Genomic DNA, 46,125 nt, shown 5'->3' with positions numbered 1-46,125 from the left:
ACTCCCGCGACAGCTCCTCGGGCGTGCGACCCGACCGAACCAGATCGACCAGCTGCCTGCGAAACTCCGCCGGATATGGCGGCCGATGTCTCGGCATGTGAACACCTCCTGCTCAAGGGAAAAAGGTGTCCACGTAAGCGGGTCAACTCCAGTATTAGTCATGAGCAGCATGTTCTGCGCTTCGGGTCATTGGGCTGTTGTACGAGGTTTGCTCCGGGATGCGCTACCCACGAGCGCGCCTGGGGCACTATCTGCCCGAGGAGGAAACCAGCGAGCGTGAAAAGCTGTCGAACCCGCTGAGGGCGGCATTCTGCACCGCGCGCACGCGAGCACGTCAACTGTGTTCAGAGGAACGACACGTCCGGGGACGTCCGAGGAAAGCCCCTGCAATCCACCGAAAAATGTGGGCTTAAATGAGGGGGACAGATCCCTGGCTGGGCGAAAAGGCTACCCGAAACAATCACTTAACCTGCGGCAGTGGCGGAGAGGGGGGGATTCGAACCCCCGATACGGTTGCCCGTATGCCGCATTTCGAGTGCGGTGCATTCAACCACTCTGCCACCTCTCCGGTGCATCTGTCTCCCCGGCCCAATTCCGCCTCCCGTCAGTGACGCTGCGGCTTGGGCATTCGGTTGCGACACGTGGCGAACGCCAACTAGCCCAAGGGGGCGCCGGTGACAAGGCGCAGCGGCTGCGGACGTGGCACGCACCCGGCTGCACCGATCCCGCCGCAGATGGCGTGCTGGTACCGGTTCCGCTCGTCAGGAGCCGGAGGCATCCAGGCGCTTCTCGGAAGGCCCCGGGGGCGGCGCCTCAGTCGTCCCGAACACGTCAGGACGACGGAGAGCGGGGCTTCGGGCGGCCGAGGCGGGCGGGAAGCGGCATTCGCCTCCGTCCCTCCTCGCCGGGCGGTCGCCCGGCTTCACGTGAGCTCCGGACGAAGCCTCGGAGCTGAACGACCCCTAATGCAGGATCTGGCTCAGGAAGAGCTTCGTGCGCTCGTGCTGCGGGTTGCGGAAGAACTCGTTCGGCTCGTTCGCCTCCACGATCTGCCCGGCATCCATGAAGATGACGCGGTTCGCGACCTGGCGCGCGAAGCCCATCTCGTGCGTCACGCAGAGCATGGTCATGCCCTCCTCCGCCAGGCTGACCATGGTGTCGAGCACCTCCTTGACCATCTCGGGGTCGAGCGCCGAGGTCGGCTCGTCGAACAGCATGATCTTCGGGCTCATGCAGAGCGAGCGCGCGATGGCGACGCGCTGCTGCTGCCCGCCCGAGAGCTGGCCCGGATACTTGTGCGCCTGCTCCGGGATCTTGACCCGCGTGAGATACTTCATCGCGATCTCTTCTGCGTCCTTCTTCGGCATCTTCTTCACCCAGATCGGGGCGAGCGTGCAGTTCTCCAGGATCGTCAGGTGCGGGAACAGGTTGAAATGCTGGAACACCATGCCGACCTCGCGGCGGATCTCGTCGATCTTCTTGAGGTCGTTGGTGAGTTCCGTGCCGTCGACGATGATGCGGCCCTTCTGGTGCTCCTCCAGGCGGTTGATGCAGCGGATCATCGTCGACTTGCCCGAGCCCGAGGGCCCGCAGATGACGATGCGCTCGCCCTTGTTTACCGACAGGTTGATGTCGCGCAGCACGTGGAACTCGCCGTACCACTTGTTGACGCCGATGAGCTGCACGATCGGCTCGCCCGTGGCCGGCTTCGCCGTGGTGGATGTCTGCTTCGCCATGGCCGCCATGAGGGTCACCGTCTTTGTCCGGCCGCGAGTCGCCGCTCGACCATGAGCGAGTATCGCGACATTCCGAAACAGCACAGGAAGTAGAACAGGGCCGCAAAGGCGTAGCCCGTGTTCGACACGGTCGGCGCCGCCCATTGCGGGTCGATCCGCGCCGACTCGATCGTCTTCATCAGGTCGAAGACGCCGATCACGTAGACGAGGCTCGTATCCTTGAAGAGCCCGATGAAGGTGTTGACGATCCCCGGGATGACGATCCGGAGCGCCTGCGGCAGGACGATGAGCCCCATCATGCGCCAGTAGCCGAGGCCGAGCGACATCGCGCCCTCGTACTGCCCCTTCGGCACGGCCTGCAGCCCGCCGCGCACCACCTCCGCCATGTAGGCCGAGGCGAAGATCGCGACGCCGACCAGCGGCCGCAGCAGCCGGTCCACCGTGATGCCGGCGGGCAGGAAGAGCGGCAGCATGGTGTTGGCCATGATCAGCACGGTGATGAGCGGCACGCCGCGGATCACCTCGATGAAGATCACGCAGGCGAGCCGGACCAGCGGCAGCTTCGAGCGCCGGCCGAGCGCCAGGAGGATGCCGAAGGGCAGCGAGAAGACGATGCCCACGACCGAGACGAGGAGCGTCACCAGGATGCCGCCCCAGAAGGCGGTCGAGACCGGCTCGAGCCCGATCGCGCGCCAGCCGGTCAGGAGCACGAAGGACGCGATCGGGAAGACGATGAAGAAATAGGCCGCGCCGATGTCGCGCCGCGGCGCCTTCAGCCAGAGCAGCCAGCCGAGCCCGAAGGCCAGCATGGCGAACCAGACGTCGACGCGCCAGCGCTCTGCGACCGGATAGGCCCCGTAGGTGAAGTAGCCGATCCGATCGACCACGAAGGCCCAGCAGGCACCGACCGGCCGGCCGGCCATGTCCTCGCGGCAGGCCGCGCGGTCCGCCCCCGTCCAGACCGCGTCGATGAAGAGGAAGCGGACGAGGGGAGGAACGAGGAGATAGAGCAGGTAGAGGACGACGAGAGTGAGGATCGTGTTGGGAACCGACGAGAACAGGTTCTGCCGCGCCCAGGCGATCGGGCCGCGTACGAGGGTGGGCGGCGGCAGGGGATCGCTCTGCCGCGCCTGGACGTAGGAGAGCGACCCGCCGGAGAGCGACTGGACGGCCATGGCTTACCGCTCCACCAGCGCCTTGCGGGCGTTGTACCAGTTCATGAAGGAGGCCGTCGCGATCGAGATCGTCAGGTACACGGCCATGGTCATCGCCACGCATTCGATCGCCTGGCCGGTCTGGTTGAGCACCGTCCCCATGAAGACCTGGACGAGGTCCGGATAGCCGATCACGACGGCGAGCGACGAGTTCTTGGTGAGGTTCAGATACTGGCTCGTGAGCGGCGGAATGATAACGCGCATGGCTTGCGGGATGACCACCAGCCGCAGCGTATGGCCAGGCTTGATGCCCAGCGCATGCGCCGCCTCGGTCTGGCCCTTCGACACCGCCAGGATGCCCGCGCGGACGATCTCCGCGATGAAGGCGGCGGTGTAGATGACCAATCCGAGCGTCAGGGCGACGAGTTCGGGGAAGACCTGCAGCCCGCCGCGCAGGTTGAAGGTGCCCTTGATCGGCAGGTCGAAGGAGATCGGGTTCGCGGCGACGAGCGCCAGCACGGCCCAGGCAAGCAGCGGCAGCCCGACCACGAAGCCGATGCTGGCGGAGATCACGGGCGATTGCTGGCCGGTGGCCGCCTGCCTGCGGTGCGCGCGGACCGCATAGCCGATGGCGGCGACCACCCCGAGCGCGAACGCCGCGAGCACGATCCAGGCATCCGGGGCGAAGACCGGCCGCGGGATATAGAGCCCGCGATTGTTCAGGAAGACGCTGGTGCCGACGCCAAGCGAGTTCCGCGGCTCGGGAAGCGAGCGCAGGACCGCGATGTACCAGAAGAGGAGCTGCAGCAGGAGCGGCAGGTTGCGGATGAGCTCGACATAGGCGGTCGCGACCCGCGCGACGATCCAGTTCGAGGACAGCCGGGCGATGCCGATCAGGAAGCCGAGGAACGTGGCAAGCACGACGCCGATCGCGGCGACGAGCAGCGTGTTGAGGAGGCCGACGATGAAGGCCGCGCCATAGGTCGAGGTCGCCGAATACGGGATCAGGGTCTGGCTGACGTCGAAGCCCGAGGTCGAGTTGAGGAAGCCGAAGCCGGACGCGATCTTGGCGGCGCGGAGGTTCTCGATGGCGTTGCTCGCTGCCATCCAGACCAGCCCGACGATGACCGCCACCAGGACGATCTGGTAGACGATCCCGCGCACCTTCGGGTCGTTCACGAAGGACGCTTTGGCGGGCTGCGGCGCCCGGGCGATGCTCGACAAGCCTTTTCTCCGGCCGGGTTTATTGGCTCACCACCCGGCCCTGCGCCTCCGACGCAAGACCCGGGCCTGAGCGGTGGGGCGCCCTCGAGCGGGCGCCCCGGTCGCGGTCAGCGGATCGGGGCGGCGAACTGGAGCCCGCCCTTGTTCCAGAGCGCGTTCAGGCCGCGCTTGATCTTCAGGCGCGAGCCCTCGCCGACGTTCCGCTCGAAGATCTCGCCGTAATTGCCGACGCCCTTCACCATCCGGACGACCCAGTCCTTGGTGAGCCCGATCGACTCGCCGAACGAGCCCTCGACGCCGAGGAGGCGCTTCACCTCCGGATTGTCCGACTTCAGCATCTGGTCGACATTCGCCTTGGTCACCCCGAGTTCCTCGGCGATGAGGAGCGCGTTGTGGGTCCAGCGGACGAGGTCGGCCCATTGCGGATCGCCCTGGCGCACGCCCGGGCCGAGCGGCTCCTTGGAGATGATCTCGGGCAGCACGATGTGGTCGTCCGGGGCGGATGCGCGCAGGCGCTCGGCATAGAGGCCCGAGGCGTCCGTCGTGAAGGCGTCGCAGCGGCCGGTGTCATAGGCCTTGAAGGTCTCGTCGGAGGTCGCGAAGGCCACGACCTCGTACTTCATGTTGTTGCCGCGGAAATAGTCGGCGAGGTTGAGCTCGGTCGTCGTCCCCTGCTGGGTGCAGACGGATGCGCCGTTGAGCTCCTTAGCCGAGGCGACGCCGAGCTTCTTGCGCACCATGAAGCCCTGGCCGTCGTAGTAGTTGACCGCCGGGAAATCGAGGCCGAGCGTCGTGTCGCGCGACATCGTGACGGTGGTGTTGCGGATCAGGACGTCCACCTCGCCCGATTGGAGCGCGGTGAAGCGGTCCTTCGCGGCGAGCGGCGTGAAACGGACCTTGGTCGGATCCCCGAAGATCGCCGCCGCGATGGCCCGGCAGTAATCGACGTCGAAGCCGGTCCAGTTGCCCTGCGCATCCGGCACGCCGAAACCGGCAAGGCCGGTATTCGCGCCGCACTGGAGGAAGCCCTTCTGCTTCACGTTGTTCAAGGTCGCCTGGGCCGAGGCGCCCGAAGCGCCGAGCCCGACGCCGGCGAGGCCGACGGCGAGCCCGAGCGCGAGCGTGGCGAATTTGGAGGTCATGATGGGAGGTTCTCCACTCTGCTTATGCCTGTTTCTTCACCGGCGCGCGCCCCCTCCGCTCTCGCCGGACACGGCCGCGCGCCGCCTTCTCGCAGCTTTGATGCCATCGAAGGCGACAAACGCAAGCCGGTCAAGTGAGGCGGCCTGCAACCTTCGCTTGACGCGGCAAAGCCGCCGCGGCCATGACCGGCGCGATGGCCCAGCACCCTTCCCGACATCTCGACCGCTTCCGCGAGCGCACCCGGCTCGTCCATGCCGGGCGCGAGCCCTTCGATCAGCACGGCTTCGTCAACACGCCAATCTATCGCGGCTCCACGGTACTGTATCCGACCGTCGACGACCTGAAGCACCGGCGCGGGACATACAGCTACGGAACCAAGGGCACCCCGACCACGCGCTCGCTCGAGACGGCCTGGTCGAGCCTCGCGGGCGCGGCCGACACGGTGCTCACGCCCTCGGGCCTCGCCGCGATCACGGTCGCGCTCATGACCGTGTGCCGGGCCGGCGGCCACCTCCTCGTGACCGATTCCGTCTACCGGCCGACGCGCAACTACTGCGACACGGTGCTGAGGCGCTTCGGCGTCGAGACTACCTACTACGACCCGCTGATCGGCGGCCGCATCGGCGAGCTCATCCGCCCCGAGACCTGCGCGGTGTTCACCGAGGCGCCGGGCTCCCAGACATTCGAGATGCAGGACATCCCGGCCATCGCGGAAACCGCCCGCGCCCACGACATCCCGGTGCTCATGGACAATACCTGGGCGACGCCGCTCTTCTTCCCGCCGCACGAGATGGGGGTGGACATCGCGATCGAGGCCGGCACCAAGTACCTCTCCGGCGGCTCGGACCTGCTGCTCGGCCTGACCTCGGCCAACGCGCGCTGGGCCAGGAAGCTGCGCGACACCTTCGACGCCTGCGCACCCTGCGCCGGGCCCGAGGATGTGTTCCTCGGCCTGCGCGGCCTCCGGACGATGGCTCTCCGTCTGAAGGAGCACGAGCGCCAGGCGCTCGAGATCGCGCTCTGGCTCGCCGCCCGCCCGGAAGTCTCCCGCGTCCTGCATCCCGCCCTGCCGGAGGATCCCGGCCACGCGATCTGGCAACGGGACTTCCGGGGCGCCTCCGGCCTCTTCGCGGTGATCCTGAAGCCCGCGAGCGAGGCCGCGGTCGCGGCGATGCTCGACGGGCTGGAGCTGTTCGGGATGGGCTATTCGTGGGGCGGGTTTGAGAGCCTGGTCATCCCGTTCGACGCCGCGAGCTACCGCACGGCCACCGAGTGGAAGCCGGAAGGGCCAGCCCTCCGGTTCCATATCGGGCTCGAGGACCTGGAAGACCTGAAGGCCGATCTCGATGCGGGCTTCGCACGGCTCAGGGCGACCGTTTGACCCGCGCCCAGCAACAGGAACGGAGGTGAGGGACCCATGTCCGTGCACGCAACCCGCATGCCTTCGTCGCGCCCGCCTTCCCGGCTCGCGAAGATCCTGTCGCGCACCTCGCCGATCACCTGCATCGAGGATCTGCGCGTCATCGCCGAGCGGCGGGTGCCGCGGATGTTCTACGACTACGCGGATTCCGGCTCCTACACGGAGAGCACCTATCGGGCGAACACGGCCGATTTCGCGCCGATCAAGCTCCGGCAGCGCGTCGCGGTCGACATGACGAATCGCACGCTCGCCTCGACCATGGTTGGCGAGCCCGTGGCGATGCCGGTCGCGCTCGCGCCGACCGGGCTCACCGGAATGCAGCATGCGGACGGCGAGATCCTGGCCGCCCGCGCCGCGGCGAAGGCGGGCGTACCCTTCACGCTGTCCACCATGAGCATCTGCTCGATCGAGGACGTCGCGGAAGCCACGGGTCGGCCGTTCTGGTTCCAGCTCTACGTGATGCGCGACCGCGACTTCATCGACCGGCTGATCGGGCGGGCGCAGGCGGCGGGCTGCTCGGCCCTCGTCCTGACGCTCGACCTGCAGATCCTCGGCCAGCGGCACAAGGACATCAAGAACGGCCTCTCGACCCCGCCGAAGCCGACGATCCGCAACCTGATCAATCTCGCACTGAAGCCCTATTGGTGCCTGTCCATGCTCGGCACCCAGCGGCGCACCTTCCGCAACATCGTCGGGCATGCCAAGGGCGTGTCGGACCTCTCCTCGCTCTCCTCCTGGACGGCCGAGCAGTTCGATCCGGCGCTGAACTGGGATGACGTGAAGCGCATCAAGGACCGCTGGGGCGGGAAGCTCATCCTGAAGGGCATCCTGGATCCGGAGGATGCCGAGCTCGCCGTGCAGAGCGGCGCGGACGCGCTGATCGTGTCGAACCATGGCGGCCGTCAGCTCGACGGCGCCCTGTCCTCGATCTCCGCGCTGCCGGCGATCGTGGACGCCGTCGGCGGCCGCATGGAGGTGCTGTTCGACGGCGGCATCCGGTCGGGCCAGGACGTCCTGAAGGCGCTTGCGCTCGGGGCGAAGGGCACCTTCATCGGGCGAGCCTTCCTGTACGGGCTCGGCGCGCTCGGCGAGCAGGGCGTGACGCTCGCGCTCGACATCATCAGGAAGGAGCTCGACGTCTCCATGGCGATGTCCGGCCTGCGCGACGTCACGCACGTGGACGCGCGCATCCTGGCGCGCAATCCCTATGCTGTGGCGCGCCCCTGATCACCAGACGGGGACGAAGAACCGGCCGTATTTCGACTGGATGAAAGCCTTCACCTCCGGCGAGCGGTAGATCTCGATGAAGCGCTTCAGGCGCGGATCGTCCTTGTCGGCGGCCCGCGTCACGAATTGCAGCGCATAGTGATCGTCGCCGAAGCCGTCGGCCAGGAGCGCGCGTTCAGGATCGCCCCCGGACATCATCAGGAAGCTGATGCTGACCTGGGCGAGGGTGACGTCGTCCAGCGAACGCGGCAGCTGCGCCGCCTCGAGCTCGCGGAAGCGCAGCTTCTTGGGGTTCGACACGATGTCGATGACCGTCGCGTCGTCGCCCGCGCCGGGCTTCAGCTTGATCAGGCCGGCCTTGTCGAGAAGCCGGAGGCCGCGGGCGCCGTTCACCGGATCGTTGGCGATGGCGACCCAGGCGCCGTCCGGAACCTCGGCGAAGGTCTTCACCTTGTTCGAGAAGAGCCCGACCGGCATGACGTAGGTCGGCGCCACGGCCGCGAACTTGTACCCGCGCGCCTTGCTGGCCGCGGTCATGAAAGGGATGTGCTGGAACAGGTTGGCGTCGATGTCGCCGTTCGCCAGCGCCTCGTTCGGAGTGATCCAGTCGGTGAACTCGACGACCTGGACCTCCAGCCCCTTCTCCTTCGCCTTGGCGACGGCGAAGTTGAGGATCTCCGCGAGCGGCCCACCGCCTGTGCCGATCTTGAGCGGCTTGTCCGAGGGTGCCGTGAGGCCCGGGACGGCCGCGAAGGCGGCCGTGGCGGCGAGACCCGCCCGCAGGACGAGCCGGCGATCCGGCGTGGGGAGACGATCGCGAAAGCGAGACATGCTCGAACCTTTGAGAGGAAGGGAAAGGAGAAGGAAGCGCCGCTACTCGGCCGCGATAGCCGCCGGGCGGGGCCTGAACCGCGCCGCCGGATGGCTCTGCGGCAGCCGCGCGCGACCCGGTCCGAACAGCTTCTCCCGGAAGGTGCCGGGCGCGTATTCGCGCTTGTATGCCCCGCGTTCCTGGAGGATCGGCACGACGAGATCGACGAAGTCCTCCAGCCCCTCCGGCGTCACCACCCGGCTGAGGTTGAACCCGTCGATATCCGTCTCCTCGACGATGCGGATGAGCTCGTCGGCGACCTCCTCGGCGGAGCCGACGAGGGGCGGATTGCGGCTGCCGAGGCCGCGCGGCCCGAAGATCTTGCGCAGCGTCCAGGTCTCGTCGCTGTCGATCGTAACCGACTCGAGCATGGAGTTGATGGCGTCGTTCTTCTCGTAGCGCAGCGGCTCGTCCGGGTCGTAGCCCGAGAAGTCGATCCCGGTGCTGGCGGCGAAATGCGCGAGCGCGCCCTCGTAGCTCGCGTATCGCCGGTATTCCGCGAACTTCTCCTCCGCCTCCGCCCGCGTGCGGCCGACCACGGCCGTACGGCTCAGGAAGAAGAGGAGGTCGTCGCGACCGCGCCCCTGCGCGGCGGCGCGGGCGCGCGTATCGGCCACGGTTCTGCGCGTGTGGTCGTTCGTCGGGCCCGCGAGGAAGACGCATTCCGCATGGCGGGCCGCGAAGTCCCGCCCCCGGCTCGACGCGCCGGCCTGGAACAGGACGGGGGTGCGCTGCGGCGACGGCTCGGACAGGTGGATGGCGTCGAGCCGGAAGCGCTTGCCCTCGTGCCGGACGGCGCGGACCTTCTCGGGACGCGTGTAGACGCGCCCGGCACGATCGCGCACGACCGCATCGTCGTCCCAGCTCCCCTCGAGGAGATTGTAGATGACCTCGAGGTATTCCTCGGCCGATTCGTAGCGGTCGTCGTGCTTCACCTGCTCCGACAGCCCCATGGCCTTTGCGGCACTGTCCAGGTAGCCGGTGACGATGTTCCAGCCCGCTCTGCCGCCCGTCAGGTGGTCGAGCGTCGAGAAGCGGCGCGCGAGGAGATAGGGCGGCTCGTAGGTCGCGTTGGCCGTCACCCCGAAGCCGAGATGCTCGGTCACCGCCGCCATCACCGGCACGACCAGGAAGGGATCGTTGATCGGGGTCTGGACCGCGTGCCGCAGGGAGGGATCGCGACTGCCTTCCTGAACATCATAGACGCCGACGATGTCCGCCAGGAAGATCCCGTCGAACAGCCCGCGTTCGGCCGTGCGCGCGAGATGCTGCCAGTAACCGATCGTCGTATACTCGCTCGACCGATCCCTCGGATGCGTCCAGAGGCCGTGCTGTATGTGGCCGACGCAGTTCATGTCGAATGCGTTCAGCCTGATCTGCTTCGGCAACGTCCCTGATCCACGTCGATTGATGGTGACGCGTATAGACTATGCTGGTAATTCAGCGGTCAAGATGGAATGTTTTACCTGATCGAGAGCTGATCACGATCGAATTAGGTCATGAATGTCGGCACGGAGAGATCGTTTGCACCCTCGCCCGGGCGCAGGCGCGCGAAGCCGGCTCTGCCCTACCCGCGCCGGGGCCGGTAGATCAGCATCAGGTTGCGGACGTAGATGAAGACCGCCAGCACCTGGCCGATGATGATGATCGGCTCGCGCCTGACCAGTCCGTAGACGAGCGTCAGACCTCCGCCGAGAAGCGAGATGAACCAGAAGGCGACGGGCATCACGCTTCGGCCGGCCCGCTCGCTCGCGATCCATTGCACGACGAAGCGCATCGCGAAGACGATCTGGGCGACGAGGCCGAACAGCACCCACAGGTCGAACTTCGCCACGAAGACGTCGTAGAGGTAGTCCCGCAGGTCGCTCGAGAGCTGGAAGATCATCAGCCGTCGTACCTGATCTGCGGCACCCGCCTGCGGCGCCTGATGAGCCACCATACGCCGAAGAGGTCGAGGATGCCGCTCCAGAGCCGGTCGAAGAAGCCGTAATGCGAGCTGCCGGCCGTACGCGGGCGGTCGACGACGTCGACATGCACGACGCCGTAGCCCTCCCGCTTCACCAGCGCCGGCAGGAATCGGTGCAGCGAGTCGAAGAAGGGGAGGGCCAGGAACACGTCGCGGCGGAACACCTTGTGGCCGCAGGCCGTGTCGCGGGTGTCGTCCTTCAGGATCGCGCTTCGCACCTTGTTCGCGATCCGCGACTGGAGCTTCTTGAAGCGCCCGTCACCGCGGCGCGTGCGCTGGCCGACGGCGAGCGCCACCCCCGGCCCGGCCCGCTCCAGCGCCGCCACGAGATCCAGCACGTATTTCGGGTCGTTCTGGCCGTCGCCGTCGAGCGTCGCGACGATATCCGCGCGGGCGGCGCGAACCCCCGTGAGGATCGCGGCGCTCTTGCCGCAGCTCTCGGCATGCACGATGACGCGCAGCCAGTCGCGGTCGGCACGGGCGAGTTCGCGCAGGCTGTCGTCGGTCGACCCGTCCACGACGTAGACCACCTCGAAGGGCGCGAGTGGTGCGAGCACGGTATCGAGCTCGGCCATCTGCGTCGCGACCGAGCCCGCCTCGTTCTTGGCCGGAATCACGACCGACAGGCGCGGGCGGACCGCTGCCTCGCCCCTCCCTTCGGCCGTGATCACGTCCTCGATCACCGGCCCGCCCGGTAGACGCCGATATCGGTCCGGCGCCCGCCATTGATGTTGAACCCGGCGATGCGGGCGGCCGGCTCCCGCGTCACGCGCTCGCCGAGCAGCTGGAGAAAGGCCGGCTCGAAGCGGCTGTCGACAAGGAGCACGCGGCAGCCGGGCTGGGAGAGGAAGTCAGCCGCCTCCTGGGGGGTCTCCAGCATGTCGAGCGAGGTGCCGACCAGGAAGACGAGGCTCGGCTCGCGATAGCCGAGCGTCGCGACCGGCGCGCCGGGGCAGCCGGCGGCCTCGGCCGCGGCGGCGAGCCGGGGCGAGAGCTTGAGCGACTGCAGGACCGGCTGGGCGAAGCCGAAGACGCCGATCGCCAGGATCGGCGCCGCCACCACCCCGACGAGCGCGGCCCGGGTCACTTCCGCGCGCGAGAAACAGAGCCAGGACCCGATCGCGGCCCCGCAAGCGGCCAGGAGAAAAGGCAGGGCCGCCCAGGGCAGCGTCCGGTCCAGCATCCAGGTGCCGAAGCAGAGGCCTGCCGTGAGCCCGACCGGGATGAAGGGCATGGCCAGGTAGGCGAGCCGGGCGCCGGGCCGGTGCGGCCCAACGAAGCCCTCCGTCATGGCGCGCACGGCCAGGATGGCGAAGGCCGGATAGAGCGGCATGACGTAGTGCGGGAGCTTGGTCGGCACGGCCTCGAAGACGATCCAGGCCGGAACGACCCAGGCGAGCAGGAAGGCGGCCCAGTCCTCGTGCCGGTGCAGCCACGCGAACGGCGCCGCGATCGCGGCGAGCAGCGCCGCCGGCCAGAAGGTGGCGAAATAGGCGACGAGATAGAAGCCGGGCGGGGCGCCATGCTTCTGCTGGCCGGTGGTCACCTTGCCGAGCATGTCGTCGCCGACCGCGAGCCGGTAGAACTCCCCGCCCGACTTCCAGGCGATCGCCACGAACCACGGCAGAACCGCGACCAGGATGATGGCGAGGCCGAGCCACGGCCGCAGGCCGCGCAGCCAGGCGGCGGAGCGCTCCCGGATGGAGAGGACCGCCGCCGCGAGCCCGGTGAACATGACCACCATCGGGCCCTTGACCAGAATGCCGAGGGCGACCGCGATCCAGAAGATCAGCACCGTCCGGGTCGGCTGCCGCGGCAGGGCGCGGGCGAGCCAGGCGCGGGCGAGTGCGCCCATGGCGGCGACGCAGCAGGCGAGCAGCATCGCGTCCGTCTTCGCAAGCCGCGCCTCCACCATGAGGATGACCGATCCGGCCATGAAGGAGGCGGCGAGAAAGGCCTCGCGTCGCCCGGCGAAGGCGAGCGCAGCCCAGTAGGTCAGGAGCGCCGCCCCGATCGCGCCGAGCAGCGAGGGGACCCGGTAGAGCCAGATCGTGGTGCGTGCCTGCGGGACGCCCAGGGCTTCGCCGGCCGAGACCGCCGCCGCCTGCATCCAGTGGATCCCGATCGGCTTCTTGTAGCGGGCCTCGTCCTGGAAGCGGATGTCGATGAAGTCGCCGGTCTCCAGCATCTGCTTGGTGGCCTGGGCGAAGCGCGGCTCGTCCCGATCCATCGGCTGGAGCGACGCGAAGCCGGGCAGGAAGCAGGCGAGCGACAGGACAACGATAAGCGCCGCGGCGCGCGCGTGGCTCCGCTCCGCGAAGGCGAGCAGCCGCTCGGCCCAGGACGGGTCCCGGGCACGGTCGATCGTGGCGGAGCGGGCTGCGGCAATGCCGGCCATGATGTCCTCATGCGGCCGGACGGCCAGCACCCGCCCGCCGCCATGCTGTTCGGCAGGGCCGCCCTCTCGGGCAATCGCCCGGCGAAGTCAAACCGGATCGGCGGGATAGCGGTGAACGGCCGCGCCGTGCGAGGTAGGGCGGTGGACAGCCGGAAGGGCATCATGGCGCAGCATCGCATCGAGGCCGGGACGGACACGGTTCATTGGGGCTATTTCGACGCGGCGCTCCCTCCCGTGCTGACGATCGGCTCCGGCGACACCATCACGATCTCCACCGTGTCCGGCGCGGCCGACGTGATGCCGCCTCCCCCGCTGCAGGTCCCCGAGGCGTTGAAGGCCGTCCAGGCGCATGTGCCGAACAGGCTTCCCGGCCATATGTGCACCGGACCGGTCGCGATCCGGGGCGCGAGGGCCGGGCAGGTGCTCGAGGTCCGGATCGACGCCATCGAGCTGCATTATGACTGGGGCTACACCTTCGCGGCTCCGCTCAAGGGCGCGCTGCCCGAGGAGGTCGCCGAGCGTCATCTCATCCATATCCCGCTGGATCGGGCCCGGATGGTGGGCCGCCTCCCCTGGGGGCTGGAACTGCCGCTGAAGCCCTTCTTCGGCGTCATGGCGGTGGCGCCGCCTCCCGGCTGGGGCATGGTCTCGACCCTCCCGCCCCGGCGGAACGGCGGCAACCTGGACAACAAGGAGCTGGTGGCCGGCACGACGCTCTACCTGCCGATCCATGTCGATGGGGCGAACTTCTCGGTCGGCGACGGGCACGGCGTGCAGGGCGACGGCGAGGTCTGCGTCACGGCGATCGAGACCGGCCTTGTCGGAACCTTCACGCTGACCGTCCGGGACGACATGCGGCTCGACTGGCCGATGGCCGAGACGCCGACCCACGTCATGACCATGGCCTTCGATCCCGATCTCGACACCTGCGCCAAGATCGCGCTCGACCTGATGATCGGCCTGATCCACGCCCGCACGGGCCTCAGCCGCCCGGAGGCCTACATGCTCTGCAGCCTCGCGGCCGATCTCCGGGTGACGCAGCTCGTCAACGGCAACAACGGCATCCACTGCATGCTGCCGAAATCCTGCCTCGTGGGACGGAGCTAGGAAGCGACGACCGAGGGCGACCGCCGGGTGGCAGACGATGCAGAGACAGACCTCAAGCCCGAAAACCGCCGCTCCACAGCCTGCGCTTCTCTCGGGCGCAACCTGCAGATCCCGAAAGGCGAAGGAGACGGGCACGTTCAGGCCTATATCGCGGCCATACCCGGCTGGAAGAGCGATGTCGGCCGGCGACACGCGCTACCCTCTTATCCACGAGGGTGAGGAACTGGCCGAGTGCCTTTTCGCCGAATGGTGAAGCAGGCCAGCGGCTTGCCCGGCAAACGGATGTGAGCGGCGGTCCACGCCGCCCCGTCCGGCCCGCTATCGCCTCGGCAGCGAGAGGAAGAAGCGGATTATCGCGCGGCTCGCGTCGAGTTGGCGGCTGACCGGCCCGATGAGGCGAGGCGGGGCGAATTGAGCGCCGCCCGGCCATGCATGGCCACCCCCCATGACGGTGAGCACCGTGACCGGAGCGCCCGCCGTGCAGCCCGTGTAGCGCGTGCGCAGGATGCGGGTCGGATCGAAGGACGCGATCGGCCGCAAAGCTTCCTGCGCGGCGGGTCCGCCGCAGCCGTTGCGCCGGCGCCAGAACGCGGCGGCGTCGGCCACGGATAGCACTTGGCCGCCCTGCCCCCGTCCGCCGAAATCGGCGACCGGACCGCCGGAGAACGGCATGATGGGATCGGCCGTACCGCTGATCTGCAACACGGCGACCGGGTGAGCGGGCTTGCAGCGTACGGCGAGATCGGCGGGCATCGTCCCCGCGACCGGGGCGATCGCAGCGATGCGATGGGAGAGGTCGCACGCGAGGCGCTCAGCAAAGAGGGCGCCGTTGGACAGCCCGGTGGCATAGATCCGCCGCTGGTCGACGGGCGCAGTCGCGGCGACCCTGTCGAGCAGGGCCGCGACGAAGCCGACATCGTCCTGAGGGTTTCTGATCGTCGAGCGGCCGTCGTTCCAGTGTCCGCCGACCCCGTCCGGGTAGACGGTGATGACGCCGCTCGCGTCGGCGAGGCGGTCCAGTCGGGTCAGGCGGCGCATTCGGGCGCCGTCGCCCCCGCCGCCATGAAACGCCAGGATGACGGGAAAGCCGCGCGGCGGTGGCGGGCCGTCCGGGACGTGCGCGACATAGGTCCGCGTCCTGTCCCCGACCTGCAGTTGCCCGGACCGATCCGCCGCCGCGCCGGCCGTCACACCGACGATGACGAGCCCGAACGTGGCTATCGCGGTCAGCACCTGCAGCATTGATCGTCTCCTGCACCCCTGAAGGCCGGCAGGAGGCAAGCACGGGTCCGCGTTACTCGAGCGTGGCTGCGAAATTACGGCTTGGAAGGGAGCCGGCGCGAGCAGAACCGTGCCGGAACGGCCCGAGCAGAGTGGTGCCGCACTCCCCGCTCCAGGCGCAGTGACATTGGACCTTGCAGCCGCGCGAAGCGAGGTTTCTCGAGGCCGACAACGGACGCCGCGGCCCGACGCAAGCCGCTCCCGGCCTATCCGTTCCCGGCGAGCCGCGGCCCGAGCCCGAGTCCCGGGGCGAGGACGGTCGCGCCGGGGGCCGTCTCCTGCAGCCGGCGCGCGGTCTCCAGGACCTCCATCGGGTCCGCGAAATGTTCGCGTAGGTCGACCACCGCGATATCCGACCCCAGGATGTCGGCATGGTCCCGGGCGAAGGCCGCCGCCGCCACCATGGTCGGGGTCCCTTCGAGGAAGAGGTAGAAGAGATCGTGGTCCCGAAGCTCGGCGACCCGCGAGACGACCAGGAAGAGGCTGTACGCCACCGTCTCCGGCGTCTGCCGCCGTCCGGCCTGCCGCCTGTCCCGCGCCCGAATGCGGTCTGAGAGATCGATCACCTGACCTCCGGACCCTGTCGGGCCGGCATCGTCCGCATCGTCCGCCATCGCGCCAGCCCTCCAGATCCAGGGACGCGCCGTCGCGACCTCAACGTCTCCCTGCGGGCGCGGTTCGCGCGGAAGCCGGCGCGGCATGAACGCGCGCCAACACCTCGGTTGCCCTGCATTCAGGGCGCGGGGTCCTCAATCGGAACTGACGGGAGGCCGAGGGATTGAGGCCGCAACCAACGGACAAGCCAAGCCATGAAACTCAGGACCCTTCTTCTTGCCGGCATCGTGATCCCGGCCTGCGCCGCGCAGGCGCTCGAACCCGCCCGCCCCGCCCTGACGGGCAGCGCGGGACAGACCCGTCTCGCCCAGGCGCCTGACGCGGGACCGGGAGGCGGCGCCGGCCGTGGAGAGCGCGGCCCTGGACCGGGAGGCGGGCCAGGCGGCGGAATGCGCGGCGGCGGCGAGGGACCAGGCGCGCCGGGTGCGGGCTCGCGTCCTCCCGGACCACCTCCCGGCGGGCTTTCGCGCGAAGGCTCTCCCGGGCGGCAGGGCGGCCCGGACCGGGACGGGACGCCTCGGCCCGAGCGTGCCCCGGCGCCGATCCAGGCCGCGCCCGGTTCCGACGACGGTGGCCGCGGGCGACCCGACCGTACCGCTCCGCGGCCGGAGCCGGGGCGCGCCGAAACGCAGCGACCGGCCGAGACGCAGCGGGGGCGCGAGGCAGACCGGCCGGGCACCGAACGAGGACCGGGCGAGGCGCCCGGCCGCGAGGAAAGATCGCGCAGGGACGAGGGCGACCGCCGCGGGCCCGCCGAACCGGTTCGTCGGGGCGAGCGCGAGCCCGGCGGCCCCGGCCGCGCCGGCCAGACCGACGCGCCGCAGCGCGGCGATGGCGAGCGGCGCGGGCCGCCTCCCCCGTCCCGGGAGAGCGCGCCGGCCCAGCGCGACACGTCCCCCGCTCAGTCCGCGCCCGGAACGGCCCAGCCTCAGCCCGCGCCTGCTCCGACGCGGGCCGAGCCGCCGGCTTCCCGGACCCCGCCGGGAACTCCTGCGCCGACCGCCCGGCCAGCTCCCGCCCCGGATGGTCCGCCGGCGGCAGCCGGCCCGAGATCCCGGGACGGGGCACCGCCCCCTGCAGGCGGCGAACGCGACCGCCGCGGCGCCGAGACCCGGCCCGGCGGCTTCCTGCCCGGCCTTGCGGCTGGAGCCGTCGCGGGTGCGGCGGCCGGGGCCGGGATCGCGGCCGTGCGCGAGCGCCGGCGCGAGGTCGAGGAAGGCGGCCGCACGGTGATCCAGGAGCCTGGCCGCGTGATCGTCCGCGACCGGGACCGGGTCTTCATCCGGCATGACGAGGCCGAGCGCTTCGAGGAACTCGGCCAGGCCCGGCGCGAGCGGCGCGGCAGCGAGACGGTCACGATCGTCGAGCGCCCTGGCGGCGGCCAGGTCATCACCGTGGTCGACGAGGACGGCCGGCTCGTCCGGCGCATCCGGCGCACGCCGGAGGGGCGCGAGGTCGTCATCATCGACAATTCCTTCGCCGGCCCCCGCCGCCGCGCGATCTACGAGGAGGTGGTGGAACTGCCTCCGCCGCAGATCCGCATCCCGCGCGAGCGCTACATCGTCGAGGCCGAGAGCGCGCCGCCGGACCTGATCTACGAGACACTCTCCGCCCCGCCGGTCGAGCCCATCCGGGAGCGCTACACGCTCGACCAGGTCCGCTACAGCCCCAATCTCCGCGCCCGCATGCGCAGCGTCGACCTCGACACGGTCAACTTCGAGAGCGGCTCCTGGGAGGTCACGCCCGACCAGGCGCCGCGCCTCTCGGCGATCGCGCAGGCGATCAACCGGGCGGTCGCGCAGAACCCGCAGGAGGTGTTCCTGATCGAGGGCCATACGGACGCGGTCGGCTCGGACATCGACAACCTGTCCCTGTCCGACCGGAGGGCGCAATCCGTCGCCGCCCTCCTCACCCGCGTGTACCGGGTGCCACCCGAGAACCTGACCACGCAGGGCTACGGCGAGCAGTACCTGAAGGTGAACACCCAGGAGGCCGCGCGCGAGAACCGGCGCGTCACCGTCCGGCGGATCACGCCGCTGCTGCAGGGCCAGGCGCAGCGCTGAGGCCGAGGGGGCGGCGCCCCGCGCCGCCCCCAAAATCGCCCCAAAGCGCCGCAACCTTGGCCGGGACGGAAGGAGAATCGGATGGTGGGTTTCAGGGGCGTCTTGGGCCGGGGCCGGTCGGGCGGACCGGTGCGCTTCATGCGATACGCCTTCGCCTCGGTCCTGGCAGCCGGGAGCGCCGCCCTCGCCTTCTCCTACCTGCCGTCCGAACCGGCCCCGCCGGCGCGCCATGCCGAGATGACGAAGACTCTCGACCGGCTGACCTGGGAGGTCGAGGACGTCCCGACCCGCGCGACGCGGATCTACGATTCGCTGGCCATGTTCGCGCTGCCGCAGGTGGAGCCGAGCGCCTGGAGCGAGAAGCCCGGGCAGTCCGACGCTGTTCGGCCGAACGGGGCCCCGCGCACCGCCCAGATCGACCGGACCGAACGGGAGACGCGCAGGCTCGCCGCCCTCCCCCCGAGCCGGCCGGCGGAGCTCGAACAGCCGCTGCCGACCGTCGAACCGCAGCCGGCGGTGCTCGCCTCCGCCCGGACCGAGTCCCGGGGCTTCCGGCTGCTCGGCTGGGACGTTCCGGGAACGGACGTGATCCCGGCCATCCTGCCGGACGGCCGCGAAGTGGCGAGGAAGACGGCAGCGCTCGGCGACAAGGTCATCGACCTCGGCAGCAGGCTGGCCGGGACGGTCGGGCTCAAGTAGCGGCCGGCGGGAGCTCCGCTTCCGCGGCCGCATAGGCGGCCTTCACGGCCTCCTCCCCATAGGTCCTCTCGAGCCGCCGGATGGTGAAGTGGGCGCGGGCGATCGCCCGGAAATGCTCGAGGAAGGCGGCGTTCACGGCCGCGCCGCCAAGCGCGCCCAGGATCGGCACCGCGCCGGCCGCGACCTTCTGCGAGACCACGATCCCGAAGCGCGACGCGACCTGCGCCATGAAGCGGACGAGCGCCGGCGCGCTCGTATCTGCCAGTCCCTGGGCGGCGGCGAGCTTGGCGGCCTGGCTGACCGATCTCGCGAGCGCCGTCCTGACCGCGAAATAGCCGCTGCTCGCGAGATCGTCCGCCTCCGTCCGGGAGCCAAGCGCGAAGACCTCCAGGCAGGCGAGGCGCGTTGCCGGGTCGGCGAGATCCTCGCCGTTCTCGCGCGCGATCTCCGCGATGGTGCGCAGGATCAGCATGGTGGAGACCGGCAGCTCGACCGGCAGGCTGACCAGGCCGAGCGCGCCGCCGAGAGCCCCGGACGCGACGGCGGCCGCCCGGTCCAGGCCGCGCACCCGGAACCGCCCGTCCCTGGGAATGGTCGTCAACGCCGCCCGCAGCGCCGCCTTCATGGCGAGCTCCGTCGCGCGGCCGACCGCCTCCTGGGCCGGGGCGGGCAGGTTCCGGCTGATCATCTCCAGCGGCCGTCCCGCCAGGGACGACATCCGGCCGACCAGCGTCGAGCGCTCCAGCACGCGCGCGGCGTCACGGATGGCGGCGAGGTCGGCCTCGTCCGCTATGGCGGCCCGTTCGGGTGCGGGCGGCACGCCCGTCTCGGCAATCGCCACCTCGCTTCCCGCGGCCATATCGCCCCTCTCTCCCGCCTCTCGCCGGCAACGCGCTCGCGGCGCCTCCGATCCCGCCCGGTGCTGCGTTGCGAAATCCTTGACGTTTCCGCCTTCATATTGCCGCGCCGCCGTGCGGAAGAAAGTTCATGCTGTCCGCCACCGAACGGAGCGCCGCGCTGCCCGGCGCGCCGCCCCTCAAGCGCAAGATCGCGGCGATCCTCGCGGCCGACGTCGCGGGTTATTCGCGCCTCGTCGCGCTCGACGAGGAGGGAACGCTCCGCTCGCTCGCCGCCGCGCGCGAGATCTTCGACGGGCTGGTGCAGCGGGCGGGCGGGCGCATCTTCAACACCGCCGGCGATTCGGTGATGTGCGAGTTCGATTCCGCCGTCGAGGCGGTGCGGGTCGCCATCGACATCCAGGACAGCCTCGCGGCCGCCGCTTCCGGCACCGACCCGGCGCGGCGCATTGCCTTCCGCATCGGCATCACCATCGGCGACGTGGTCGAGCGCGGCGACGACCTCCTGGGCGACGGCGTGAACATCGCGGCGCGGCTCGAGGGTCTCGCGCCGGCCGGAGGCATCTGCATCTCGCGCTCCGTGCACGAGGCGGTGGCCAACAAGATCCCGGTGGAGTTCCAGGACATCGGCGCGCGCCGCCTGAAGAACCTGCCGCAGCCGATCCACGCCTTCGTGCTGTCCCGCAGCCCCGAACCGCTCCGGGCGGGCGAGCCGATCGTGGCCGATCCGCGCCGCGAGCGGACGGCCGAACCCGAGGAAGGAGCGCGGCATGGCCGCATCCGCCTCCTTGCCGCGCTCGGGCTGCTGCTCGCGGCCGGCGCGGCCGCGGTCCCGGGCGTGCCGATGATGATGCGGGCCTACCGCGACTGGAGCGCAGCCGAGACGGCGGCGCCGGCCACGCCGCCGTCCAACCTCGCGGACGCCACCCCCGTGGAGGTCGTACCGGCACCGAAGCAGGCCGAAGCTCCCAAGCACGCGGCCAGGACCCAGCCGGCCGCCAGGACGCCTGCACGACCGCCGGAGAAGGCGGCCGAGAAGGCGCCCGACAGGCCCGCCCAGGCCGAAGATAGGAAGGAAGCCGCGCCTGCGGTCAGGCCCATGCCCGTCGCGGAAGCCGCCGCCGCATTCGCGGGGCTGGCGCGCGAGGGCGTGATCGCCGAAGCCAAGACGCTGCCGGAACTCTACCACAATGCCCGCTTCCACGAGGCGCGCGGCGACCGCGGGGCGGCGCTGCGAGCCTATGCGACGGCGGCCCCCGCCGCGGGCGAAGCGGTCGATCTGCCGATCCGCTACGCGACGCTCATGCGGAGCACGCTGGGCGCCGAGGCGGCCCGCCGCAGCCTGCAGGAGCTGGCGCGCCAGAACGGCAGCCGGTCCGTGGCGCTCGTCGCCGCCATGCAGGCGGAGGGCGCTGACCGCCGCGCCAGGCTCGAGGCGCTGGCCGGCGACAATCCCGACTTCCTGCCCGCGGCCTATTTCCTGGCCGAGGCGCTCATGGAGAAGCGGCAAGGCGGCCCGACCCTGACCGACCGCCGCCTCGCCTTCGCGGCGCTCGACCGCTTCCTGGAGGGAGCGGAAAGTGGCGCCCTCGCGCCGCTCTTCATCGATCGGACCTTCCTCGAAGGCTGGGTCGAGGCCGCCCGCACCCGCCGCGCCGAGATCGAGGGCTACTTCGCCGGCGCCTCCGTCCGACCGGGCGCCAGCTTCGTGCGCACGGAGGCGAGCTGGATCGCCCGCGTGACCCTGCCCGAGCCCGCCACCCAGGTCGGGCTGCGCATCGGCGAAGCCGGCGAGCAGGCGCCCGTCACCTCCACCCCGGCCCGGCCGGCGAGCAGCTTCGAGCTGGCCCTCCCCGCATCGCTCGGCCGCACGACGCTCTACGTCACCTATCGCGACCTGTCCGGACGCGAGGCAGGCCCCTTCCCGCTCTCCTTCGACCCGGGATCGGCGCTCGTCAGCGCCGCCCGCGAGACCCTGGAACGCAATCCGGAATCCTGGGTGTCCTTCCGGCCGGACCTGCCGGACATCCTGTCCTATGCCCAGCTCGTCGCGAACCGTTGCGCCATCCGGCAGGCCCTCATCGGGTTCGGGGACGAGGCGCCGAGCCAGCCGCTGCCGATACCGGCCTGCCAGCCCGGCTCGCCGGGCGCCGCGCCGGACATGCGCTCCGTCCTCGCCCTGCCGGACGGCACCGAATCCGTGCAGGTCAAGCTCGCCTATCAGGACGGCACGGAAAGCGCGGTGCGCACCTTCCGCCGTCCGTGACGGCTCACGACAAGGCGGATCTCAGGACACGCTGCAGCTCATGCTGCGCAAACGGCTTCTGCAGCACGGGCCGGTCGCGGTAGGGCTCGTCGATCCCCGCCGAGCCGTAGCCGGTCGAGAAGACGAAGGGGATGCCGCGGGCGCTGAGCGCCTCCGCCACCGGATAGATCGGCTGGCCGGCGAGATTCACGTCGAGCACGGCGAGGTCCAGCCTTTCGGCCTGGGCGAGCTCGGTCGCAGGCGCCAGGCGGCCGGCCGGCCCGACGACCTCGCAGCCGAGATCGAGCAGCATGTCCTCCAGCAGAAGCGATATCGCGACCTCGTCCTCGACGACGAGCACGCGCAGACCGGCGAGCTTCTGATCCGCCCCGGGGGCCAATGACGACATTGTCTGTTCCGCTGGCCCGCGCCGTGCATGACCCACAGCGCGGAACTCGTGAGGCTTGTTGTTTCGCCGGCTCGGCCGCGTCAAGGAGCGGAGCCGAACAGGCTTTCCGATTCCTGGCGACGAAACCTATCTGTACCAAGTCGTTCCAGGCGTGGCGCGGCATAGGACAGGGAACCTTAACCATGTCGGCCCGAAATCGACAGGTCGCGTTCAGATTGCCGGTCCCGGGAGGATGGCCGCGACGGCGCCTGGACCTGGGCGCGAGATGCGCTGGACGGAAGGAGCCGGGAGCGTGAGCGGACACGCGGATCGCGTGAGGGCACTGGTGGAAGGGTCCGGCGGGCCGAAGCTGCCGGTCCTGATGGTGCTGCACCAGGAGCATTCGACCCCCGGGCGCCTCGGCCGGCTGATCGCCCTGCGCGGCCATCCGCTCGATCTGCGCCGGCCCCGCTTCGGCGACCCGCTTCCCGCGACCCTCGCCGGCCATGCCGGCGCGATCGTGTTCGGCGGGCCGATGAGCGCCAACGACGACGAGGACTATATCCGCCGCGAGATCGACTGGCTCGGCGTCGCGCTCAGGGAGGAGAAGCCGCTTCTCGGGCTCTGCCTCGGCGCGCAGATGCTCGCACGGCATCTCGGCGCGCGGGTCTATGCGCATCCCGAGGGTCGCGCCGAGATCGGCTACTACCCGCTCAATCCTACCGCGCCCGGCCGTGCCTTCACGGACGAGATCGGCGCGGCATGGCCGAGCCACGTCTATCACTGGCACCGGGAGGGCTTCGACTGCCCGCCCTGCTCGGAGACCCTGGCGACCGGCAACGACTTCCCCACCCAGGCGATCCGGGTCGGCCGCGCCGCCTTCGGCCTCCAGTTCCACCCGGAGGTCACGCACGCGATGATGTGCTGCTGGACCGTGCGCGGCCACGAACGGCTGAGCACCCCCGGCGCGCAGGACCGCACCCGCCAGATCGAAGGCCGGCTCATGCACGACCCGGCCGTCCGGGTCTGGCTCGACGCCTTTCTCGATCATTGGCTGGCGGGCGGGAAGGTCGGAGCGGCCGAGGTGTCCGTGGCCGCGCATCGGCCGTGAACGCCTGGCGCGGCATGCGACCTTAGTCGCCGGCCGCGCCGGAAGGCTCGACTCGCGCCGTCTCTCCGCTAAAACCTCCCGCAGGCAAGACGCCTCACAAGGCTCCGGGAGGATACGATGAGATTGTTGTTCGCGGCGCTCGCCGCCGGTTCGCTTGCGCTGGCCTCGGGCGCCAGCGCCCAGGCCGTGAAGATCGGCATGACCGTGTCGACCACCGGCCCCGCCGCCTCGCTCGGAATCCCGGAGGCGAACACGGCCAAGCTGATGCCGAAGGAGATCGGCGGCGTTCCGGTCGAGGTCATCGTGCTCGACGACGCCTCCGACACCACCAAGGGCGTGGCCAATACCCGCAAGCTCCTGACCGACGACAAGGTCGACGTCGTCGTGGGCTCCTCCACGACCCCCGTCTCGCTCGCCATGATCGAGGTCGTGAGCGAGATGAAGGCCCCGATGATCACGCTCGCGGCCTCCGCGGCTATCATCAGCCCGATGGACGAGAAGCGCCGCTGGGTCTTCAAGACGCCGCAGAACGACCGCCTGATGGCGGACGCCATCGCCGACCACATGGCCGCGAACAAGGTGAAGACGGTCGGCTTCATCGGCTTCAACGACGCCTATGGCGACGGCTGGCTCAACGTCATCACGCCGGCGTTCAAGGAGCGGAACATCCAGCTCGTCGCGACCGAGCGCTATTCCCGCACCGATACCAGCGTCACGGGGCCCGTCCTCAAGCTCATCGCGGCCAAGCCCGAGGTCGTGCTGATCGCGGGCTCCGGCACGCCGGCGGCCCTGCCGCAGAAGACGCTCAAGGAGCGCGGCTATACGGGCAAGATCTACCAGACGCACGGCGTGGCCAATGCCGACTTCCTCCGCGTCGGCGGCAAGGACGTGGACGGCACGATCCTGCCGGCAGGGCCCGTCCTCGTGGCCGCGCAGCTTCCCGAATCGAACCCGGTCAAGAAGGCCGGCCTCGAATACGTGCAGAAATACGAGGCGATGTTCGGTCCCGGCTCGGCCTCGACCTTCGGGGCGCATGCGAACGACGCGCTGGTGCTGCTCCAGGCGGCGATCCCGGTCGCGGCCAAGACCGCGAAGCCCGGCACGCCGGAGTTCCGCGCTGCGCTCCGCGACGCGCTCGAAGGGCTGAAGGACGTGGTCTACAGCCAGGGCGTCGTCACGATGACCAAGGACGACCATGTCGGCCAGGACAAGCGCGCCCGCGTGATGGTGACGATCGAGAACGGCGCCTGGAAGCTCCTGCCCGAATCCGGAACCTAGCGCACCGGTCCGGCGCGGGGTTCACCCGCGCCGGACCGTCATGTTCTCCCAGTCGATCCCCTCGAAGATCACCTGCCGCAGGCTGTAGCGGACGATGTCGGGCCCCGGCGGATCGACCTTCTCGATCACGGGCTGACGGCCGAGCACGTAGCTCGCCACGTACCAATGCAGCCCGCCGCCGATGATCGTGCCGCCGCCGACCTTGATCTTCGGCGCCGGCTGCCCGCGCTCCAGGGCCGCGATGTGGCGGTTGATGATGGGCGCCGAGACGCGGATCTCGACCGTGCGCAGGGGCGCCTCGAAGACCTTCTCGCGCAGCTCGGCGGGCGAATAATAGGGCATCGCCGTCTCTCCCCGTGAGAGCCCAGGCGGAGAGGCTACGCGGCTCCCCTTCCCCGGGCAATCGGCGGGCCGGAGCCGTGACACCGGGCGGCCGGCTCACCATATTCGGCTTCGAATCCGGAGCCGTCCCATGTTCCTCTTCCGCAAGAAAGCCGAGATGCCTGCCGAAGCCGACGCGCTGCCCGGCCGGCCCAATCCCATTCCCACGGCCCAAGCCCATTTCGTCAACGGCCGCCCGCTGAAGGGACCCTATCCGGAGGGCCTGCGCCAGGCCGTCTTCGGAATGGGCTGCTTCTGGGGCGTCGAGCGGCTGTTCTGGAAGCTGCCGGGCGTCTGGGTGACGGCCGCCGGCTACGCGGCCGGCTACACGCCCAATCCCACCTACGAGGAGGTCTGTTCCGGGCTCACCGGGCACAACGAGGTCGTGCTCGTCGTGTACGACCCGAAGGTCGTCCCGTACGAGGAACTGCTCAAGGCGTTCTGGGAGGGGCACGATCCCACCCAGGGCATGCGCCAGGGGAACGATGTCGGCACGCAGTACCGGTCCGGCATCTACGTCTTCGACGACGAGCAGCGGGCGGCGGCGGAGCGGTCCAAGGCCGCGTTCCAGCAGGCGCTCGATCAGCGCGGCTTCGGCCCGATCACGACCGAGATCCGCGAGGCCGGGCCCTTCTACTTCGCCGAGGACTATCACCAGCAATACCTCGCCAAGAACCCCGGCGGCTATTGCGGGCTGGGCGGCACCGGTGTCACCTGCCCCGTCGGCGTGGGGGTGGCGGCCTGATGGACGAGGCGGTGCAGGAGCGGAACGGCAGGGGCCCGCTGGCCGAGCGCGTCGTCGAGACGGTCATCTTCTCGAGCCGCTGGCTGCTGGCCCCGTTCTATGTCGGCCTCGTCGTCGCGCTGGTCGTTCTGCTCCTGAAATTCCTGCAGGAGCTCGTCCATTTCGTCGCCCACCCGTTCCGGGCGACGGAGGCCGACATCATCCTGGGCGTGCTCACGCTCGTCGACCTCACCTTCACGGGCTCGCTCGTCGTCATCGTGGTCTTCTCGGGCTACGAGAATTTCGTCTCGAAGATCGACATGGCGCAGACGCGCGACTGGCCCGAATGGATGTCGAAGATCGACTTCACGGGGCTGAAGCTCAAGCTCATGTCGTCCATCGTGGCGATCTCGGCCATCCAGCTCCTCAAGATCTTCATGGATCTGAAGAACATCTCGGACCGGGAGGTCGCCTGGTATGTCGGGCTGCACGTCGTGTTCGTGATCTCCGGGCTCGTCTTCGCGCTGACGGACCGGCTGGGCGAGGGCGGCCACGGCAAGGCCCAGCCGGGAGCGCCGCCCCAGCCGCATCTCTGAACGGCGACACGCGCTTCAGGGCGCGACCAGGACCTGCCGGCATTCCGGCGGCAGGGCCGCCATGGTCATCGGCGGCCGCGGCTTGCCGGGGACCGGGTTCAGCATCTGCGGCGTGAACCAGCGGTCGAGCTCGGCCCCGCACCCCTCGTCTCCCGGGGGCGGCTCCTGCGGGCGGCAGCTGCCGCCCCCGTCCGGACAGGCGAGGCGGATGTGGAAATGGTAGTTGTGCCCCCACATCGGCCGGACCTTGGCGAGCCAGTCGCGGTCGCGGCCGGCGTCGCGGCAGAGCGCGCGCTTGATCGCCGGATTGACGAAGATGCGCTCGACCTCGTCCTCGCGCGCCACCGCCCTGAGCAGCGCGAGATGGGCGGGAGTGTAGCGCGCCGGATCGACGTCCAGCCGGTCGGGCCGCACGAGATTCGTCGCCGACATCTCCTCGCGCTCGGCCCGGCTCAGCCGCCGGTTCGGCATCGGCGTCAGCCAGATATCGGCATCGAGGCCGAGCTGGTGCGAGGCGTGGCCCGTCAGCATCGGCCCGCCGCGCGGCTGCGAGATGTCGCCCACGAGGAGGCCCGGCCAGCCGTTGATGCGCGGCACGCGCGCCGAGAGGCGCTCCAGGAAGGAGATCAGCGCCGGGTGGCCCCAGTTCCGGTTCCGCGACAGGCGCATGACCTGCCAGGTCTGGCCGTCGATGGGCAGCGCCGTCGCGCCGGCAAGGCATCCCCTCGAATAGAAGCCGATCGCGCGGGCCGCCATCGGCGCCGGCGCCGTTGCGCGGCCGAACAGCTCCTTCGCGGGCGTCGAGGGGTCGTTCGGGTTCGCGAGCGGCGGCAGCGGTTTGGGGTGGAGCGTGCCGCGATCCTGGGCGAACGCCGGACCGGCGACGCAGCACAGCAGGGCGAGCGCATGAATCAGCCGCATGCCGCAATGTAGCCGAGGGTCGGCGGCTGCGGAATCCGGCGGATCGGCGCGGCGTCAGGCTCCGCCGGCCTGGCGGTAATCGGCCTCGATGTCGCGCGCGGCGGGACGGGAGAGCCGCGCCGCGAGGATGCCGCCGATCGCCGCCGCGACCCCGGCGATCGCGGCCGCGGTCACGACCGGATGGAGCTGCGCCTCCAGATAGAGGCTCGTCTCGCGGCGCCCGCCCGGCAGGCCGGAATGCTCCATCCCGTCCTCGCGCGGAGCGTAGAGGTTGTCGCGCCGCGCAGGCGGGGTCGGGACCTCCGACCTCTGGCCCTGGAAGCCGGTGGCCTCCATGAGGAGGTCCGTGAGCCGCGGGAAATGGGCGCCCATGAGCGAGATGGCGTAGCCGCCGAAGCCCACGACGACGGTGCGCTTCGGCGTCTCGGCCGCGTGCAGGATCGCCTTGGCCACGAGGGACGGATCGTAGGCGGGCGGCGGGTTGCGGATGCCGGGCGAATCGATGTGGCTGCGGGCGTGCTCGAAGAAGGGCGTATCGATCGCCGAGGGCTTGATCAGCGTGACCGAGACGGGCGCGCCGTCATGCTCGAGTTCCATCCGCAGCGTATCCGTGAAGGCCTTCACGGCATGCTTGGCGGCACAGTACGGGCCCTGCAGGACCAGGGCACGGTCCGACAGGACGCTGCCGAGGTTGATGATCGCGCCGCCGCGCTCGCGCAGCTCGGCCGCGGCGATCAGCGAGCCCTGGACCACGCCCCAGTAATCGACGTCGAAGACGCGCCGGTGGTCCGCGAGCGGGATCTGTTCCAGCGTGCCGTAGACCGAGACGCCGGCATTGTTGACCCAGGTGTCGAAGCCGCCGAAGGCCTCGCGCGCCCGTGCGGCGACCTTCTCCAGATCCTCCCGCCGCGCGACGTCGGCCACCACCGCGACCGCCTCGCCGCCGCCGCGCCGGATCTCGGCCGCGAGCTGCTCCAGCGCCTCGCCGTTGCGCGACACGAGCACGAGCCGCGCCCCGCGCTCGGCCGCGAGATGCGCCGTCGCGAGCCCGATCCCGCTCGAGGCGCCGGTCAGGACGATGACCTGGTCGCGCACAGGCTTCAGCTGGACTGCCATCACGTTCTCCCCCGGGACGCCGCTCCAACGTGGCGGCCGAGAGGGCAGTTCCTGAGCCCTGAGCCCGCCTCGCCCGCCTCGCCCGCCTCGCCCGCCTCGCCCGCGGGCCGGAACCGTCTCGACGGCGTGACGTTCACCGGGGAGCACCAGACGGCAGGAGGAACAGATGGCGATCGGCACGACGGATTACGTCACCGGCCAGACGAGCGGCGATGTCGCCGCGGGCCGCCAGACCACCTCGACCCATTCACTCATCGCCAGCGACCGGGTGGAGGGCACTCCCGTCCGGCGGTCGAACGGCGACAAGATCGGCACGATCGAGCGGCTGATGATCGACAAGGTCTCCGGCCGGGTCGCCTATGCGGTGATGAGCTTCGGCGGCTTCCTCGGGCTGGGCGAGGAGTACCACACGATCCCGTGGTCGGCCCTGAAGTACAACACGGAGCTCGACGCCTACGAGCTCAACCTCACCGACGACCAGCTCCGCGAGGCGCCCCGCCGCTCGGGCGAAGGCCGCGACCCCTCCTTCGACCGCGACTGGGAGGAGCACGTTCACCGCTACTACAACGCGACGCCCTATTGGGGCATCTGATCCGCCCAAGCGGGATAACGGGATCATGGACCACCGGCCCGGATCGGGCCGCCCGCGATCCTAGCCTTCCGCGAGACTCATGCGCCGCCCCTTCATCAGGACGGCGCCCGACGGGAGGCTGGCGGGGCGGTCGAGCGGACGGAAGCGCAGCAGGTTGGCGGGCGGCTCGCCCACCATCACGTCGCGCTCCGGGTCGCGGTCTATGACCTCCAGAGTCCGGACGATCAGCCGCCGCACTTCCGCGAAGGCCTCGTCCCCCTGCAGGATATAATAGGCCTGCTGCAGATGGTCCTTCGCCAGATTCTTCAGCCGCGTCCTCACGTGTTCACCTGCCGAGATCCCGAATCGTTGGCTCCCGACCAAGGTTACCGATTCCAGAACGCGACTCCAAACACGCGTCGCATACGCGAATACTTTGCATAAACTTTGATGCAGTTCCGCACGATTCGGGCGTGAGTCAAGGTCATACCCGTCGCCATTGCGCGAGGCACAGCTCCGGGATCATCGCGCCGCAGGCGCGCCAGCGCGCCAGGCTTGGAACGGGTCACGGCCCTCCCCCGCCGCCGCCCCCGGTCGAAGGCCCGCCGAAATTGCCCGAGGCGTTCGGGGTGGTGGCCGTGACCACGGCGGACCGGGCCGGCTCGCGGACCGGCTGCGGGGTCTGCAGCGCAGGCGGCGGGACCGACCGGCGCGGCCGAGCCTCGCCTGCCGTGGAAATCAGCAGGACCGGAGCGGCGCTGGCGAGGAGCACCCGACGGGAGATAGTCTTCATGGCTGCCGGCCCCCCAAGCGCGCCTGTCGACCGAGGGAAGCGAGACCCCGACCATGCTTCCACCGAATCAAGGCCGGATCACGACCGCCGCCCTGGGGCCGAGCGGCGCCGGCCCGGCCTTTCCCGTCCTCTCGCGGTTCGACGAGATCGCGGACGAGGGGGCCTATGCGCCGCTTCCGCATGACTGGCTGCTCGGCGTCTCGGACGTGGTCGACTCCACCGCCGCGATCGGTGCCGGGCGCTACAAGGCCGTGAACATGGCGGGGGCGGCCGTGATCGCGGCCGTGTCGAACGCGCTCGGGCCGACGCGCTTTCCCTTCGTGTTCGGCGGCGACGGCGCGGCGTTCGCCGTGCCCGGCAAGGCCGCTTCCGGCGCGACGGCCGCGCTGGCTTCGACCGCGACCTTCGTGGCCGAGGAACTCGACCTCGAGCTGCGTGTCGCGATCCTGCCCGTGAGCGCCGTCCGGCAGGCGGGCCTCGACGTCCGGGTTGCGGAATTCGCCGCCTCCCCGGACGTGAACTACGCCATGTTCTCCGGCGGCGGGCTGGCCTGGGCCGAAGCCGAGATGAAAGCCGGGCGCTTCCGCATCGAGCCCGCCCCGCCCGGCTCGCGGCCGGACCTGACGGGCCTCACATGCCGGTTCGAGGCCGCGCCCGCGAAGCGGGGCCTCGTGCTCTCCATCATCCTGCGCCCGGCCCAGGCCGGGGACCGCGCGCGCTACGCCGCCCTCGTCCGCGAGATCCTGTCGCTCGTCGAGGCCTCACCCGAGATGGCGCGCCCCATCCCCGATGGCGGGCCGCCGCTCGGCTGGCCGCCGAGCGGCCTGGAGCTGGAGGCGAGGACGGCGCGCAAGCCGGGCGCGAGCCTCTGGACGGCGCGGCTCTCGACCCTCGCCCGCACGGCGCTCTCGACCCTGGTGTTCCGGCTGCGCCTGCCGGTCGGCGGCTTTCAGCCCGAGCGCTACCTGAAGGAGCTGGTCGCGAATTCCGACTACCGGAAATACGACGACGGCCTGCGCATGACGCTCGATTGCGGGCCGGAGCTGGCGGCCGAGATCGAGCGGCGTCTCGCCGCGGCGGAGCAGGACGGGATCTGCCGCTACGGCCTGCACCGGCAAGCGGCGGCCCTCCTCACCTGCATCACGCCCTCCATTCACCGCTCCGATCACATACACTTCGTCGACGGCGCCGCGGGCGGATACGCAGCCGCGGCCGGCGCGCTGAAGAGCAAGGGCGGGACGGGATGAGGTTCGACACGATCTGGCGCGGCGCACGGCTCGCGACGCTCGATCCCGCCCGCCAGGGGATCGGGATCGTCGAGCGCGGCGCGGTCGCGGCGCGGGAGGGACGGATCGTCTTCGCGGGGCCCGAATCCGAGCTGCCTCCGGGTGCGGACGCGACCGAGCGGGTCGATGTGGAGGGACGCTGGATCACGCCCGGGCTGATCGACTGCCACACCCATCTCGTCCATGCCGGAAACCGCGCGCACGAATTCGAGCTGCGGCTCGCCGGCGCGAGCTACGAGGAGATCGCGCGTGCCGGCGGCGGCATCGCCTCGACCGTCCGGGCGACGCGGCTCGCGGGCGAGGACGAGCTCGTCCGCACCGCCCTTCCGAGGCTCGACGCCCTCATCGCCGAAGGCGTGACGACGCTCGAGGTCAAGTCCGGCTACGGGCTGGAGCGAGCCAGCGAGCTGCGCATGCTGCAGGCGGCGGGCCGGCTCGGCAGCGAACGCGCCGCCCGGATCCGCAAGACCTATCTCGGCGCCCATGCCTGGCCGCCCGGCGAGACGGACCGCTCCGCCTATCTCGACGAGGTCTGCGAAACCGTGACCGAGCTCGGCGGCAGCGGCCTGGCGGACGCGGTGGATGCCTTCTGCGAGGGCATCGCATTCTCGCCGGAGGAGGTGGCGCGGGTCTTCGAGGCCGCCCGCGCGGCCGGGCTCCCGGTCAAGCTCCATGCCGACCAGCTCTCCGATCTCGGCGGCGCGGCGCTCGCCGCGCGCTACGGCGCGCTCTCGGCCGACCACCTCGAATATACGAGCGAGGGCGGGGCGGCCGCCATGGCGGAGGCGGGCACCGTCGCGGTGCTCCTCCCGGGCGCGTTCTACTTCATCCGCGAAACGAAGCTGCCGCCCGTCGAGGCCTTCCGCCGGCATGGCGTGCCGATCGCGGTCGCGACCGACTGCAACCCGGGCACATCGCCCCTCACGTCGCTTCTCCTCGCCATGAACATGGCCGCGACGCTGTTCCGGCTGACCGTGGAGGAGATCGTCGCCGGGGTCACGCGCGAGGCCGCGCGCGCGCTCGGGATGGCGGACGAGGTCGGGACGCTCACGGAAGGCAAGTGGTGCGACCTCGCGATCTGGGAGGTCGAGCGACCGGCGGAGCTCGTCTACCGCATGGGGTTCAACCCGCTCTGGCGGCGCGTCTTCGCCGGCCGGACCGACCAGCCCTGACCGCCCTCAGCGGTGGTCGGCCCCGACCGCCTCGGCGACGGAGGCCCACCCGTCACGCCTGAGGAGACCGGCGAGGTCGCGCTTGATGCGCCCGACCAGACCCGGCCCCTCGAAGACCAGGGCGCTGTAGAGCTGCACGAGCGAGGCGCCGGCGCGGATCTTGGCATAGGCGTCCTTCCCCGATGCCACTCCTCCGACCCCGACGAGCGGAATGCGGCCGCCGGTCAGGCGGTAGAGCTCGCCCAGGCGCCGCGTCGAAAGCTCGAAGAGCGGCCTTCCCGAGAGCCCCCCCGCCTCGCTCCGGTGACGGCTCCTGAGCGACGGCGGGCGGGAGATCGTGGTATTGCCCATGATCAGCCCGTCGATCCCGGTCGAAAGCGCGACTTCGGCGGCATCCGCCAGGCCCTCGCCGTCGAGATCGGGCGCGAGCTTCACGAGGAGAGGCGGTGCCGGGCCGGAGACCGCCTCCGCGCGGGCCTGGAGCGCGGCGCGAAGAAGCCGCTCCATGCTCTCCCGCCGCTGCAGATCGCGCAGCCCGGGCGTGTTCGGGGACGAGACATTGATGACGAGGTATCCGGCGAAGGGGGCGGCGGCCCGGATGCCGGTGACGAAGTCGGCGACCTCGTCCGCCGTCTCCTTGTTCTTGCCGACATTGATCCCGACCGTCCCTCCCTGTCCCCTCCGGGCGGCCATGCGGCGGAGCAGCGGCTCGAGCCCCTCGCTGTTGAAGCCGTAGCGGTTGATGACGGCCTCGTCCTCGGACAGCCGGAACAGGCGCGGGCGGGGATTGCCCGGCTGCGGCTGCGGCGTGACGGTGCCGATCTCCACATGGCCGAAGCCGATGCGGAGCAGCGCGCCGGGCACCTCGCCGTTCTTGTCGAAGCCGGCCGCCAGGCCGATCGGATTCGGCATGCCGAGCCCGAAGACCCGGCAGGCGAGGATCGTGTCGTCCGCAGCCGGGCGAACAAGGGGCAGGCCGCAGGCCAGCGCCTTCACGGCGAGCCGGTGGGCCGTCTCCGGGTCGAGATGGCGGAGGCCGGGCTTCAGCGCCCGGTAGACAGTGTCGAGCATGGCGGTGGGGGTGCCGTCACTCCGGCGTCCTGTCGATCCCGCCATTCGCCTTCGACCAGCCTGCGGGGTCGTGCAGGAAGCTCTCGACCTCGCCCAGCACGGCAGGCTCGAAGCGCCCGCCGGCCTTCGCCACGGCCAGCACGTCCCACCAGGTGGCGAGGTGATGCATCGAAAGACCAATGTCGGCCAGATACTTGGGAGATTCCTTGAAGATCGCGTAGTAGAAGATCACGAACAGATGGTCGACGCTGCAGCCCGCCTCGCGCAGCGCTTTCGCGAACAGGAGCTTGCTCCGGCCGTCCGTCGCGAGGTCCTCGACCAGCAGCACGCGCTGGCCCTCGGCGACATGCCCCTCGATCTGGGCGTTGCGCCCGAATCCCTTCGGCTTCTTGCGCACATATTGCATCGGAAGCTGCAGCCGATCGGCCATCCAGGCCGCGAAGGGGATCCCGGCCGTCTCGCCGCCCGCCACCGCGTCGAAACGCTCGAACCCCGCCTCGCGGCAGACGAGCGAGGCGCCGAGATCCATCAGCGTGCCGCGCACCCGCGGAAAGGAGATCAGGCGCCGGCAATCGATATAGACCGGGCTCGCCCAGCCGGACGTGAAGGTGAAAGGCTTCCCGTCCATGAAGCGGACGGCATCGACCTCGAACAGCATGCGGGCGACCGTCTCGGCGACGGCCGTCTTCTCGGCGAAGGTCACCCCCTGGAACATGCTCGTCTCGCTCTCCTCGGCTCAGGCCGCGACGCGCCAATTCAGGCGCCCGCCGCCGCGATAGACCGGAATGCACGCCTCGGGCCCGTCCACCGGGAGCGTCTCGGGCGGGGTCCAGGCCACGCGCTCCAGCGTGATCGTCCCCTCGTTCGGGGCGATCCCGTAGTGGCGCGGGCCGTTCAGCGACGCGAAGGCTTCCAGCCTGTCCAGCGCGCCTTCGCGATCGAAGACGTCGGCATAGATCTCGATGGCGGTCGGCGCCGAGAAGATGCCGGCCGCCGCCGGAATGGCGCGCTTGCGGGCGAGCGGGTGCGGCGCGGAATCGGAGCCGAGGAAGTAGCAGGCCTCGCCGGACACGGCGGCCGCGACGATCGCGCGGCGGTCGCGCTCCGTCTTGGCGACCGGCATGCAGTAGAAATCCGGCCGCATGCCGTGGCCGAGCATGTCCGTGCGCGTGAGCTCCAGGTGATGGGCCGTGATCGTGCCCGCGACCTGCGGAAACCTGGCCCGGACGAAGTCCACGGCGACGGCTGTCGTCAGATGCTCCAGGATCATCTTGAGCCCCGGGAACTTCTCCGTCAGGGGCCCGAGCCGGCGGTCGATGAAGACCGCTTCGCGGTCGAAGATGTCGATATCGGGATCGACCTCCTCCCCGTGCATGGAGAGCGGCAGGCCGATCTTCTCCGCCCGCTCGAAGACCCGATCGAGCTTGTTCAGGTCGGTGACGCCCTCGGCCGCATTGGTCGTCGCGTGCGCCGGATAGAGCTTCAGGGCGGTGAAGACGCCTTCGCGGAACCCGCGCTCCACGTCGTCCGGATCGGTGTCGTGCGTCAGGTAGCAGGTCATCAGGGGCTCGAATGACGAGCCGGCCGGACGGGCGGCGCGCAGCCGCTCGCGATAGGCGACCGCATCGGCGGCGGTCCTGACGGGTGGGGTGAGATTCGGCATCGCGATCGCGCGCCCGAACACCCGCGCGGTTTCCGGCAGGCAGGCCTTCATCATGGCACCGTCCCGGAAGTGGACGTGCCAGTCGTCCGGGCGGCGAATGGTGATCCGCTCGGTCACGTGGCGCCCTCCGCGATGCCGGCGATGATGGCCTGCGCGGCCGCGAGCGGGTCGGGCGCGGCCGTGATCGGGCGCCCGACGACGATCAGGTCGGCCCCGGCCCGCATCGCATCCGCGGGCGTCGTCACGCGCTTCTGGTCGCCGGCCGCCTCGCCCGCGGGCCGGATGCCGGGAACGACGAGAGCCCGCCCGGGGCCGACGATCTCCCGCAGCGCCCGGGCTTCGGAGGCAGCGCAGACGAGCCCGCCGATCCCGGCCGCGACCGCATCCGCGGCGCGCCGCCGTGCGAGTTCGGCGACCGGGCAGGCATAGCCGGCCTCCGCCGCGTCACCGTCGTTCATGGAGGTGAGGACCGTCACGGCCAGCAGCGCGAGGCCGGACCCGTTCGCCCCCGCGACCGCGGCCCGCATCGTCTGGGGATAGGCATGGACCGTCAGGAACCTCGCCCCGAAGCCGGCGAGCGAGCGCACCCCCTCCTCCACCGTGCGGGGGATGTCGTGCAGCTTCAGGTCGAGAAAGACCTCGCGCCCGGCCTTGGCAAGCCGCTCGGCCACCGTCAGCCCGCCGGTATAGGCGAGCTGGTGGCCGATCTTGAAGACGACCGGCAGGTCCCCGAGCCGCTCGACGAGGCGCTCCGCCTCCAGCGGCGTCGGCACGTCCAGCGCGATGATGAGCCTTCGCGCCGGCTCCAGCTCGACCGGCGGGCTGGGCGCTAGGCTCCCCTCCCCGCCTGTCCCGAAAACGGGGCTCGCGCTCGACATCCTCTTCTCCGCTGGCCGCCCCGCTTCCGATGCCGCGGGCCCGAGGTCAACCCGTCGGGAGCGCGTCGCTGTGAAGGATGGCGACGTCGCGGGCGCTCGGCGGGGCCGGAGATAAGGAAAGGGCGGCCCGAAGGCCGCCCCGTGTCGCGCGAAGCCGAGCTCTCAGCGGCGGTAATACACCTTGCCGGCGCCGCCGGCGCCGTAGCCGCCCGGGCGGTAGAAGCCACGGCTGCCGCCATAGTAGCCGGCACGGTAGAAGCCACGGCCTCCGCCGTAATATCCGTCGCCACGGTAGAAGCCGGGGCGCCCGCCCCAATAGGCGCGGCGATAGCCGTAGCGCGGCCCCCAATAGGCCCGCCGATAGCCCCAGCCGCCGTAATAGGCCGGATAGTAGGCGGGGTAGGAGTAATAGGAGTAGGGGTAGCCGTAGCCGTACCCGTAATAGGCCGGGTAGTAGCCGCCGTAATACGGAGAGCCGTAATACGGGTAGGCGTTCGCCGCCGCGGCCGCCCCGATGATGCCGAGCGCCGCGCCGGCGACGAAGGGGCCCGCGCCCCAGCCGCGGCGATAGCCGCCGCGCCACCGGACCTCGTCGGTCTGCGGCGCCGCGGCAAGGGTGTTCGGGCTCGTCACGGGCAGCGGCGCGGCTTGCGCGCTGCCCGATGCGGACACGGCAAGCGTCGCCGCGAAGGCGCCTGCCGTAAGAACCTTAGCAAGGCCACTGATCTGCATGATGTTTCTCCCTGCCCCTTGTGCCCAGAACGTGGCCGGGCGCAGAGCCGTTCCGGCGACGGTATGCGGCCGGCGGGAGGAAGCGGTGCGGCGTTTTCGCCGCCGGCGTCATCCCTTGGTGACGAGTGCCCGGCGCCGGCTGTGACGCGGCATGGCGGCGGGCTTCGGCCTGACGGACTGGTAGGTGAAGAACGGGCCGCCCCGATAGTAGGTGCGGGTCCCCATGCCGGGCAGGCCGTCGCTCTGGACCGAGGCCGCGCGGACGTCGTCCTCCGGCGTGAAATAGGCGGCCGGTCCGCCGAGATACGGCGAATAGCCATAGAACGGCGGATGGCCGTCGGCGGCCGCCGGCCCGGCCAGAGCCGCCCCGACCGCAACCGCCCCCGCCGCCATGATAACGAGCCGCATCGACATGCCTTCTTCAGCCGGCCCGAGGGCCGGCCCCTGGAGATGATGCCGCAAGGCTACCCGAGCGCGGCCGTTGCGGCAACGCGGCCCGGACCGGCGGGTCAGAAGATCGCCTGCCCGATCAGCAGCGCCACGACCACGACGAGGATCGCGAGCACGAGGAACAGCCCGAAAAGGAGCCGCGCGATGCGGCCCGCCCCGGCCGCGATGCCCGTGAAGCCGAGCGCACCGGCAACGAGCGATATGATGAAGAAGATGAGCGCCCAGCGCAGCATGGAACCGTTCCTTCCGGTCTTGCACGAGCCGCACGGGACCCGCGGCGCCGGAAAGAACGCGGAACGGCCCGGCTATTTCCCGATCGCGGCGAAGAATTCGCGCCGTGTTGCCGGATTGTCCCGGAAGGCCCCCAGCATCCGGCTCGTCACCATGCTGACGCCGCGCTTGTGGACCCCGCGGGTCGTCATGCATTCGTGGCTCGATTCGACCACCACGGCGACGCCGCGCGGCTGCAGCACCTCTTGGAGCGTGTCGGCGATCTCGGCGGTCAGCCGCTCCTGGATCTGGAGCCGGCGCGCATAGGCATCCACGAGCCGGGCGAGCTTGGAGATCCCGACCACGCGGTTGCGCGGCAGGTAGCCGATATGCACCTCGCCGATGATCGGCGCCATGTGGTGCTCGCAATGGGACTCGAACGGGATGCTCTTCAGCACCACGATCTCATCGTAGCCGCCGACCTCCTCGAAGGTGCGGCGGAGATACCCGGCCGGGTCCTGCCCGTAGCCGGAGAACCAGTCCGAGAAGGCCCGCACCACGCGCGCCGGCGTCTCGGCCAGACCCTCCCGGCCCGGATCGTCGCCGGCCCAGCGGATCAGCGTCCGGACCGCCTCCTCCGCCTCCGCCCGGCTCGGGCGGCCGGCGGGGGGATCGCCCGCCATCTCGGTCACATCTGCCATTCTGCCCTCATAGGACTGGGATCACAGCCCGGGGGGCTCGCCTCCTCCATCGGTCGGAAGAAGGCAAGGGAGCCCCGCGGTCGCGGCGGCGCTGCCTGCGCCGGCGCCGCACGATGCCGGGAAGGTGTCGCGCCAGGGATGCGCGTGCCGGCGCGGATCGGGCCGGACGCCCGCCTCCGTCAGGATGCGGCACGGGCGCGCGGGAACTCCGCCTCGAGGCGGTCGACGATCGGGCCGACGCCGAACCGGATCGGATCGGTCGCGGGCAGGTCGTGCTCGGCCGCGACCTTGGCCAGGTAGGTCTTCGCCTCGTCCTCCGCGAGCGCCTGCGTGTTCACCGCGATGCCGACCGGCCTGATGGCCGGGTTCGTGAGCCGGCCGCAGCGGACCGTGAGGTCGATCACCTCGGCGATGGTCGGCAGCGGATGCCTGACCCCGCGCATGTTCGTGCGGGTCGGCTCGTGGCAGACCACGAAGGCGTCGGGCTGCGCGCCGTGCAGCAGCCCCAGCGTCACGCCCGCAAAGGAGGGATGGAAGAGCGAGCCCTGGCCCTCGACGAGGTCCCAGTGATCCGGAGCCGCATCGGGCGAGATCCACTCGACCGCGCCCGAGATGAAGTCGGCCACCACCGCGTCGATCGCGACGCCGCGGCCGGAGATGAAGACGCCCGTCTGGCCGGTCGCCTTGAACTCGGCATCGAGGCCGCGCGCCGTCATCTCGCGCTCGAGCGCGAGGGCGGTGTACTTCTTGCCGACCGAGCAGTCGGTCCCGACCGTGAGGAGGCGCAGGCCGGTGCGCTTGACGCCCTTCCCGGTGGCGAAGCGCTGGTCGGACTGGCGGACGTCGAAAAGCTGCCGGCCGTGTTCCGCCGCGGCCGCGGCGATGCGGGGATCGGAGCCCAGGCGGATATGCAGCCCGCTCGCGACGTCCATCCCGCATTCGAGCGCCTTGAGGATCGACGGCACCCAAGCCTCGTTCAGCACGCCGCCGGCATTCACGATGCCGACGATCATGGTCTTGGCGCCCTGGGCGGCGGCCTCCTCGACCGTGATGTCCGGAAGGCCGAGATCCGCCTTGCAGCCGGGCAGGCGGAGCTGGCCGAGGCACCAGTCCCGGCGCCAATCGACGATGCCGTAGGCCGTCTTGGCGGCGAGCGTGTCCGGCACGTCGCCGAGGAACATGAGATAGGGACGGGAGATCTGCATCAGGGCCCTCGGTATACGCGGTCGGCGAGGCGGACGGATGTCTCTAATCCGCTTCTCGCCGGCAGGCAGCACGAATCGTGCAAGCCTGCCCCGCGGGGCGCCGCCTCTAGCGGCTGACGGGACGTCCCGCCGCGCCGTCGGCGGTCGCGATCTCCCCTGCCCTGTCGTCGCGGAGCAGGTGATAGAAGATGATCGCCCCGAAGGTCGCGGTCCCGATGCCGCCGAGCGTGAAGGAGCCGATCCTGATCGTGAGATCGCCCGCGCCGAGCACGACCGCGACGCCCACCGTGAGGAGGTTGCGGGCCCGGGAGAAGTCGACCCCGTTCTCCACCCAGATCCGGCCGGCCGTCGCCGTGATCAGGCCGAAGACCACGATGGAAAGCCCGCCGATCACCGGGCCGGGGATCGTCAGGATCAGGGCGCCGAATTTCGGCGAGAGCCCGAGAAGAAGCGCGACGATCGCGGCGGCCACGAAGACCAGCGTCGAATAGATCCGCGTCACCGCCATCACGCCCATGTTCTCGGCATAGGTCGTCACGCCCGTCCCGCCGCCATAGCCGGAGATCATGGTCGCGACGCCGTCGCCGATGAAGGCGCGGCCGAGATAGGGATCGAGGCTGCGGCCGGTCATGGCGCCGATCGCCTTCACGTGGCCGAGGTTCTCGGCCACGAGCACCACCGCGACGGGCGCGATGAGCCACATCGCATTCGCCTCGAAGACGGGCGCCACGAAGCGCGGCATGCCGAACCAGGCGGCCTGCGCGACGCCCGAGAAGTCGATCGGCTTGGCGAGCCCGAGCCCGTTCGCGAGCACCAGGTGCAGGAGATAGGCGATCGCCCCGCCGATGAGGATCGGCAGGCGCCGCGCCATCCCGGGCGCGTAGACCGCGACCGCTCCCACGGCGACCACCGTCGCGAGCCCGATCCAGATGTCCGTCTGGGAGCCGGAGACGCCCTTGACGGCGATGGGCGCGAGGTTGAGCCCGATCGCGGCGACGATCGCGCCGGTCACGGCCGGCGGCATCACCCGCTCGATCCAGCCCGGCCCCGCGGCCGCGACGACGATGCCGATCGCCGTGTAGACGACGCCGGCCGCGATGATCCCCCCGAGCGCGACGGGGATGTTGGGATTCGGTCCGGAGCCGGCATAGCCGGTGGCCGCGATCACGACCGCGATGAAGGCGAAGCTCGAGCCGAGATAGCTCGGCACGCGCCCGCCCGTGACGACGAAGAAGATCAGGGTCGCGACGCCGGAGAAGAAGATCGCGAGGTTCGGGTCGAAGCCCATGAGAATGGGCGCGAGGGCCGTCGCGCCGAACATGGCGACGACATGCTGGATGCCGAGGACGACAGTCTGGCCGAGCGGCAGGCGCTCGTCCGGCATCACCGCGCCGGTCTGCCGGGCCGGAACCCAGCGGGGAAAGAAGCCCTCGCTCACCGATCCACCTCGTCAGTTGGCCATGAGAACCGGGATGGCCGCATGGGCCAGGATGTGCGCGGTCGCGCCGCCGAAGATCATCTGGCGCAGCCGGCTCTGCGTGTAGGCGCCCTTGACCAGGAGATCGGCGCCGAGCGCCTGCGCGCGGGCCAGGATCGTCTCGCCGTCGTTGCGATGCTCGCGCGCCGCCATCACCGTCTCGACATCCAGGCCGCACCGTCGGAGCGCGGATGCAAGCTGCTCGCCGGACGGGCCCGGGACGGACCAGCCCTCCACCATCAGCACGATGATGCGCTTCGCCTCGCGCAGGAAGGGTGCAGCGAAGGCGACGGTGCGGGCCGTCTCCGTCGAGCCGTTCCAGGCGATCACGACCGTCTCGCCGAGCGAGGTCGGCGGGGTCGGCGGGGCGATGAGAAGGGGCCGGCCGCTCTCGAACAGCACGGCCTCGAGGCTCGCCATCGAGGGTTGCGCCTTGCCGGAGACGGGACGGCCGAGCACCACGAGGTCGAAGATCCGCGCATGGCTCGCCAGAAACATGTCGCCCGCCGGCGCCTTGGCGTGCCAGCCATAGCCCGGCTCGGGCGAGCCGAGCGGCGATTCCGGCAGGCCGATCTCCTTCATGAAGCTTTCGAAGAGCTGGAAGGCCGCGCGGCGGGTTTCCTCGTCGGCCTTCTCGTCCACGTGCCAGGCCAGCCCGCTCACCATGTCGATCGGGACGTAATCGGGCACGGCCGGACGGAGCGCGAAACCTTCGACATAGCCGCGGAAGCGCCGCTGCACGAGGGCAGCGGTCTGCAGCACCGAGGCCATCACCTCGTGCGTCTCCGTCGGGACGAGGATGTTCTTCATGGGTAGTTCCCTCTGACTTTCTTGCCCGCTGAAGTGCGCGCATGGTGCCCGAGCGAGTGGCGCAGAGAAAGGGTGTAGGGTCCAACGCGCTGGGGATCGGCCGCGCGCCTCGGCGTGGTTAGCGCTGCCTTAAATCTTCCGCGCGAATCTGCGGCGGTCGATTCCAGTTGAGTGAGTACGAGTCATGCGTTCCCAGAGTGCCGCGCCCAGCAACGTCGTGCGCTTTCCCGGCCCCCGGGCGGCCCGCTCCGACAACCGCGACCAGAAGGGCCTTCTCGATACCGTCTATACCAACGGCTCCTTCGTGATCGCGGCCGAGGATCGCGAGACCAAGATGATCGCGTCGCGGCTGCAGATCTTCGGCTTCCTGAACATCGCGGAGATCCGGATGGACGGCTCGGTCCGCTCGCTCCGGCCGTCGGAGGCCGCGAACACGTCGCTCGCGCGGCCCTGGCGCCTCTCGCGCCCCTCCTTCGACGAGCTTCCCCCGATCGCAGGCTGATCAGGCAGGATGGCCCCGCAGCCACGCCACCACCTCGGCGGCGCTGCGGTCGGGCGGGAAGACGGGGTAGAAGACCTGCGTGATCCGGCCGCCGTCGATGACGAAGGCCATGCGCCTGAGGAGCGTCATGCCCCCGAACTCGAAGGTCGGCAGGTCCATCGCACGCGTGAAGGCGAGGTCCTCGTCCGAGAGAAGCGGGAACGGCAGGTGGAGCCGCTCGGCGGCCTCGCGCTGATACGACGTGTCCTGCGTCGAGAGGCCGAAGACGTGGTCGACGCCGAGCCCCTTCAGCTCGTCGTGATGGTCCCGGAAGGAACAGGATTGCGGAGTGCAGCCGCGGGCACCCGGGATCGCGTCCCATTCCGGGGCCGGGTTCTTCCCCGGCTCTCCGGTCCGCGGATAGAGGTAGACGACCGCCCGGCCGGGAAGCCGCGCGAGCGACACGAAGGCTCCGTCCGTCGCCCGGAGCGCGACGTCCGGCAATCTCGCGCCGCGCAGATGGTCCGCCGCGCCGTCGTCGACAGGTACGGGCAGGCCGTCCGGCAGCGTGTCGGGCCCCGCCATCAGCCCTTCTCCCGCATCAGCCGGCCGCGCTCGCGCTCCCAATCGCGCTTCTTCTCGGCCTCGCGCTTGTCGTGGAGCTTCTTGCCTCGGCCGAGGCCGAGCTCGAGCTTCGCCCGGCCCTGTTCGTTGAAATAGAGCTTGAGCGGCACGAGCGTGTAGCCTTCGCGCTGCGTCGCCCCGATGAACTTGTTGATCTGCCGCCGGTTCAGCAGAAGGCGCCGCGGCCGGCGCGGCTCGTGGTTGAAGCGGTTGGCCTGCAGGTATTCCGGGATGTTGGCGTTGAAGAGGAAGATCTCGTTCCCCGAAGGGCCCGCATAGGATTCGCCGATCGAGGCCTTGTTGGCGCGCAGCGACTTCACCTCGGTCCCGACGAGCGAGATGCCCGCCTCCACCGTATCCTCGATCTCGTAATGATGCCGCGCCGCGCGGTTGTCGGCGACGATGCGGCGCGCCTTCGGTTCCTTCGCCATGGGGTCAGGCGTTCAGGAGGCCCGCATGGACCATCGCGGCTCGGATCGCCGCCTTGGCGGGCGGCGTCACCGGAGTCATCGGCAGGCGAATCTCCTCCGTGCCGCGGCCGAGCAGCGCGAGCCCGCACTTCGCCCCGGCGAGACCCGGCTCCATGAAGATGGCATCGTGCAGCGGCACGAGACGGTCCTGGACCTTGAGCGCCCTCGCGTAATCTCCGCCGAGCGAGCTCTCCTGCAACTCGGCGCAGAGCGCCGGAGCAACGTTGGAGACGACGGAAATGCAGCCGTGGCCGCCGGCCGCGTTATAGGCCAGCGCCGTCATATCCTCGCCAGAAAGCTGGATGAAATCGGGTCCGAGCGCATGCCGTTGCTGGGAGACGCGTGCGAGGTTTGCGGTCGCATCCTTCACGCCGGCGATGTTGGGCAGCTCGTAGAGGCGCTTCATCGTGGCGACGGACATGTCGATCACGGAGCGGGGCGGGATGTTGTAGATGATGATCGGGATGCCGACCGCGTCGTTCACCGCCTTGAAGTGCTGGAAGAGCCCTTCTTGAGTGGGCTTGTTGTAATAGGGCGTGACGACGAGCACGGCATCGGCGCCGGCACGCTCGGCATGGCGCGCGAAATCGACCGCCTCGACCGTGCTGTTCGAGCCTGCGCCCGCGATGACGGGCACGCGCCCCTTGGCCTGGTCGATGCAGATCTCCACCACGCGCTTGTGCTCGTCATGCGTGAGCGTCGGACTCTCGCCCGTGGTGCCGACCGGGACGAGACCCTTGGTGCCGCTCTCGATCTGCCACTCGATCAGGCTGCGATAGCCCTCCTCGTCGACGGCGCCGTTCCGGAAGGGCGTCACCAGGGCCGTCATCGAGCCTCTGAACCGCGTCGCCGTCATCCCGCTTCCTTCCGTGAGGTCCGTCGCCTTCTCCCGGGCAACCCGGCGCGAGGAGACATAGTTGCGCCGCGAAGCCCGCGCAAACGGGACCTTCGGATCCCCCCTGGCCTGCCGCAAGCCTTCGTCAACCATATCGACGCTCAATGATACGCATGAGAGCTTCGCCGCAGGGCCGAACGACCGTGCCGGGACTGGCCTTGGCCGCGCCCGGCGCGCTTGCGGCTTCCCTCTGGCTCGGCGGCGTCACCGGCCTGGAGGCGCAGAAGGGCAAGGCGCCGGCGGAGATGCCGCCGCCCCGGCCCGTGGTCGCGCTCGCCGATACAGCCGTCCCCGCTTCCGTTACGGGCTCGGCCGTGACCGGCCCGGCCGCGACCGGCAGCCTGCCCGTTCCTGTGCCGGCCGCACGGCCGGATTCCGTCGGCGCGGCCCCGCCTGTGATGCCCGACGGCTCCGCCCCGGAGATCTCGGCAGTGCGCGATGCGATCGGCGCCTATCGCAAGGGCGACCTCGCGGCCGGCGACCGCATCCGGGCGCGGCTCGAGGGCGGCATCGGCACTCTGCTCGACTGGGCGGCGATCCGCTTCGGCGGAGCGGCCGTCGATTTCGACCGGCTCGCGGCCTTCCTGAAGCAGAACCCGGACTGGCCGGGAACCACCTGGGCGCGGCGCCGCGCCGAGGACCTCCTGATCGCGGAGCGCCGCCCGCCCGAATTCGTGCGCGCCTTCTTCTCCCGCGAGCGGCCGCAAAGCGCGGCCGGCAAGGTCGCGCTCGCCCAGGCCTTCATGGCGGACGGCCTGAAGGAGGATGCGGCCGCGCTCGTGCGGGAGGCCTGGCGCAACGACAATTTCGGGCGCGAGCTCGAAAGCCGGATCCTGAACGACTTCTCCGAGTTGCTCACGACGGCCGACCACCGCTTCCGCATGGAGCGCCTCCTGTTCAAGGAGAGCTATGAGGCGGCCAAGCGCGCCGCCGACTACGCCGGCAAGGGCTTCGACACGCTGGTCAAGGCCCGGGCGGCGGTCGCGGCCAAGGCGGGGAACGCGGGCAAGCTGCTCGATGCCGTGCCGCCGGCACTGCGCGCGGACACGTCCTACATCTTCTCCCGCGTGCAGTTCCTGCGGCGGGCCGACAAGGCGCCGGAGGCCGCCCGGCTGCTCGCCGAGGTGAGCCGCGATCCCGACATCCTGGTGGACGGCGACGAGTGGTGGACGGAGCGTCGGCTGGTCGCCCGCAAGCTCCTCGATTCCGGCGACGCGAAGGCGGCCTACGAGGTCGCGAGCCTGCACGGCGCGGAGGCGAGCGAGAAGCGGATCGAGGCGGAGTTCCATTCCGGCTGGATCGCGCTGCGGTTCCTGAACGATCCGCGCGCCGCCGCGCGGCATTTCTCCCGGGCGGGTGCCATCGCCGCGACCCCGATCTCGGTGGCCCGCGCCGCCTATTGGCGGGGCCGGGCCGCGGAGGCGGCCGGCGACGCGACGCTCGCGCGCGAGTTCTACGCCAAGGCGGCCGAGCAGGGCATCACCTATTACGGCCAGCTCGCGAGCGGGAAGCTCGGCCTGTCGCAGGTCGCGCTCAAGCCCGGGCTCGACCCGCAGAGCGAGGAGCGCGTCCGGGCCGCGAAGTCGCCCGCCGCCGAGGCGGTCGCGACCCTCTACGCGGCGGGGCTCCGCGACGTCGCCGTGCCGCTGATCGTGGACATCGCCCGGCGCTCGCCCAACGTCGCCGAGATCGATGCCGTCGGCGACCTCGCGCTCGCCCATCGGGACGCCCGCGCCCTCCTCGTCCTCGGCAAGGCGGCGACGCAGCGCGGCCTGCCGCTCGACGAGCATGCCTTCCCGACGATCGGCATCCCGTCCTTCGAGCCGGTGGGCGACCGGGTCGAGCCGGCGATGGTGCACGCGATCGCCCGGCAGGAGAGCATGTTCGAGCCCGCCGCGCAGTCGCCGGTCGGGGCGCGCGGCCTGATGCAGCTCATGCCGGCGACCGCCAAAGCGACCGCCCGCAAGGTCGGCCTGGAATTCGACCTCACCCGGCTGGTGGACGCCACCTACAACGCCCAGCTCGGCGCAGCCCATCTCGGCGAGCTGATGGAGTACTGGAAGGGCTCCTACATCCTGACCTTCGCATCCTACAATGCCGGCCCGGGCAATGTGA

47 protein-coding genes and 1 tRNA gene (1 of these 48 running past the window's edge) are annotated in these 46,125 nt (G+C 70.4%); 15 read left to right on the top strand and 33 right to left on the bottom strand.

What is annotated here, in order from left to right:
- Window positions 1-478: 478 nt before the first annotated feature.
- The 5 genes from HJG44_RS23060 to HJG44_RS23040 all read right to left on the bottom strand — a co-directional run bounded on the left by HJG44_RS23060 (window position 479) and on the right by HJG44_RS23040 (window position 5,256).
- Window positions 479-568: transfer RNA gene (locus HJG44_RS23060), tRNA-Ser, on the bottom strand.
- A gap of 394 nt (window positions 569-962) precedes the next feature.
- Window positions 963-1,736, bottom strand: a complete 774-nt coding sequence (locus HJG44_RS23055) for an amino acid ABC transporter ATP-binding protein (protein ID WP_171220764.1) — start codon at window positions 1,734-1,736, stop codon at window positions 963-965.
- Window positions 1,737-1,750: 14 nt separating this feature from the next.
- Complete coding sequence (locus HJG44_RS23050) at window positions 1,751-2,911, bottom strand: amino acid ABC transporter permease (RefSeq protein WP_171220732.1); 1,161 nt, start codon at window positions 2,909-2,911, stop codon at window positions 1,751-1,753.
- Between the two features lie 3 nt (window positions 2,912-2,914).
- Window positions 2,915-4,114: an amino acid ABC transporter permease gene (locus HJG44_RS23045; protein ID WP_246736435.1), complete on the bottom strand. Its 1,200-nt coding sequence runs from the start codon at window positions 4,112-4,114 to the stop codon at window positions 2,915-2,917.
- Between the two features lie 107 nt (window positions 4,115-4,221).
- Window positions 4,222-5,256: an amino acid ABC transporter substrate-binding protein gene (locus tag HJG44_RS23040; protein ID WP_171220731.1), complete on the bottom strand. Its 1,035-nt coding sequence runs from the start codon at window positions 5,254-5,256 to the stop codon at window positions 4,222-4,224.
- A gap of 194 nt (window positions 5,257-5,450) precedes the next feature.
- Here HJG44_RS23040 and metC point away from each other — a divergent pair, with 194 nt between their 5' ends.
- Complete coding sequence (gene metC / locus HJG44_RS23035; protein ID WP_171220762.1) at window positions 5,451-6,638, top strand: cystathionine beta-lyase; 1,188 nt, start codon at window positions 5,451-5,453, stop codon at window positions 6,636-6,638.
- A 57-nt stretch (window positions 6,639-6,695) separates the two neighbouring features.
- Window positions 6,696-7,904, top strand: a complete 1,209-nt coding sequence (locus tag HJG44_RS23030) for an L-lactate dehydrogenase (RefSeq protein ID WP_171220761.1) — start codon at window positions 6,696-6,698, stop codon at window positions 7,902-7,904.
- Here the strand turns inward: HJG44_RS23030 and HJG44_RS23025 are convergent, their stop codons facing one another.
- The 5 genes from HJG44_RS23025 to HJG44_RS23005 all read right to left on the bottom strand — a co-directional run bounded on the left by HJG44_RS23025 (window position 7,905) and on the right by HJG44_RS23005 (window position 13,139).
- Window positions 7,905-8,735 (bottom strand): MetQ/NlpA family ABC transporter substrate-binding protein, encoded by an 831-nt coding sequence (locus HJG44_RS23025; RefSeq protein WP_171220730.1) that lies wholly within the window; start codon window positions 8,733-8,735, stop codon window positions 7,905-7,907. It lies immediately after the preceding gene.
- Window positions 8,736-8,777: 42 nt separating this feature from the next.
- Window positions 8,778-10,163, bottom strand: a complete 1,386-nt coding sequence (locus HJG44_RS23020) for an NtaA/DmoA family FMN-dependent monooxygenase (protein ID WP_171220729.1) — start codon at window positions 10,161-10,163, stop codon at window positions 8,778-8,780.
- Window positions 10,164-10,342: 179 nt separating this feature from the next.
- The gene (locus HJG44_RS23015) at window positions 10,343-10,660 is read right to left on the bottom strand and encodes a lipid-A-disaccharide synthase N-terminal domain-containing protein (RefSeq protein WP_171220728.1); all 318 of its coding nucleotides are present in this window, start codon (window positions 10,658-10,660) and stop codon (window positions 10,343-10,345) included.
- Entirely contained in the window at window positions 10,660-11,424 is a 765-nt protein-coding gene (locus tag HJG44_RS23010; protein WP_346767245.1) for a glycosyltransferase family 2 protein, read from the bottom strand. The genes HJG44_RS23015 and HJG44_RS23010 overlap by 1 nt, the downstream gene beginning before the upstream one ends.
- Window positions 11,421-13,139, bottom strand: coding sequence for an ArnT family glycosyltransferase (locus tag HJG44_RS23005; protein WP_171220727.1), 1,719 nt, complete (start codon window positions 13,137-13,139; stop codon window positions 11,421-11,423). Before HJG44_RS23005 ends, HJG44_RS23010 begins: the two co-directional genes overlap by 4 nt.
- A 162-nt stretch (window positions 13,140-13,301) precedes the next feature.
- Between HJG44_RS23005 and HJG44_RS23000 the strand changes: the two genes are divergently transcribed.
- Window positions 13,302-14,246 carry an acetamidase/formamidase family protein gene (locus tag HJG44_RS23000; protein WP_171220759.1) on the top strand — a complete coding sequence of 315 codons (945 nt, stop codon included), beginning with the start codon at window positions 13,302-13,304 and terminating at the stop codon, window positions 14,244-14,246.
- Between the two features lie 318 nt (window positions 14,247-14,564).
- Here HJG44_RS23000 and HJG44_RS22995 read toward each other — a convergent pair whose 3' ends face one another.
- Both HJG44_RS22995 and HJG44_RS22990 read right to left on the bottom strand, forming a co-directional pair.
- Window positions 14,565-15,488 carry a CE1 family esterase gene (locus HJG44_RS22995; RefSeq protein WP_171220726.1) on the bottom strand — a complete coding sequence of 308 codons (924 nt, stop codon included), beginning with the start codon at window positions 15,486-15,488 and terminating at the stop codon, window positions 14,565-14,567.
- Between the two features lie 245 nt (window positions 15,489-15,733).
- Entirely contained in the window at window positions 15,734-16,093 is a 360-nt protein-coding gene (locus tag HJG44_RS22990) for a hypothetical protein (RefSeq protein WP_171220725.1), read from the bottom strand.
- A gap of 243 nt (window positions 16,094-16,336) precedes the next feature.
- Between HJG44_RS22990 and HJG44_RS24505 the strand changes: the two genes are divergently transcribed.
- Complete coding sequence (locus HJG44_RS24505) at window positions 16,337-18,205, top strand: OmpA family protein (RefSeq protein ID WP_171220724.1); 1,869 nt, start codon at window positions 16,337-16,339, stop codon at window positions 18,203-18,205.
- Window positions 18,206-18,286: 81 nt separating this feature from the next.
- On the top strand, window positions 18,287-18,904 hold the full coding sequence (locus HJG44_RS22980) for a hypothetical protein (protein ID WP_171220723.1): 618 nt from the start codon (window positions 18,287-18,289) through the stop codon (window positions 18,902-18,904).
- Here the strand turns inward: HJG44_RS22980 and HJG44_RS22975 are convergent.
- Entirely contained in the window at window positions 18,897-19,763 is an 867-nt protein-coding gene (locus HJG44_RS22975; protein ID WP_171220722.1) for an EcsC family protein, read from the bottom strand. The two genes, HJG44_RS22980 and HJG44_RS22975, sit on opposite strands and share 8 nt — an antisense overlap.
- A gap of 128 nt (window positions 19,764-19,891) precedes the next feature.
- Here HJG44_RS22975 and HJG44_RS23460 point away from each other — a divergent pair, with 128 nt between their 5' ends.
- On the top strand, window positions 19,892-22,027 hold the full coding sequence (locus HJG44_RS23460; protein WP_210261288.1) for an adenylate/guanylate cyclase domain-containing protein: 2,136 nt from the start codon (window positions 19,892-19,894) through the stop codon (window positions 22,025-22,027).
- A 4-nt stretch (window positions 22,028-22,031) separates the two neighbouring features.
- On the opposite strand, the gene HJG44_RS22965 is transcribed toward HJG44_RS23460, so the two are convergent.
- Window positions 22,032-22,415: a response regulator gene (locus HJG44_RS22965; RefSeq protein WP_171220721.1), complete on the bottom strand. Its 384-nt coding sequence runs from the start codon at window positions 22,413-22,415 to the stop codon at window positions 22,032-22,034.
- A gap of 292 nt (window positions 22,416-22,707) precedes the next feature.
- Here HJG44_RS22965 and HJG44_RS22960 point away from each other — a divergent pair, with 292 nt between their 5' ends.
- Entirely contained in the window at window positions 22,708-23,505 is a 798-nt protein-coding gene (locus HJG44_RS22960; RefSeq protein WP_346767243.1) for a glutamine amidotransferase, read from the top strand.
- 117 nt (window positions 23,506-23,622) lie between these two features.
- Window positions 23,623-24,783 carry an ABC transporter substrate-binding protein gene (locus tag HJG44_RS22955; protein ID WP_171220719.1) on the top strand — a complete coding sequence of 387 codons (1,161 nt, stop codon included), beginning with the start codon at window positions 23,623-23,625 and terminating at the stop codon, window positions 24,781-24,783.
- Between the two features lie 21 nt (window positions 24,784-24,804).
- Here HJG44_RS22955 and HJG44_RS22950 read toward each other — a convergent pair whose 3' ends face one another.
- On the bottom strand, window positions 24,805-25,125 hold the full coding sequence (locus HJG44_RS22950) for a hypothetical protein (protein WP_171220718.1): 321 nt from the start codon (window positions 25,123-25,125) through the stop codon (window positions 24,805-24,807).
- 130 nt (window positions 25,126-25,255) lie between these two features.
- On the opposite strand from HJG44_RS22950, the gene msrA reads away from it, so the two are divergent.
- Entirely contained in the window at window positions 25,256-25,909 is a 654-nt protein-coding gene (msrA, locus tag HJG44_RS22945) for a peptide-methionine (S)-S-oxide reductase MsrA (protein WP_171220717.1), read from the top strand.
- Window positions 25,910-25,947: 38 nt separating this feature from the next.
- The gene (locus tag HJG44_RS22940; protein ID WP_430395094.1) at window positions 25,948-26,484 is read left to right on the top strand and encodes a TIGR00645 family protein; all 537 of its coding nucleotides are present in this window, start codon (window positions 25,948-25,950) and stop codon (window positions 26,482-26,484) included.
- A 15-nt stretch (window positions 26,485-26,499) separates the two neighbouring features.
- Here HJG44_RS22940 and mepA read toward each other — a convergent pair whose 3' ends face one another.
- Entirely contained in the window at window positions 26,500-27,405 is a 906-nt protein-coding gene (gene mepA / locus HJG44_RS22935; protein WP_171220715.1) for a penicillin-insensitive murein endopeptidase, read from the bottom strand.
- 54 nt (window positions 27,406-27,459) lie between these two features.
- Window positions 27,460-28,521 (bottom strand): SDR family oxidoreductase, encoded by a 1,062-nt coding sequence (locus HJG44_RS22930; RefSeq protein WP_171220714.1) that lies wholly within the window; start codon window positions 28,519-28,521, stop codon window positions 27,460-27,462.
- A gap of 166 nt (window positions 28,522-28,687) precedes the next feature.
- On the opposite strand from HJG44_RS22930, the gene HJG44_RS22925 reads away from it, so the two are divergent.
- Window positions 28,688-29,113 carry a PRC-barrel domain-containing protein gene (locus tag HJG44_RS22925; RefSeq protein WP_171220713.1) on the top strand — a complete coding sequence of 142 codons (426 nt, stop codon included), beginning with the start codon at window positions 28,688-28,690 and terminating at the stop codon, window positions 29,111-29,113.
- A gap of 60 nt (window positions 29,114-29,173) precedes the next feature.
- Here HJG44_RS22925 and HJG44_RS22920 read toward each other — a convergent pair whose 3' ends face one another.
- Together HJG44_RS22920 and HJG44_RS22915 are read right to left on the bottom strand one after the other, a co-directional pair.
- Entirely contained in the window at window positions 29,174-29,434 is a 261-nt protein-coding gene (locus HJG44_RS22920) for a hypothetical protein (protein ID WP_171220712.1), read from the bottom strand.
- Between the two features lie 223 nt (window positions 29,435-29,657).
- Window positions 29,658-29,885 (bottom strand): hypothetical protein, encoded by a 228-nt coding sequence (locus tag HJG44_RS22915; RefSeq protein WP_171220711.1) that lies wholly within the window; start codon window positions 29,883-29,885, stop codon window positions 29,658-29,660.
- A 53-nt stretch (window positions 29,886-29,938) separates the two neighbouring features.
- Between HJG44_RS22915 and HJG44_RS22910 the strand changes: the two genes are divergently transcribed.
- On the top strand, window positions 29,939-31,132 hold the full coding sequence (locus HJG44_RS22910; protein WP_171220710.1) for a DUF3095 domain-containing protein: 1,194 nt from the start codon (window positions 29,939-29,941) through the stop codon (window positions 31,130-31,132).
- Entirely contained in the window at window positions 31,129-32,343 is a 1,215-nt protein-coding gene (gene hutI, locus HJG44_RS22905; protein ID WP_171220709.1) for an imidazolonepropionase, read from the top strand. Before HJG44_RS22910 ends, hutI begins: the two co-directional genes overlap by 4 nt.
- Before the next feature lie 6 nt (window positions 32,344-32,349).
- Here the strand turns inward: hutI and HJG44_RS22900 are convergent, their stop codons facing one another.
- From HJG44_RS22900 to HJG44_RS22850, 11 genes are all read right to left on the bottom strand, one after another.
- Window positions 32,350-33,414: a quinone-dependent dihydroorotate dehydrogenase gene (locus HJG44_RS22900; protein WP_171220708.1), complete on the bottom strand. Its 1,065-nt coding sequence runs from the start codon at window positions 33,412-33,414 to the stop codon at window positions 32,350-32,352.
- A gap of 16 nt (window positions 33,415-33,430) precedes the next feature.
- Window positions 33,431-34,129: an orotate phosphoribosyltransferase gene (locus tag HJG44_RS22895; protein ID WP_210261287.1), complete on the bottom strand. Its 699-nt coding sequence runs from the start codon at window positions 34,127-34,129 to the stop codon at window positions 33,431-33,433.
- A gap of 21 nt (window positions 34,130-34,150) precedes the next feature.
- Window positions 34,151-35,194 carry a dihydroorotase gene (gene pyrC, locus HJG44_RS22890; RefSeq protein WP_171220707.1) on the bottom strand — a complete coding sequence of 348 codons (1,044 nt, stop codon included), beginning with the start codon at window positions 35,192-35,194 and terminating at the stop codon, window positions 34,151-34,153.
- Entirely contained in the window at window positions 35,191-35,955 is a 765-nt protein-coding gene (pyrF, locus tag HJG44_RS22885) for an orotidine-5'-phosphate decarboxylase (protein WP_171220706.1), read from the bottom strand. Before pyrF ends, pyrC begins: the two co-directional genes overlap by 4 nt.
- Window positions 35,956-36,117: 162 nt before the next feature.
- The gene (locus HJG44_RS22880) at window positions 36,118-36,687 is read right to left on the bottom strand and encodes a hypothetical protein (protein ID WP_246736434.1); all 570 of its coding nucleotides are present in this window, start codon (window positions 36,685-36,687) and stop codon (window positions 36,118-36,120) included.
- Between the two features lie 108 nt (window positions 36,688-36,795).
- Window positions 36,796-37,095, bottom strand: a complete 300-nt coding sequence (locus HJG44_RS22875) for a hypothetical protein (protein ID WP_171220705.1) — start codon at window positions 37,093-37,095, stop codon at window positions 36,796-36,798.
- A gap of 101 nt (window positions 37,096-37,196) precedes the next feature.
- The gene (locus HJG44_RS22870) at window positions 37,197-37,370 is read right to left on the bottom strand and encodes a DUF1328 domain-containing protein (RefSeq protein WP_171220704.1); all 174 of its coding nucleotides are present in this window, start codon (window positions 37,368-37,370) and stop codon (window positions 37,197-37,199) included.
- 72 nt (window positions 37,371-37,442) lie between these two features.
- Window positions 37,443-38,048 carry a GTP cyclohydrolase I FolE gene (gene folE / locus HJG44_RS22865; RefSeq protein WP_246736433.1) on the bottom strand — a complete coding sequence of 202 codons (606 nt, stop codon included), beginning with the start codon at window positions 38,046-38,048 and terminating at the stop codon, window positions 37,443-37,445.
- A gap of 179 nt (window positions 38,049-38,227) precedes the next feature.
- The gene (gene dgcN / locus HJG44_RS22860; protein ID WP_171220703.1) at window positions 38,228-39,253 is read right to left on the bottom strand and encodes an N-acetyltransferase DgcN; all 1,026 of its coding nucleotides are present in this window, start codon (window positions 39,251-39,253) and stop codon (window positions 38,228-38,230) included.
- Window positions 39,254-39,359: 106 nt separating this feature from the next.
- Complete coding sequence (locus HJG44_RS22855) at window positions 39,360-40,637, bottom strand: solute carrier family 23 protein (protein ID WP_171220756.1); 1,278 nt, start codon at window positions 40,635-40,637, stop codon at window positions 39,360-39,362.
- Between the two features lie 66 nt (window positions 40,638-40,703).
- Window positions 40,704-41,540 (bottom strand): universal stress protein, encoded by an 837-nt coding sequence (locus HJG44_RS22850; RefSeq protein ID WP_171220702.1) that lies wholly within the window; start codon window positions 41,538-41,540, stop codon window positions 40,704-40,706.
- 184 nt (window positions 41,541-41,724) lie between these two features.
- On the opposite strand from HJG44_RS22850, the gene HJG44_RS22845 reads away from it, so the two are divergent.
- A complete protein-coding gene (locus HJG44_RS22845; protein WP_171220701.1) occupies window positions 41,725-42,042 on the top strand; it encodes a hypothetical protein in 318 nt (105 codons plus the stop codon).
- Here HJG44_RS22845 and HJG44_RS22840 read toward each other — a convergent pair whose 3' ends face one another.
- The 3 genes from HJG44_RS22840 to dapA are packed head-to-tail and all read right to left on the bottom strand — an operon-like array spanning window position 42,043 to window position 43,971.
- Window positions 42,043-42,606, bottom strand: coding sequence for a peroxiredoxin (locus HJG44_RS22840; protein WP_171220700.1), 564 nt, complete (start codon window positions 42,604-42,606; stop codon window positions 42,043-42,045).
- On the bottom strand, window positions 42,606-43,076 hold the full coding sequence (gene smpB / locus HJG44_RS22835; RefSeq protein WP_171220699.1) for an SsrA-binding protein SmpB: 471 nt from the start codon (window positions 43,074-43,076) through the stop codon (window positions 42,606-42,608). The genes HJG44_RS22840 and smpB overlap by 1 nt, the downstream gene beginning before the upstream one ends.
- A gap of 4 nt (window positions 43,077-43,080) precedes the next feature.
- Window positions 43,081-43,971, bottom strand: a complete 891-nt coding sequence (gene dapA, locus HJG44_RS22830; protein ID WP_171220698.1) for a 4-hydroxy-tetrahydrodipicolinate synthase — start codon at window positions 43,969-43,971, stop codon at window positions 43,081-43,083.
- Between the two features lie 152 nt (window positions 43,972-44,123).
- On the opposite strand from dapA, the gene HJG44_RS24125 reads away from it, so the two are divergent.
- A protein-coding gene (locus HJG44_RS24125; RefSeq protein ID WP_281411565.1) for a lytic transglycosylase domain-containing protein crosses the window boundary here: on the top strand, window positions 44,124-46,125 show its 5' portion. 200 nt of this gene lie beyond the right edge of the window; only the first 2,002 of its 2,202 coding nucleotides appear in the window; its start codon is at window positions 44,124-44,126; its stop codon lies beyond the right edge, outside the window.

The organism is Enterovirga aerilata (assembly GCF_013044135.1).
GTDB lineage: Bacteria > Pseudomonadota > Alphaproteobacteria > Rhizobiales > Beijerinckiaceae > Enterovirga > Enterovirga aerilata.
Note: the sequence above shows the minus strand (reverse complement) of the source record. Positions and strands in the feature narration are given on the sequence as shown.

What these genes read in the sequence shown, in the direction of transcription:
- HJG44_RS22950 (WP_171220718.1), bottom strand. Translation starts at nt 25,125, where the DNA reads ATGCCCTATTATTCGCCCGCCGAGCTGCGCGAGAAGGTCTTCGAGGCG.
- HJG44_RS23030 (WP_171220761.1), top strand. Translation starts at nt 6,696, where the DNA reads ATGCCTTCGTCGCGCCCGCCTTCCCGGCTCGCGAAGATCCTGTCGCGC.
- HJG44_RS22850 (WP_171220702.1), bottom strand. Translation starts at nt 41,540, where the DNA reads ATGAAGAACATCCTCGTCCCGACGGAGACGCACGAGGTGATGGCCTCG.
- HJG44_RS22895 (WP_210261287.1), bottom strand. Translation starts at nt 34,129, where the DNA reads ATGTTCCAGGGGGTGACCTTCGCCGAGAAGACGGCCGTCGCCGAGACG.
- HJG44_RS23025 (WP_171220730.1), bottom strand. Translation starts at nt 8,735, where the DNA reads ATGTCTCGCTTTCGCGATCGTCTCCCCACGCCGGATCGCCGGCTCGTC.
- HJG44_RS22925 (WP_171220713.1), top strand. Translation starts at nt 28,688, where the DNA reads ATGGCGATCGGCACGACGGATTACGTCACCGGCCAGACGAGCGGCGAT.
- HJG44_RS22855 (WP_171220756.1), bottom strand. Translation starts at nt 40,637, where the DNA reads ATGCCGGACGAGCGCCTGCCGCTCGGCCAGACTGTCGTCCTCGGCATC.
- HJG44_RS22930 (WP_171220714.1), bottom strand. Translation starts at nt 28,521, where the DNA reads ATGGCAGTCCAGCTGAAGCCTGTGCGCGACCAGGTCATCGTCCTGACC.
- HJG44_RS23015 (WP_171220728.1), bottom strand. Translation starts at nt 10,660, where the DNA reads ATGATCTTCCAGCTCTCGAGCGACCTGCGGGACTACCTCTACGACGTC.
- HJG44_RS22840 (WP_171220700.1), bottom strand. Translation starts at nt 42,606, where the DNA reads ATGGCGGGGCCCGACACGCTGCCGGACGGCCTGCCCGTACCTGTCGAC.
- HJG44_RS22845 (WP_171220701.1), top strand. Translation starts at nt 41,725, where the DNA reads ATGCGTTCCCAGAGTGCCGCGCCCAGCAACGTCGTGCGCTTTCCCGGC.
- HJG44_RS23055 (WP_171220764.1), bottom strand. Translation starts at nt 1,736, where the DNA reads ATGGCGAAGCAGACATCCACCACGGCGAAGCCGGCCACGGGCGAGCCG.
- HJG44_RS22900 (WP_171220708.1), bottom strand. Translation starts at nt 33,414, where the DNA reads ATGCTCGACACTGTCTACCGGGCGCTGAAGCCCGGCCTCCGCCATCTC.
- HJG44_RS23040 (WP_171220731.1), bottom strand. Translation starts at nt 5,256, where the DNA reads ATGACCTCCAAATTCGCCACGCTCGCGCTCGGGCTCGCCGTCGGCCTC.
- HJG44_RS23000 (WP_171220759.1), top strand. Translation starts at nt 13,302, where the DNA reads ATGGCGCAGCATCGCATCGAGGCCGGGACGGACACGGTTCATTGGGGC.
- pyrF (WP_171220706.1), bottom strand. Translation starts at nt 35,955, where the DNA reads ATGTCGAGCGCGAGCCCCGTTTTCGGGACAGGCGGGGAGGGGAGCCTA.
- HJG44_RS22875 (WP_171220705.1), bottom strand. Translation starts at nt 37,095, where the DNA reads ATGCGGCTCGTTATCATGGCGGCGGGGGCGGTTGCGGTCGGGGCGGCT.
- HJG44_RS23005 (WP_171220727.1), bottom strand. Translation starts at nt 13,139, where the DNA reads ATGGCCGGCATTGCCGCAGCCCGCTCCGCCACGATCGACCGTGCCCGG.
- HJG44_RS23050 (WP_171220732.1), bottom strand. Translation starts at nt 2,911, where the DNA reads ATGGCCGTCCAGTCGCTCTCCGGCGGGTCGCTCTCCTACGTCCAGGCG.
- HJG44_RS22955 (WP_171220719.1), top strand. Translation starts at nt 23,623, where the DNA reads ATGAGATTGTTGTTCGCGGCGCTCGCCGCCGGTTCGCTTGCGCTGGCC.
- hutI (WP_171220709.1), top strand. Translation starts at nt 31,129, where the DNA reads ATGAGGTTCGACACGATCTGGCGCGGCGCACGGCTCGCGACGCTCGAT.
- HJG44_RS22910 (WP_171220710.1), top strand. Translation starts at nt 29,939, where the DNA reads ATGCTTCCACCGAATCAAGGCCGGATCACGACCGCCGCCCTGGGGCCG.
- HJG44_RS22980 (WP_171220723.1), top strand. Translation starts at nt 18,287, where the DNA reads ATGGTGGGTTTCAGGGGCGTCTTGGGCCGGGGCCGGTCGGGCGGACCG.
- msrA (WP_171220717.1), top strand. Translation starts at nt 25,256, where the DNA reads ATGTTCCTCTTCCGCAAGAAAGCCGAGATGCCTGCCGAAGCCGACGCG.
- metC (WP_171220762.1), top strand. Translation starts at nt 5,451, where the DNA reads ATGGCCCAGCACCCTTCCCGACATCTCGACCGCTTCCGCGAGCGCACC.
- HJG44_RS24505 (WP_171220724.1), top strand. Translation starts at nt 16,337, where the DNA reads ATGAAACTCAGGACCCTTCTTCTTGCCGGCATCGTGATCCCGGCCTGC.
- smpB (WP_171220699.1), bottom strand. Translation starts at nt 43,076, where the DNA reads ATGGCGAAGGAACCGAAGGCGCGCCGCATCGTCGCCGACAACCGCGCG.
- HJG44_RS22965 (WP_171220721.1), bottom strand. Translation starts at nt 22,415, where the DNA reads ATGTCGTCATTGGCCCCCGGGGCGGATCAGAAGCTCGCCGGTCTGCGC.
- dgcN (WP_171220703.1), bottom strand. Translation starts at nt 39,253, where the DNA reads ATGCAGATCTCCCGTCCCTATCTCATGTTCCTCGGCGACGTGCCGGAC.
- folE (WP_246736433.1), bottom strand. Translation starts at nt 38,048, where the DNA reads ATGGCAGATGTGACCGAGATGGCGGGCGATCCCCCCGCCGGCCGCCCG.
- HJG44_RS23460 (WP_210261288.1), top strand. Translation starts at nt 19,892, where the DNA reads ATGCTGTCCGCCACCGAACGGAGCGCCGCGCTGCCCGGCGCGCCGCCC.
- dapA (WP_171220698.1), bottom strand. Translation starts at nt 43,971, where the DNA reads ATGACGGCGACGCGGTTCAGAGGCTCGATGACGGCCCTGGTGACGCCC.
- HJG44_RS22870 (WP_171220704.1), bottom strand. Translation starts at nt 37,370, where the DNA reads ATGCTGCGCTGGGCGCTCATCTTCTTCATCATATCGCTCGTTGCCGGT.
- HJG44_RS22880 (WP_246736434.1), bottom strand. Translation starts at nt 36,687, where the DNA reads ATGCAGATCAGTGGCCTTGCTAAGGTTCTTACGGCAGGCGCCTTCGCG.
- HJG44_RS22975 (WP_171220722.1), bottom strand. Translation starts at nt 19,763, where the DNA reads ATGGCCGCGGGAAGCGAGGTGGCGATTGCCGAGACGGGCGTGCCGCCC.
- mepA (WP_171220715.1), bottom strand. Translation starts at nt 27,405, where the DNA reads ATGCGGCTGATTCATGCGCTCGCCCTGCTGTGCTGCGTCGCCGGTCCG.
- HJG44_RS22915 (WP_171220711.1), bottom strand. Translation starts at nt 29,885, where the DNA reads ATGAAGACTATCTCCCGTCGGGTGCTCCTCGCCAGCGCCGCTCCGGTC.
- HJG44_RS22995 (WP_171220726.1), bottom strand. Translation starts at nt 15,488, where the DNA reads ATGCTGCAGGTGCTGACCGCGATAGCCACGTTCGGGCTCGTCATCGTC.